The 57,076-nt window shown below is 65.5% G+C and carries 51 protein-coding genes (1 of these 51 only partly in view); 29 read left to right on the forward strand and 22 right to left on the reverse strand.

Going from position 1 to position 57,076, the window contains the following annotated elements; all coding sequences use genetic code 11:
- Positions 1-194 precede the first annotated feature (194 nt).
- From fhuF to UB43_RS26600, 4 genes are all read right to left on the reverse strand, one after another.
- Complete coding sequence (fhuF, locus tag UB43_RS26585; RefSeq protein WP_045217432.1) at positions 195-950, reverse strand: siderophore-iron reductase FhuF; 756 nt, start codon at positions 948-950, stop codon at positions 195-197.
- Between the two features lie 31 nt (positions 951-981).
- Entirely contained in the window at positions 982-1,968 is a 987-nt protein-coding gene (locus tag UB43_RS26590; RefSeq protein ID WP_045217434.1) for a GNAT family N-acetyltransferase, read from the reverse strand.
- A gap of 97 nt (positions 1,969-2,065) precedes the next feature.
- A complete protein-coding gene (locus UB43_RS26595; RefSeq protein ID WP_045217436.1) occupies positions 2,066-3,400 on the reverse strand; it encodes a lysine N(6)-hydroxylase/L-ornithine N(5)-oxygenase family protein in 1,335 nt (444 codons plus the stop codon).
- A 427-nt stretch (positions 3,401-3,827) separates the two neighbouring features.
- Entirely contained in the window at positions 3,828-4,334 is a 507-nt protein-coding gene (locus tag UB43_RS26600) for a sigma-70 family RNA polymerase sigma factor (RefSeq protein WP_045217438.1), read from the reverse strand.
- A 125-nt stretch (positions 4,335-4,459) separates the two neighbouring features.
- Between UB43_RS26600 and UB43_RS26605 the strand changes: the two genes are divergently transcribed.
- The 5 genes from UB43_RS26605 to fhuB all read left to right on the forward strand — a co-directional run bounded on the left by UB43_RS26605 (position 4,460) and on the right by fhuB (position 13,159).
- On the forward strand, positions 4,460-5,485 hold the full coding sequence (locus UB43_RS26605) for a FecR family protein (protein ID WP_045217440.1): 1,026 nt from the start codon (positions 4,460-4,462) through the stop codon (positions 5,483-5,485).
- A gap of 400 nt (positions 5,486-5,885) precedes the next feature.
- Positions 5,886-7,574, forward strand: a complete 1,689-nt coding sequence (locus UB43_RS26610; RefSeq protein WP_045217442.1) for a cyclic peptide export ABC transporter — start codon at positions 5,886-5,888, stop codon at positions 7,572-7,574.
- 153 nt (positions 7,575-7,727) lie between these two features.
- On the forward strand, positions 7,728-10,124 hold the full coding sequence (locus tag UB43_RS26615) for a TonB-dependent siderophore receptor (protein ID WP_045217445.1): 2,397 nt from the start codon (positions 7,728-7,730) through the stop codon (positions 10,122-10,124).
- Between the two features lie 127 nt (positions 10,125-10,251).
- Positions 10,252-11,157: an ABC transporter substrate-binding protein gene (locus UB43_RS26620; RefSeq protein WP_052969614.1), complete on the forward strand. Its 906-nt coding sequence runs from the start codon at positions 10,252-10,254 to the stop codon at positions 11,155-11,157.
- Positions 11,150-13,159, forward strand: a complete 2,010-nt coding sequence (fhuB, locus tag UB43_RS26625; RefSeq protein WP_045217447.1) for a Fe(3+)-hydroxamate ABC transporter permease FhuB — start codon at positions 11,150-11,152, stop codon at positions 13,157-13,159. The genes UB43_RS26620 and fhuB overlap by 8 nt, the downstream gene beginning before the upstream one ends.
- Before the next feature lie 232 nt (positions 13,160-13,391).
- Here the strand turns inward: fhuB and catA are convergent, their stop codons facing one another.
- Both catA and hpaC read right to left on the reverse strand, forming a co-directional pair.
- Positions 13,392-14,324, reverse strand: coding sequence for a catechol 1,2-dioxygenase (gene catA / locus UB43_RS26630; RefSeq protein ID WP_045217449.1), 933 nt, complete (start codon positions 14,322-14,324; stop codon positions 13,392-13,394).
- Between the two features lie 41 nt (positions 14,325-14,365).
- A complete protein-coding gene (gene hpaC, locus UB43_RS26635; RefSeq protein ID WP_045217452.1) occupies positions 14,366-14,887 on the reverse strand; it encodes a 4-hydroxyphenylacetate 3-monooxygenase, reductase component in 522 nt (173 codons plus the stop codon).
- A 265-nt stretch (positions 14,888-15,152) separates the two neighbouring features.
- On the opposite strand from hpaC, the gene UB43_RS26640 reads away from it, so the two are divergent.
- Entirely contained in the window at positions 15,153-15,779 is a 627-nt protein-coding gene (locus tag UB43_RS26640; RefSeq protein WP_045217455.1) for a response regulator transcription factor, read from the forward strand.
- A gap of 37 nt (positions 15,780-15,816) precedes the next feature.
- Here UB43_RS26640 and UB43_RS26645 read toward each other — a convergent pair whose 3' ends face one another.
- Both UB43_RS26645 and UB43_RS26650 read right to left on the reverse strand, forming a co-directional pair.
- Positions 15,817-16,806, reverse strand: coding sequence for an asparaginase (locus UB43_RS26645; RefSeq protein WP_045217457.1), 990 nt, complete (start codon positions 16,804-16,806; stop codon positions 15,817-15,819).
- 90 nt (positions 16,807-16,896) lie between these two features.
- Positions 16,897-18,339 carry a sodium:alanine symporter family protein gene (locus tag UB43_RS26650; protein WP_045217458.1) on the reverse strand — a complete coding sequence of 481 codons (1,443 nt, stop codon included), beginning with the start codon at positions 18,337-18,339 and terminating at the stop codon, positions 16,897-16,899.
- A 168-nt stretch (positions 18,340-18,507) separates the two neighbouring features.
- Between UB43_RS26650 and UB43_RS26655 the strand changes: the two genes are divergently transcribed.
- The gene (locus UB43_RS26655; protein ID WP_045217461.1) at positions 18,508-19,326 is read left to right on the forward strand and encodes a helix-turn-helix transcriptional regulator; all 819 of its coding nucleotides are present in this window, start codon (positions 18,508-18,510) and stop codon (positions 19,324-19,326) included.
- A 111-nt stretch (positions 19,327-19,437) separates the two neighbouring features.
- Here the strand turns inward: UB43_RS26655 and UB43_RS26660 are convergent, their stop codons facing one another.
- Positions 19,438-20,322, reverse strand: a complete 885-nt coding sequence (locus UB43_RS26660) for a DMT family transporter (protein WP_024767266.1) — start codon at positions 20,320-20,322, stop codon at positions 19,438-19,440.
- 539 nt (positions 20,323-20,861) lie between these two features.
- Between UB43_RS26660 and UB43_RS26665 the strand changes: the two genes are divergently transcribed.
- The gene (locus UB43_RS26665; RefSeq protein WP_045217463.1) at positions 20,862-22,112 is read left to right on the forward strand and encodes an OprD family porin; all 1,251 of its coding nucleotides are present in this window, start codon (positions 20,862-20,864) and stop codon (positions 22,110-22,112) included.
- Positions 22,113-22,220: 108 nt separating this feature from the next.
- On the opposite strand, the gene UB43_RS26670 is transcribed toward UB43_RS26665, so the two are convergent.
- On the reverse strand, positions 22,221-23,456 hold the full coding sequence (locus tag UB43_RS26670; RefSeq protein WP_177329822.1) for a PilT/PilU family type 4a pilus ATPase: 1,236 nt from the start codon (positions 23,454-23,456) through the stop codon (positions 22,221-22,223).
- A 185-nt stretch (positions 23,457-23,641) separates the two neighbouring features.
- Between UB43_RS26670 and UB43_RS26675 the strand changes: the two genes are divergently transcribed.
- The 5 genes from UB43_RS26675 (at position 23,642) to UB43_RS26695 (ending at position 27,830) form a co-directional block, all read left to right on the forward strand.
- Positions 23,642-23,920 carry a peptidylprolyl isomerase gene (locus UB43_RS26675; protein WP_045217465.1) on the forward strand — a complete coding sequence of 93 codons (279 nt, stop codon included), beginning with the start codon at positions 23,642-23,644 and terminating at the stop codon, positions 23,918-23,920.
- A gap of 14 nt (positions 23,921-23,934) precedes the next feature.
- The gene (locus UB43_RS26680; protein WP_045217467.1) at positions 23,935-24,297 is read left to right on the forward strand and encodes an MmcQ/YjbR family DNA-binding protein; all 363 of its coding nucleotides are present in this window, start codon (positions 23,935-23,937) and stop codon (positions 24,295-24,297) included.
- Positions 24,297-24,851 carry a putative glycolipid-binding domain-containing protein gene (locus UB43_RS26685; protein ID WP_045217469.1) on the forward strand — a complete coding sequence of 185 codons (555 nt, stop codon included), beginning with the start codon at positions 24,297-24,299 and terminating at the stop codon, positions 24,849-24,851. Before UB43_RS26680 ends, UB43_RS26685 begins: the two co-directional genes overlap by 1 nt.
- Positions 24,852-25,089: 238 nt before the next feature.
- Complete coding sequence (locus UB43_RS26690; protein WP_045217471.1) at positions 25,090-26,271, forward strand: MFS transporter; 1,182 nt, start codon at positions 25,090-25,092, stop codon at positions 26,269-26,271.
- 281 nt (positions 26,272-26,552) lie between these two features.
- Entirely contained in the window at positions 26,553-27,830 is a 1,278-nt protein-coding gene (locus UB43_RS26695; protein WP_045217475.1) for an OprD family porin, read from the forward strand.
- 91 nt (positions 27,831-27,921) lie between these two features.
- Here UB43_RS26695 and UB43_RS26700 read toward each other — a convergent pair whose 3' ends face one another.
- Together UB43_RS26700 and UB43_RS26705 are read right to left on the reverse strand one after the other, a co-directional pair.
- Positions 27,922-28,203 carry a hypothetical protein gene (locus UB43_RS26700; RefSeq protein WP_045217477.1) on the reverse strand — a complete coding sequence of 94 codons (282 nt, stop codon included), beginning with the start codon at positions 28,201-28,203 and terminating at the stop codon, positions 27,922-27,924.
- A gap of 155 nt (positions 28,204-28,358) precedes the next feature.
- A complete protein-coding gene (locus UB43_RS26705; RefSeq protein ID WP_045217479.1) occupies positions 28,359-29,309 on the reverse strand; it encodes a phospholipase D family protein in 951 nt (316 codons plus the stop codon).
- A gap of 246 nt (positions 29,310-29,555) precedes the next feature.
- Here UB43_RS26705 and UB43_RS26710 point away from each other — a divergent pair, with 246 nt between their 5' ends.
- A complete protein-coding gene (locus UB43_RS26710) occupies positions 29,556-31,145 on the forward strand; it encodes an ABC-F family ATPase (RefSeq protein ID WP_045217481.1) in 1,590 nt (529 codons plus the stop codon).
- A gap of 268 nt (positions 31,146-31,413) precedes the next feature.
- Here UB43_RS26710 and UB43_RS26715 read toward each other — a convergent pair whose 3' ends face one another.
- Positions 31,414-32,427: a dienelactone hydrolase family protein gene (locus UB43_RS26715; RefSeq protein WP_045217484.1), complete on the reverse strand. Its 1,014-nt coding sequence runs from the start codon at positions 32,425-32,427 to the stop codon at positions 31,414-31,416.
- Between the two features lie 199 nt (positions 32,428-32,626).
- Positions 32,627-33,235 carry an FMN-dependent NADH-azoreductase gene (locus UB43_RS26720; protein WP_045217487.1) on the reverse strand — a complete coding sequence of 203 codons (609 nt, stop codon included), beginning with the start codon at positions 33,233-33,235 and terminating at the stop codon, positions 32,627-32,629.
- Between the two features lie 131 nt (positions 33,236-33,366).
- On the opposite strand from UB43_RS26720, the gene UB43_RS26725 reads away from it, so the two are divergent.
- Positions 33,367-34,272 carry a LysR substrate-binding domain-containing protein gene (locus UB43_RS26725; protein WP_045217489.1) on the forward strand — a complete coding sequence of 302 codons (906 nt, stop codon included), beginning with the start codon at positions 33,367-33,369 and terminating at the stop codon, positions 34,270-34,272.
- A 31-nt stretch (positions 34,273-34,303) separates the two neighbouring features.
- Here UB43_RS26725 and UB43_RS26730 read toward each other — a convergent pair whose 3' ends face one another.
- Positions 34,304-35,014: a DUF1294 domain-containing protein gene (locus tag UB43_RS26730; protein ID WP_045217628.1), complete on the reverse strand. Its 711-nt coding sequence runs from the start codon at positions 35,012-35,014 to the stop codon at positions 34,304-34,306.
- A gap of 17 nt (positions 35,015-35,031) precedes the next feature.
- On the reverse strand, positions 35,032-35,862 hold the full coding sequence (locus UB43_RS26735) for an undecaprenyl-diphosphate phosphatase (protein ID WP_045217491.1): 831 nt from the start codon (positions 35,860-35,862) through the stop codon (positions 35,032-35,034).
- Between the two features lie 628 nt (positions 35,863-36,490).
- Between UB43_RS26735 and UB43_RS26740 the strand changes: the two genes are divergently transcribed.
- The 6 genes from UB43_RS26740 (at position 36,491) to UB43_RS26765 (ending at position 41,456) form a co-directional block, all read left to right on the forward strand.
- Positions 36,491-36,943 (forward strand): hypothetical protein, encoded by a 453-nt coding sequence (locus UB43_RS26740; RefSeq protein ID WP_045217492.1) that lies wholly within the window; start codon positions 36,491-36,493, stop codon positions 36,941-36,943.
- Between the two features lies 1 nt (position 36,944).
- Positions 36,945-37,523: a hypothetical protein gene (locus UB43_RS26745; protein WP_045217493.1), complete on the forward strand. Its 579-nt coding sequence runs from the start codon at positions 36,945-36,947 to the stop codon at positions 37,521-37,523.
- Positions 37,524-37,578: 55 nt separating this feature from the next.
- Entirely contained in the window at positions 37,579-38,586 is a 1,008-nt protein-coding gene (locus UB43_RS26750) for a hypothetical protein (protein WP_045217494.1), read from the forward strand.
- A gap of 75 nt (positions 38,587-38,661) precedes the next feature.
- Positions 38,662-39,342 carry a C39 family peptidase gene (locus tag UB43_RS26755; RefSeq protein ID WP_045217496.1) on the forward strand — a complete coding sequence of 227 codons (681 nt, stop codon included), beginning with the start codon at positions 38,662-38,664 and terminating at the stop codon, positions 39,340-39,342.
- Positions 39,343-39,388: 46 nt separating this feature from the next.
- The gene (locus UB43_RS26760) at positions 39,389-40,129 is read left to right on the forward strand and encodes a hypothetical protein (protein ID WP_045217498.1); all 741 of its coding nucleotides are present in this window, start codon (positions 39,389-39,391) and stop codon (positions 40,127-40,129) included.
- Positions 40,130-40,181: 52 nt separating this feature from the next.
- Positions 40,182-41,456 carry a hypothetical protein gene (locus UB43_RS26765; RefSeq protein WP_045217500.1) on the forward strand — a complete coding sequence of 425 codons (1,275 nt, stop codon included), beginning with the start codon at positions 40,182-40,184 and terminating at the stop codon, positions 41,454-41,456.
- Between the two features lie 226 nt (positions 41,457-41,682).
- Here UB43_RS26765 and UB43_RS26770 read toward each other — a convergent pair whose 3' ends face one another.
- Entirely contained in the window at positions 41,683-43,017 is a 1,335-nt protein-coding gene (locus UB43_RS26770) for a sigma-54 dependent transcriptional regulator (protein WP_045217502.1), read from the reverse strand.
- Positions 43,018-43,148: 131 nt separating this feature from the next.
- Positions 43,149-44,639 carry a RimK family protein gene (locus tag UB43_RS26775; protein ID WP_156160506.1) on the reverse strand — a complete coding sequence of 497 codons (1,491 nt, stop codon included), beginning with the start codon at positions 44,637-44,639 and terminating at the stop codon, positions 43,149-43,151.
- Positions 44,640-44,780: 141 nt separating this feature from the next.
- Between UB43_RS26775 and UB43_RS26780 the strand changes: the two genes are divergently transcribed.
- On the forward strand, positions 44,781-45,875 hold the full coding sequence (locus UB43_RS26780) for a GNAT family N-acetyltransferase/peptidase C39 family protein (RefSeq protein WP_045217507.1): 1,095 nt from the start codon (positions 44,781-44,783) through the stop codon (positions 45,873-45,875).
- A 10-nt stretch (positions 45,876-45,885) separates the two neighbouring features.
- Here the strand turns inward: UB43_RS26780 and UB43_RS29895 are convergent, their stop codons facing one another.
- Positions 45,886-46,044, reverse strand: coding sequence for a hypothetical protein (locus tag UB43_RS29895; protein WP_177329823.1), 159 nt, complete (start codon positions 46,042-46,044; stop codon positions 45,886-45,888).
- Between the two features lie 170 nt (positions 46,045-46,214).
- On the opposite strand from UB43_RS29895, the gene UB43_RS26785 reads away from it, so the two are divergent.
- From UB43_RS26785 to UB43_RS26815, 7 genes are all read left to right on the forward strand, one after another.
- The gene (locus tag UB43_RS26785; protein WP_045217508.1) at positions 46,215-47,417 is read left to right on the forward strand and encodes an ABC transporter substrate-binding protein; all 1,203 of its coding nucleotides are present in this window, start codon (positions 46,215-46,217) and stop codon (positions 47,415-47,417) included.
- A gap of 27 nt (positions 47,418-47,444) precedes the next feature.
- The gene (locus UB43_RS26790; RefSeq protein WP_371319004.1) at positions 47,445-48,413 is read left to right on the forward strand and encodes a YVTN family beta-propeller repeat protein; all 969 of its coding nucleotides are present in this window, start codon (positions 47,445-47,447) and stop codon (positions 48,411-48,413) included.
- Positions 48,410-49,141 carry an ABC transporter ATP-binding protein gene (locus UB43_RS26795; RefSeq protein ID WP_045217513.1) on the forward strand — a complete coding sequence of 244 codons (732 nt, stop codon included), beginning with the start codon at positions 48,410-48,412 and terminating at the stop codon, positions 49,139-49,141. The genes UB43_RS26790 and UB43_RS26795 overlap by 4 nt, the downstream gene beginning before the upstream one ends.
- Positions 49,138-49,956 carry an ABC transporter permease gene (locus UB43_RS26800; RefSeq protein ID WP_045217515.1) on the forward strand — a complete coding sequence of 273 codons (819 nt, stop codon included), beginning with the start codon at positions 49,138-49,140 and terminating at the stop codon, positions 49,954-49,956. The genes UB43_RS26795 and UB43_RS26800 overlap by 4 nt, the downstream gene beginning before the upstream one ends.
- A 105-nt stretch (positions 49,957-50,061) precedes the next feature.
- Complete coding sequence (locus UB43_RS26805; protein ID WP_052969615.1) at positions 50,062-50,637, forward strand: PQQ-dependent catabolism-associated CXXCW motif protein; 576 nt, start codon at positions 50,062-50,064, stop codon at positions 50,635-50,637.
- A gap of 80 nt (positions 50,638-50,717) precedes the next feature.
- A complete protein-coding gene (gene agmR, locus UB43_RS26810) occupies positions 50,718-51,383 on the forward strand; it encodes a response regulator AgmR (RefSeq protein ID WP_045217517.1) in 666 nt (221 codons plus the stop codon).
- 55 nt (positions 51,384-51,438) lie between these two features.
- A complete protein-coding gene (locus tag UB43_RS26815; protein WP_045217519.1) occupies positions 51,439-52,299 on the forward strand; it encodes an EamA family transporter in 861 nt (286 codons plus the stop codon).
- A 568-nt stretch (positions 52,300-52,867) separates the two neighbouring features.
- On the opposite strand, the gene nahK is transcribed toward UB43_RS26815, so the two are convergent.
- From nahK to UB43_RS26830, 3 genes are all read right to left on the reverse strand, one after another.
- Complete coding sequence (gene nahK, locus UB43_RS26820; protein ID WP_082085921.1) at positions 52,868-55,495, reverse strand: hybrid sensor histidine kinase/response regulator NahK/ErcS'; 2,628 nt, start codon at positions 55,493-55,495, stop codon at positions 52,868-52,870.
- Positions 55,425-56,582, reverse strand: coding sequence for a nitric oxide-sensing protein NosP (gene nosP, locus UB43_RS26825; protein WP_045217523.1), 1,158 nt, complete (start codon positions 56,580-56,582; stop codon positions 55,425-55,427). The genes nahK and nosP overlap by 71 nt, the downstream gene beginning before the upstream one ends.
- A 261-nt stretch (positions 56,583-56,843) precedes the next feature.
- Positions 56,844-57,076, reverse strand: partial view of a hypothetical protein gene (locus tag UB43_RS26830; protein WP_045217525.1) — the 3' portion only. 160 nt of this gene lie beyond the right edge of the window; 233 of the gene's 393 nt are visible here — the last part of the coding sequence; its start codon lies off the right edge, out of view — the gene reads right to left on this strand; it ends in the stop codon at positions 56,844-56,846.

Genomic DNA, 57,076 nt, shown 5'->3' on the forward strand with positions numbered 1-57,076 from the left:
TCGCGCCCATGGGGCGCTCCTACAGGGTGCGCGGATATCGATGGGTATCGCTGCGCTCCACACCATCCTACGTTCTTGCGCCACCCTGATCCCCGTGTGAGCGGAAACGCCGCTCGCGGGCAGGGCCCGCTCCTACAGGGAAACGATGTATCGCGCCTGCCCGCTCGCGAACAAGGCATCCGCAGACGTCGGTTTTAAAGATCGCTCAGCTCGGCCGGCGGCTCGTCGATCAGCGGGCAATTGTCGCAGTTTCCGATGGCGCCCAGTCGGTAGCGAATGCAGCACGTCCGGCGTTGCCGCCAGAGCCCGTCCGGGCGCTGCGCGCAGGACACCTCGACATACTGGATCGGCTTGAACAGCGGATTGCGCGTGCCGTCCGGACGGCGCTCGGTCTCCAGCAGCTCGCGGCCGTGGCCCAGCATCGGGGCCAGCGGCGGCAGCTTGCCCATCTCGCCGATGAACCACTCGAAGTAGTTGCCGGCGTTGCTCCACAACACCTTGGGCGACAGGCGCGCCTCGGTGGCGAGGCTCTGGATGAAGGGTTGCAGGTGGCCTTCCAGCAAATGGGCGAAGCGCTGGAACGGGTCGCCCGGCGGCGCGGCGAAAGGCCCGCCCTCCCCTGGCAGCTTGAACGCCTGGGGAATGCCCTGGGCGTCCAGCACCACTTCAACGTCATCGAACGCCAGCGGCAGCGTGCGACCGAGCACGAGCGCGGCAGCCACCACCGGCGGAATGAGGCGTACCAGGTACCACTTGGACCACTGCGAAGCCAGCGCGCGCCGGTCGCCCTCGGCATGGGGCGGGTCGAAGCGGCGCAGCACGCTGTCGAGCATCTCCCGTTCCAGCAACGCGCGGACCGGTATCGAGGGGCGCGGATCCTCGCGGGTCACCAGCACCTCGCGATAACTGGCGAACTCGCCGAAATACAGCGGCGCCAGGGCTGCGATCACCGGCAGCCCTCACTCATGCAGGGAACCTCTGTCAGCACAGGGCGCAGCGCTCGAAGAAGGTTTCCCGGCTCTGCACCATCAGCGCGGCGCGCTTGTGCGGGAAGTTGAACTCCTTCTCGCGCCAGAAGCCCAGGCGCTGCATGTGGCCGATCATCTTCGCGTTGTCGGCGCGCGGCTCGGCGACGATGCGCTGGGTGCGCGGGTCGTCCAGCAGCAGGTAGTGCACCAGCGCGGTCATCCAGCTTTCCACCTTGTGCGGGCCGCGATGGGATTCCTCGCCCACCAGCATATGGATGCCCCGGTCGTAATCGCCGACTTCGTAGAACGGTGCGATGCGGTCTTCCTTGGCCCAGTAGGCTTCGTAGTAGGCGAAAGGCTCGTCATCGATGCAGCCAATCAGCGTGGTGGTGTGCGGGTCGGCGGCAGCTTTCTCCAGGTAGGCACGGTGCTGCTCCAGGGTGCCGCCTTCCTGCCAGAACTCCAGCACGCGCGGGCTGTTCTGCCAGCGGTTGAAACGCTCCAGGTCCAGCTCGATGTCCAGGGTGCGCAGGGAAATCCATTGGCCCAGCTTGGCATCGAAGCGGCGATAGACCTCGCCCTGCGGCTTGGGCCCACGCAGCGGATGACGGCGGCCACTGCTCATGCGATAGACCTGCGGGTAATCGGCACTGGCGATGCCCTTGTGCCAGGCAGCAGGCAGTTGCCAGAAGGCGGCGCGCTCGATCTGCAGGCGTCCGCCGACTTCATCGCGGCTCACCAGGCCTTTTTCGAGCGCTTCGGCGGGCAAGTTGGCGGCGGCGAACTGCACCCGCTCGCTCTGCGCATCGCCAGCGAAGGTCCAGTAGGCCAGCGCCCACAGCGCCTCCAGGGTCGGCGCGGAACTCAGCTGCCAGCACTCGCCTTCGCGCTGCGCACTCAGCAGCGGCTGGCCGTCGAGCAGCAGGGTCAGGCCTTGGGTGCCGTGGTCGGCGGAGAGCTTGCGGCCATCAGGCAGCGGCAGCGAGAAACTGGGCGTCATGGTGGGTTCCCTTTCGTGAATGCAACGACCCCGCCCGTATGACGAGCAGGGTCGGCAGAAATTTAGTCAGCCCGGAAATCGCTTCCGGGCCGGCGGATCACGCGCTTTCCGCGGTCAGCGGGCGCGTCGGCTTGTGCGCGGCCTCGTGCGGTGGCAGGTGTTCGAACATCGACGCGGCGATTTCCTGCGCGCGCATCGGCAGCACCGATAGCAACGTGTCGCTCAGGCCATGGCTGTCCTGGGTGAAGCCCTGCAGGTAGATGCCGGCATGTAGGCGCTCGTCGGCCAGCACGCGGTAGTCCCGGCCCACTTCGAAGTCGCCCAGGTAGTCCTGCAGCGGTGCGAGCAGTTCGCGGTGCGATTTGCGCTCGTAGCCGGTGGCGAGGATCACCGCGTCATAGCGGTGGGTTTCCACCGCGTCGGTGGCGCTGTCGCGCAGGGTCAGCTCGATGCCGTCGGCGTCGGCCTTGGCGGCTTCTACATTGCGGCGGCAGAGGAAGGCATGGCGGTCCACGCCGGCCACTTTCTGGCGGTAGAAGATGCCGTAGATGCGCTCGATCAGATCCAGGTCCACCACCGAGTAGTTGGTGTTGTGGAACTCCTGGATCAGCTTCTCGCGCTCGGCCTTGGGCTCGTTGAACACCAGGTCGGTGTAGCGCGGGGCGAAGATTTCGTTGACGAAGGGGCTGTCGTCTGCCGGCTTGAGCACGGCCGCGCGCAGGACCATGTCGACTTGCACCGAGGGGAAGCTGTCGTTCAGGTCGATGAAGGCTTCCGCCGCGCTCTGCCCGCCGCCGATTACCGCGATGCGCATCGGCTCGTTCTGGTTGCAGCGCTGTTTGGCCATGCATTCCAGGTAACGGGCGTGGTGAAACACACGCGGGTCGTCACGCAGGTGGCTGAAGGCCGACGGGAAGCGCGGCGTGCCGCCGGTGCTCACCACCACGCTGCGCGCCAGGCGGAAGCGCTCATGGCCGCGGGCGTCGGTGGACAGCACCTTGACCAGCTCGACGCCGTCCGGGCCCTGCACCGGCTCCACGCGGCTGACCGTCTCGCCGCAGACGCGCTGCTCAGCGAACTGGTCGCTGACCCAGCGCAGGTAGTCGTTGTACTCCATGCGGCACGGGTAGAAGGTGCCCAGGTTGGTGAAGTCGATCAGCCGGCCCATCGCGTGCAGGTAATTGACGAAGCTGTACGGGCTGGTGGGGTTGCGCAGGGTCACCAGGTCCTTGAGGAAGGAAATCTGCAGCTCGCTCTGCGCCACCAGGGTGTTGCCGTGCCAGCGGTAATCCGCCTGCTTGTCGAGGAACAGCGCATGGTAGTGGCGACCCTCGCGTCGCGCCTGCTCCTGCAGGGCGATCGCCAGCGCCAGGTTGGAGGGGCCGAAACCGATGCCGAGCACGTCGTAGGTCGGGGTGATCATCTGGGTCATGGTGCCAATGTCCTGTGTCGCGATGGCCGTGGGGCTTGACCGCGCAGGAGTCGGCGGCTTACTGCTCTGCCCGGAGCGCCCCGCCATCCGGCGGTCGGCGCTCGCTCCTGCGTGTCGCCCATGATTTGCGCTGTCGATAGCGCGTTATCTGGAGAGACGAGACAGGCCTCGGGAAATTTAGAATGATTCTCACTAAGTCATGGAAATTTCAGAATGACGGCGGGCATGAAGTGCAGGAAATCACGCGCGGGCCGCGTGGGACTAAATCCCGGCGCAGGCCGTACGTCTGTGTATGTAAATGTGGAAGGACAAGATCGGTAATGTGCCGTGCGGTTCGCGAGNAAGCTCGCTCCTACAAAGAGCGGCCAGGCTCTCCCTGTAGGAGCGAGCTTGCTCGCGAACCAAAGGCGATAGGCAGCGACCGGTATCAGCCCTGCCCGCTCCAGGCCTTGAGCCGCAGCCGGCAATGCTTCATCGCGTTGACAATGTGCTTTTCCACCATGTCGCGGGAAATGCCCATGGTTTCGGCGATCTCGACGTGGCTGCAGCCTTCGACCTTGCGCAGCACGAAGGCGCGGCGACAGTTTTCGGGCAGCTCGCCAAGGGCACGCTGGAGCAATTGCAGCTGCTGCTGCCGGCTGGCTTCTTCCTGCGGGCAGCGTTCGTCGAGGCAGCCTTCGCGGTCGAGGGTTTCCAGCTCTTCGGTGCGGCGCACGCGGCCGCGTCGGTGCAGGTCGATGCTGAGATTGACCGCCGTGCGATAGAGAAATGCGCGGGGTTGTTCGATATGCTCGTCACCCTTGCGGTCGAGCAGGCGCAGGAAGGCCTCCTGGGTCAGATCGGCAGCCGCCTGGCGGTCGCCAAGGCTGCGATTGAGGTACAGGACCAGTTCCTTGTAATACCGGATGAACGCGCTTTCCACCCCGTCGGGCATCCTATGAAAACAGTCGAGGCTGCAGGCGCCTGCTGACAGTCCGAGTCAGGCTTATTTATAATCACTCGCATCAAGACGAAAAGAAAGTGTGATATCGGCCGCAAACGGCCTTACCGAGATTCCCGATGACCAGCTCCCCCTCCCCGCTCGACGATGACCGCATCAGCGCCGAAGCCGCGCACTGGTGCGCGCGTCTGCACGACGAAGCGTGCAGCGATGCCGAGCGCGCCGAGTTCGCGCAATGGCTCGCGCTCGATGCGCGGCATGAGGTCGAGTACCAGGCGATGCTGGACATCTGGCAACTCTCGGAACTGCTGCCGCCGACTCCGCGAGTCGCACCCATGCCGATAGCACCGACACCGTTGGGAGGCGCCCGCCCGCGCAGCACTCGCCGTCCACGCAGTGGCAAGCGCATCGCCGCCGTGGCCGCTGGGGTGCTGGTGGCCATGGGCGCGGTGTGGTCGGCAGGCTGGTCAGCCGGCTGGCTGCCCTCGAAGGTCGGCTACTACGCCGCGCAGCCTGGCGCACGCGAGGTGGAACTGGCCGACGGCTCGACAGTCGAGCTCAACAGCAACTCGCAACTGTTCTTCGCCGACTTCCGCGACCGCCGCAGTGCCTGGCTGAAAAGCGGCGGCGAGGCGTATTTCCGGGTGACCCACGACACCCTGCAGCCCTTCTCCGTCTACACCGACAATGGCAGCGTGCGGGTCACCGGTACGCGCTTCAACGTCTGGACCGACCCGCACCAGATGCTGGTCACCCTGCTCGAAGGCTCGGTGGTGGTCAGCCCGCCCGACAGCGTCGATGGCAACAGCGCCCAGCTCACGCCGGGCATGCAGGCGCGCTACAGCCAGGGCAGCCAGCGCATCGAGCTTGCCCAGGTCGCCCCCGCCGGCGCCATCGCCTGGATCGAAGGCAAGCTGGTGATCGATGACCTGACCCTGCAATCGGCCATCCCGCTGATCAACCGCTATCTCAAGCAGCCGGTGTTCCTCGACGACGCCACGGTCGCCGCCATGCGCATCGGCGGCATCTACCGCACGGACGACCTGCAGGCGCTGGTGGATTCGCTGCCCAAGGTCCTGCCGCTGGAACTGCGCAAGGACAACCAGGGCCGCACGGTTCTCGCCAGCCGCTACGTACAGCTCTGATACTCGCCACGCGGGCAGGCCGGGTAGCGGCGTGCCGTGCGGGTTCGCGAGCAAGCTCGCTCCTACAAAAAAACCCAAGGTCCGGGCAGAACATGGCTGGCGCACGGCTATCCGTGGGCGAAGCGTGCAACTGTAGGAGCGAGCTTGCTCGCGAACTCCAACGAGACGGAATCCGCAGGACTCCAACACCTGGCGCCCGCTCCTGAACGAGGCCGCGACCAAGCGCCCCACCCTACGCGCCCTTCCTACTTGCGAAAGTTTCGCAAATTCTCTTCAGTTTTCTTCCTGCTCGTTCGTCTTGATAGGAACGATTCGGATTTGCCGATGATTTCCTGATTCGCGCGCCGTCTCGTCCCGTTGTGCGGCCTGCCCTCTGGCAGGCCGGGGCCAGGAAAAGACGATGCCAACACCCGCTCCAAGCGCCCTGCGCGAAATGCTCAAACTGCTGCGACCGCACTGGCTGCCGCTGACCGCCGCCACCCTGCTGGGGATTCTCGGCGGCTCGGCCATCACCGCGCTGCTCGCCACCATCAACTACAGCCTGCACTCCCAGGGCGGCATGCCCGCCGGCCTACTGCTGGGTTTCGCCGGGCTGTGCGCACTGGCGCTGCTGGGCTCGATCATTTCCGACATGGGCACCAACTACGTCGGCCAGCACGTGATCGCACGGCTGCGCAAGGACCTGGGCAGCAAGATCATTTCCGCGCCCATCGAGCAGATCGAGCGCTACCGCAGCCATCGGCTGATCCCGGTGCTGACCCACGACATCGACACCATCAGCGACTTCGCCTTCGCCTTCGCGCCACTGGCGGTGGCCCTGACCACCACACTCGGCTGCCTGGGCTACCTGGCCTGGCTGTCGCCGCCGATGTTCCTCGCCACCGCTATCGCCATCGTCGTCGGCAGCGCCGTGCAGTACGTCGCGCGGGCCAAGGGCATCAAGGGGTTCTTCGAGGCACGGGACAAGGAAGACGAGCTGCAGAAGCACTACCGCGCCATCGCCGAGGGCGCCAAGGAGCTGCGCATCAGCCGTCCGCGCCGCTTCCAGCACTACAGCGAGCGCCTGCAGGGCACCGCCGACGAGATCTGCGACATCCAGCTGCGCTCGATCAACCTGTTCAACGTCGCCAAGGGCTTCGGTTCCACGCTGTTCTTCATCGTCATCGGTGTGGCGCTGGCCTACCAGTCGCTGTGGCCGAGCACCGACCAGGCGACGCTGTCCGGCTTCATCCTGGTCCTGCTGTATATGAAAGGCCCGCTGGAAGGGCTGATCGGCCAGTTGCCGGTGGTGACCCGCGCCCAGGTCGCGTTCCGCCGCATCGCCGAGTTGTCGGTGCGCTTCTCCTCGCCGGAGCCGAACCTGCTGCTGGCGGAAGACGGCCGCCAGCCGCTGGAGTTCCAGTCCATCGAGCTGCGCGACCTGGCCTACCACTACCCCAGCGACGACGGCACCCGTGGCTTCGGCGTCGGCCCGCTGAACCTCAAGGTCAGCCGTGGCGAAATCCTCTTCATCGCCGGCGAGAACGGTTGTGGCAAGACGACCCTGATCAAGCTGCTGCTCGGCCTCTACGCCCCGCGTAGCGGCGAGCTGCTGCTCAACGGCGCGGCGGTCGGCGACGCCAGCCGCGACGACTACCGGCAGCTGTTCACCACCATCTTCGCCGACTACTTCCTCTTCGAGGACCTGCTCAAGGGCAGCCAGGACATCCCGGCCGAAGCCGGCCGCTACCTGGAGCGCCTGGAGATCGCCCACAAGGTCAGCCTTGAGGGCCAGGAGTTCTCCACCACCGATCTCTCCACCGGCCAGCGCAAGCGCCTGGCGCTGGTGCAGGCCTGGCTGGAGAAACGCCCGGTGCTGGTGTTCGACGAATGGGCCGCGGACCAGGACCCGGAATTCCGCCGCATCTTCTACACCGAGCTGCTGCCCGAGCTGCGCGCCCAAGGCAAGACGCTGATCGTGATCTCCCACGACGACCGCTATTTCGAGGTCGCCGACCGCCTGCTGCGCATGAGCGCCGGGCAGATCGTGGAGATACAGGACCATCGCGCCGCGGCGCCGCGGGGCGGTTCCGGCATGGCGATGCATTGACGGCCGGCGGCCCGGATGGCCGCCCTTTCCAGCGAGCCGTCACTCAGCAACAAAAAGATCGAACGGATTTTTCCGGTTTTTTCCAGCCGGCGCGTCACATAAAGCTGAATCATTCTTATTAGAAACTGCATTAAGATCATAGGAGCTAAACAAGTGAGTCGCACCCGCACTGCGCTGCAACCCCGGCACAAGGTGAAGCCCCTGGCGCGCCTGGTCCGCGCCACCGCCCTGGGAATGGTCCTGGCGGCTTCCGCCGTCGAGGCCGCCCCGGTTCGCATCGACATCCCGGCCCAGTCCCTGGCTTCCGCCCTCACCAGCCTGGGCGCGCAGTCGAACCTGCAGATCGTCTTCAACCAGAGCCAGGTGCAGAACCTGCGCGCCCCCGGCGTGCGCGGCGAGATGGAGCCCGCCCAGGCGCTGGAGCGCCTGCTGCAGGGCACCGGCATCAAGTACCAGGTGGAAGGCAGCCGCGTGACCCTGCTGGGCGCCGACTCCGCCAGCGGCGACACCCTGAACATGTCCGCCCAGGTCATCACCGGCACCGTCGAAGGCGAAGACAGCTACGTGCCGCGCACCTCCAACAGCGGCAGCAAGACCGACACCCCGCTGCTGGAAATCCCCCAGTCGATCTCGGTGATCACCCGCAAGCAGATGGACGCCCAGGGCGCCCAGACCGTGACCGAAGCGCTGCGCTACGTGCCCGGCGTCAAGGTGGAAGCCTATGGCCTGGACCCGAAAGGCTTCGACTGGATGTACATCCGTGGCTTCAACGCCCAGGCCACCAGCGACTACCTCAACGGCCTGCGTCAGCAGAACAACAGCTACGCCTTCTTTCGCAGCGAGCCCTATGCCTTCGAGCGCATCGACGTGGTCCGTGGTCCGTCCTCGAGCCTGTTCGGCCTGGGCGACGCTGGCGGCATCGTCAACCGCGTGAGCAAGAAGCCCACCGCCAACCACATCAACGAAGTCGAACTGACTGGCGGCAACCATGACCGCAAGCAGGGCCAGTTCGACCTCGGCGGCGCGCTGGACGACCAGAACCAGTTCCTCTACCGCGTGGTGGGCCTGGCCCGCGACGCCAACACCCAGGCCGAATACGACGACGGCCACGAGGTCGAGGACGACCGCTACTACATCGCCCCGTCCTTCACCTGGGCGCCGGACGAAGACACCAGCCTGACCGTCCTCACCGACTTCCTGCGGGACCGCAACTCCGGCTCGATCTTCGACTACAGCGTCAACGGCCACCCCACCGGCACCCTGCTCGGTGACCACAACTACAACCACTTCGACCAGGACCAGTACACCCTGGGCTACGAGTTTCGCCATCGCCTCAACGACACCTGGGAATTCCGCCAGAACGCGCGTTATGGCCAGGTCGACCTGATCTTCGCCAACCTGCTGCCGCAGCTGCAGGTCGGTCGGAACATCATCCGCACCGCGGATCGCTTCGACCAGCACATGGACACCTTCAACCTGGACAACCAGCTGCAGGCCAACTTCGACACCGGCGCCTTCAAGCACACCCTGTTGATGGGCGCGGACTACAGCTGGCAGGACGCCAATATCGCCCGCTGGCGTACCCTGGGCCCGTCGCTGAACCTGGATAACCCGGTGTACGGCCAGAGCGTGCCGCGTCCGACCAAGGGCACCACCCTCGCCGGCCAGGCGATCGACTACGACCAGAACATCGAGCAGATCGGCGCCTACCTGCAGGACCAGGTCAAGTTCGACGATCACTGGATCCTCACCGCCGGCGGCCGCTACGACTATGTGCGCAATGACCTGGACAACCACGTCGGCGCCCACAGCATGCAGAAGGACAACGCCTTCACCGGCCGCGTCGGCCTGACCTACCTGACCGACTTCGGCCTGGCGCCCTACGTCAGCTATTCCGAGTCCTTCGTGCCCAACACCGGCATCAGCTCCGACGGCAGCGCCTTCAAGGCCAGCGAAGCCCACCAGTACGAAGCGGGCGTGAAGTTCCAGCCGGACGAAACCCTGCTGATCACCCTGGCCGCCTACGAGCTGACCAAGGAAAACATCCTCACCAACCAGCTCAACGCCAACGGCGTGCCCACCGGCTTCAGCGAGGCCACCGGCGAGCAGCGTTCGCGCGGCATCGAGGCCGAACTGAAAGCCAAGCTGGACCAGAACTGGGACCTGCTGGCCTCGTACACCTACACCAAGGCCAAGATCACCAAGAGCAACGACGCCAACGAGGGCAACCGCCCGGCCAACGTGCCCGAGCACATGGCCAACGGCTGGCTGAACTACACCTTCCACGAAGGCGCGGTCGACGGCCTCTCCATCGGCGGCGGCGTGCGCTACACCGGCTCGCTCTACGGCAACAACGCCAACACCTACCACGTCGACAACTACACCCTGTTCGACGCCGGCGTGAGCTACCCGCTGAACAAGAACGTGACCCTCTCGGTGAACGCGCAGAACCTGCTGGACGAGGAATACGCCGCCACCTGCGACAGCCCGATCTCCTGCTACCCGGGCCTGCGCCGCACCGTCATGACCAGCGTGAAGTACAGCTGGTAAGCCGGTCGATGGCGGCGGCCGCACCCGTCGCCATCCGCTTCGCCGGGCTCCCTGTTCGCAGGGAGCCCTTTGTTGTTTCAGAAGCCTGTTGTTTCAGAAGCCTGTCGTTTCAAGCGAGGAGTAGTGCATGTCCCTCACCCGTCGCCATCTGCTGCAGGGCCTCGCCATCGGCGGGCTGGCCTGCGCCTCCGGTCTGCCGGTTTTTGCCGGCGAGCGCCTGACGCGGATCGTCGCGCTCAACTGGGTGGCCGCCGAGACACTGCTGACCCTGGGTGTGCCGCCCCTGGCGATTTCCGACGACCGCTACTACCGGGTGCGCATGCCCACCCTGGCCTTGCCCGACAGCGTGCGTGACGTGGGCCCGTACTGGGAACCGAATCTCGAACTGATCCAGCAACTGCAACCGCAACTGATCCTCAGCGATCCGATGACCCCGACCTTGCAGCGACGACTCAACGGCATTGCGCCGACCGAAAAGGTCGCCATCTACCCCGCGCCCGAGGGCGCCTGGAAAGCCACTACCGACTTCATGAACGACCTGGCGCGGCGGCTGGGCGTCGAACAGGTCGCCGCCGATTACATCAGCGCGGGCGAGCAGCGCCTGGCCGAACTGCGCGCGAAGCTGGCGAACCGCGCGCTGCCGCCGGTATGCGTCGCCGTGCTCAACCAGGATGGCCGCCACGCGGCCGTCTACGGCAGGAACAGCATGGTGCAGGACGTGCTCGACCGCCTCGGCGTCGAGAATGCCTGGCAGGGACCGGTCGGCCCGGTGGGGCTGGCCATGGTCAGCATCGAGCGGCTGGCCGAGCGCCCGGACGCGCACCTGGTCTACGTCGACATCCCCACCACCTCCGCGCGTCTGCAGAGCCTGCGGCAGCCCAACGACCTCTGGGCCAACCTGCCCGCCGTGCGCCAGGGCCATACCCTGACACTGCAGCGCTTCTACCCCTACGCCGGCGCCGCTTCGGTGCTCGACCTCGCCGAACGCATCGCGGCCTACCTGGACAGCGCCACGGAGATCGCCCATGCCTGAATCGACCCTCGGCCTCGCGGCCCCGCGCAACGGCCTGCCGCTGGGTCCGGCGATCTGCACGCTGTTGCTGGCGATCCTCGCTGGCCTGCTGGTCTTCCATGGCCTGCAAGGCGCCCTGCCCCGCGACCTTTGGTGGCAGGCGCTGTGGTCGCCGGACCTGGACGATGTGCGCCAGGTGCTGCTGCACTTCAGCTTCTTCCCGCGCCTGGCGGTGAGCCTGATGGCCGGGGCCGCGCTGGCCCTGGCCGGCACGCTGTTCCAGCAGATTCTGCGCAACCCGCTGGCGGAGCCGGTGACCCTCGGTGTGTCCGCCGGCGCCAACCTCGCCCTGTCGGCCGCCACCATCTTCGCTCCCACCTTGCTCGTGCATGGCCTGGAAGCCGTCACCCTGGCCGGTGCGGCGCTGGCGACCTGTCTGCTGTTCGCCTTCGCCTGGGGCCGCACCCTGTCGCCGCTGCGCTTCATCCTCGCCGGCATGGTCATCAGCCTTTACTGCGTGTCGCTCAACGCCCTGCTGGTGCTGTTCAACCACGACTACCTGATCGACCTGCTGCTCTGGCAGGCCGGCTCGCTGAACCAGAGCGGCTGGGACGGTGCCCTTTACCTCGCCCCGCGCCTGGCGGTGGCCATGGTCATTGCCCTGCTGATGGTGCGTCCGCTGGCCGCGTTGGGCCTGGAAGACGAAGGCGCGGCGGCGGTGGGCGTCAACCTGCGCCGCACCCGCGTGCTCGGTCTCGCCGTGGCCGTGGCGCTGAGCGCGTTCGTCACCAGCGCCGTGGGCATGCTGGCTTTCGTCGGCCTTGCCGCGCCAGCCATTGCCCGGCTATGCGGCGCGCGCACGCTCAAACAGCGGTTGATCTGGGCACCATTGCTGGGGGCTGCGCTGCTCTGCGTGGTCGACCAGATCGCCCGCGAACTGTCGCGCTTCGCCGGGGAAATTCCCGCAGGCATCCTCACCGGCATTTTCAGCGTGCCACTGCTGCTGTGGCTGCTCAGCCGTCAGCGCAGCGGCGGCATCGTCCCGCGCCCGGCGCCGGCCAGGCCGCAGCGGGAGTATCCGTGGCGGCTGATCATCGGCATGGCCATCCTGCTCGCCTTGCTGACGCTGCCGGCGATCTATTTCGCGGTAGACGCCAACGGCTGGCACTGGGGCGACGCCGGGCTCAGCGACGCCATCGCGCAATGGCGCCTGCCGCGCGTGCTCGGCTCGCTCGCCGCCGGTGCCATGCTCGCCGTGGCGGGCCTGCTGGTGCAGCGCCTGACCGGCAACCCCATGGCCAGCCCGGAAGTCCTCGGCGCCACGTCCGGCGCGGCCATCGCCGTGCTGGTGCTGTTCCTGGTGATGCCGCAGCCGCAGGCCTACATGGTGCCGGCTGCCAGCATCGGCGCGCTGCTGACCCTCGGCCTGCTGCTGTGGTTCGCCTGGCGCAAGACCTTCAACGCCGAGCGGCTGCTGTTGACCGGCGTGTGCCTGACCACCTTGCTGCACTCGCTGAGCACCCTGCTGCTGGCCAGCGGCGACCCGCGCATGACGGCGATGATGAGCTGGATGACCGGATCGACCTATCAGGTGGATGTAACGTCCGCGAGCACCGGCCTGGTCGTCGGAGCGCTGATGATCGGCATCAGCCTGCTGCTGGCTCGCCCGCTGGACCTGCTGACCCTGGGCAACGGCACCGCCACCGCGCTGGGCTTGCGGTTGCGGGGGGCTCACCTGGCAATCCTGCTGACCGCTGCCGTGTTGACCGCTACCGCCACCATCATCGTCGGCCCACTGAGCTTCGTCGGCCTGATCGGCCCGCACATCGCCCGCCACCTGGGCGTACGCCGCGCCGCGCCGCAATTGCTGCTGAGCGCGCTGGCCGGAGCCTTGATCATGGTGGTGGCGGACTGGCTGGGGCGGAACATCGCCTATCCCTGGCCAGTCTCGGCGGGACTGCTGGCGGCGTTCATCGGCTGCCCGTACTTCCTCTGGCTGATGCATCGGGAGCGGCGCGGCTGACACGGGCGCGGTTGGTCACCGCGGACCTTGTCCGCCGTTCGCGGGCATGGCCCGCTCCTACAGGGGCTGGCATGTAGGAGCGGGCCATGCCCGCGACAGCCCGGCGCCGGAGCGTCGCGGATGCAGTCGGTTGCAGGCTTTTCGTGGGAGCGAGCTTGCTCGCGAACCGCGTTTCCCGGCCGCTCCGGCGCAGGGAGGGTTCGCGAGCAAGCTCGCTCCTACAGGTGCAGCGTCAGGCGTCCTGCAGCGCGCGGGGGCGATTGCTGCGATCTTCGGCGCCGGCACTGACGGCCTGCTGCAGCTGGAAGTCGAACTCGATCTCGGCGAAGCGCCCTTCCACACCGCGCGCCTTGGCGGCAGCCGCGTCCTCGACGAAACGCACCTCGCCGATCAGCCCGTCGCGGGTGGCGTAGGCAAAGTCGTCCCACAGGTACTGGTCACCGGCCAGGTTGATCTGCGTGGTCAGGTGGCGATGCCCCGGCGCGGAAATGAAGAAGTGAATGTGCGCCGGGCGCTGGCCGTGGCGGCCGAGCTGGTTGAGCAGCTCCTGGGTCGGGCCGTCCGGCGGGCAGCCATAGCCGCTGGGCACGATGCTGCGGGCCTGGTAGCGACCCTCGGCGTCGGTGACGATGCGCCGGCGCAGGTTGAATTCGGACTGGGTGCTGTCGAAGTACGAGTAGGTGCCCTTGGTGTTGGCGTGCCAGAGATCGACCACGGCACCGGCCAGCGGCTTGCCGTCGAGGTCGAACACGCGGCCGGAGAGGAACATCACGGTGCCGGCGTCTTTTCCATCATCCATGCGCGCCTCGCCTTCGGACAGCGGCGCGCCGGCCACGTACAGCGGGCCTTCGATGGTGCGCGGGGTGCCGCCTTCAATGCCCACCGCCGCGTCCTGGGCGTCCAGCAGCAGGTCGAGGTAGTGCTCGATGCCCAGGCCGGCCACGACCAGCCCGGCTTCCTGGCGCGCGCCGAGGCGGTTGAGGTAGTCCACCGCCTTCCAGAACTCGTCGGGGGTGACGTTCATGTCTTCGATGAGCTTCGCGGTGTCCTGCAGGATGCGCAGGACGAGGTTCTTCACCCGCGGGTTGCCCTGGTCGTTCAAGGCGCCGCTGGCTTCTTCGAAGAACTTCTGGATGTCGGCAGTCTGGGAAATCTTCAGGGTCACGTTGTCACCTCGTTCTTGTTGTTTTCGGGGTCATCAGGGAATCAGCTCGCGCAGCGCTCGGCTTCGCGGTCGACGCGATGGAACACGCGGTTGAAGTACACCAGGCTGTCCTGGCGCTCGCGCACTGCGACCTTTTCCAGCTCGACGAACATCACGGTGTGCGAGCCGACTTCCTTGCAGTCGCTGATGCGCCCTTCCAGGCTGACCAGCGCCTGGCGCAGCACCGGCAGGCCGGCGTAGCCGTCATCCCAGAGATCCCAGGTGAAGCGCTCTTCCATGGACACCTTGGTCATCCCGGCGAAGTGCTTGGCCAGCTCTTCCTGCTCGCCGCACAGCACGTTGACGCACAGGTGGCCGTTGCTGCGGAACACATCGTGGGTAGCGCTGCCGCGATTGACGCAGACCAGCACGGTGGGCGGCGAATCGGTGACCGAGCAGACCGCGCTGGCGGTGATGCCGCAGCGGCCTTCCGGGCCGTTGGTGGTGATGATGTTCACCGCCGCCGGCAGCTGCGCCATGGCGTTACGGAAGTCGATCTGGGTCTGGCTGAGGGTATTGGCCATTTCTTCGCCCCTTGTGCTGGAGTGGCCGGCACGCCCGGCCTTTCTTGTAGGGGGCCAGCGTAGGGCAGCGCCAAGGTGCGAAACATTCAGACGATTACCACGCCAGAGGGTGGTGGCCGCTAGTCATGTAGGTGGTTTCTTTATCGTCAGCATCGCCGACTATGGGTATGCTCCGGGACATGCCATTGCGGCGACCGGACCAAAGCCCGGCGTACGCGGCCTACGTGCAGCTCTACAACGATAAAAAAGAAAGTGGCAACGCCTGATGGATGCTAGAAAACCCGTGGTCTACATCGTCGACGACGACAAGGACCTGCGCACCTCCCTCGCCTGGCTGCTCGAATCGGTCAGCATCGAATCGCTGTGCTACGGCGGCGCCGAGGAGTTCCTGCGCGAATACGACCCCAGACTCCCCGCCTGCCTGGTGCTCGACGTGCGCATGCCCGAGACCAGCGGCTTCCAGCTGCAGGAAATGCTCAACGACAAGGGCATCGCCCTGCCGACCATCTTCGTCACCGCCCATGGCGATATCCCGATGTCGGTGAAGGCGATGAAGAACGGCGCGCTGGATTTCGTCGAGAAGCCCTACAACCCGCAGCAGATGCTCGATCGCATCCAGGCGGCGCTGAAAAGCGCGGTGCAGGTGCACGCGGGCCAGGAGCAGAAGCAGAACCTGCAGCACAAGCTCGACCTGCTCACCGGGCGGGAACGGGAAATCCTGATGATGGTGGTGGACGGCAAGGCCAGCAAGGTCATCGCCCGCGAGCTGAACATCAGCGTCAAGACAGTCGATGTGCACCGCACCAAGATCAAGGAAAAGATGGGCGTGAGCAGCATCGCCATGCTGGTACGCGAGGTGCTCAACGTGCCGGTGGAAGAGTCGCGCCCCTGAGCGGGGCGCACTTCCTGTCGGTAAATCGACCGGTCGATCAGTCGACGCGTTCGCCGCACAGGTCGAGGGCGAACAGGCGCTGAGTCTCGGCCGGCGCCAGACCGCTGCCGATCAGGCTGAACAGCTTGCCCAGCGCCGCTTCGCGGGTCATGCCGCCGCCGGACACCAGGCCCGCATCGCGCAGGCGACTGCCGGCGGCATAGACGTCGAATACCACGTGGCCCTGCGGGCACTGGCTGATCGCCGCCAGCACCACGCCGCGAGCGTGTGCCTCACGCAATACCTCCAGCAACTCCTCGTTGTCCGACGGACCGGTGCCGCTGCCGTAGCACTCCAGCAACAGAGCCTGCACGCCACTGGCCAGCAGCGCGCGCAGGTGTTCGGCGCGCAGGCCGGGGAACAGCGGCAGCACCGCAAGGTTCACCGGTTGGCGCGGCTGGCGGTAATCCAGTTCGCCAGGAAGCACCGTCGCACGCTCACCTTTGCGCTCGCGCGGCAATACCGCGAAGGCATCGAACGCCTCGCTGCGCAGCTTGGTGACGCGGGCGCCGTGCATCATCGCACCGTTGAAATACAGCCAGACGCCCGGCTCGACGCCGGATTCCAGTGCCTTCAGCGCGCCCAGCAGGTTCGCCGGCGCATCGCTGCCCGGCGCGCCCATCGGCTGCATGGAGCCGCTGAACACCACGGGGACGTCCAGGCCCAGCAGCAGGAACGACAGCGCGGCAGCGCTGTAAGCCAGGGTGTCGGTGCCGTGCAGCACCAGTACTCCATCATGACCACCCTGCTCCACCGCATGGACGATGGCGTCGCGCATGGCGAGCCAGTTGGCCTGGGTCATGTTGGCGCTGTCGAGCAGCGGTTGCAGTTCGCTGAAGGACCAGTCGAGGCGAATCTCGCCGTGGCCTTGCAGTTGTTCGCGCATGCGCGCTTCGAAACCGCCAGCCGGCGCCAGGCCTTCGGCGGTCTGCAGCATGCCGATGGTGCCGCCGGTATAGAGGACGAAGAGGTTCTTCACGCGACGCATGCCAGTGCTCTTGTAGGAAAGTTCACAGGATAAACCGCAAGGCCGGGAGAAGTCCCGGCCTTGCGTGTCAGACCTTGGTCCGAGGCAGGATCAGCCCTGGGCAGGCAGGCTGCCGTGGGCCGGAGCGGTCGAATTGATCTTGTGCGCGTCGCGCCAGGCGTCGTGGTCGATGTCCAGGTCGGCGAACTTGCTGGCGTCGAACACCGGGCGCTCGATGCCGGCGCGGCGCTGCTCGTCGTAGTCGCGCATCACGCGCAGGCCGGTCTTGATCAGCATCGCCAGGGCCACCAGGTTGACGAAGGCCAGGCAGGTCATGGTGATGTCGGCGAAGGCGAACACGGTGCCCAGGTTCTGCATCGAGCCCCAGAGGATCAGGCCCAGCACCAGCACGCGGAAGGCGATCAGCGCGGAGCGGCTGCGGCCGACGATGAACTGCAGGGCGTTCTCGCCGAGGTAGTAGTTGTAGGTGATGCAGGTGAACACGAACAGCGACAGCGCGACACTGACGAAGATCCGGCCCCAGTCACCGACCACGGCGGCCAGCGAGTTCTGCGTGAGGGTGATGCCGTCGCCTTCGAAGCCGGGGGTGTAGAAGCCCGAGAGCAGGATCAGCAGCGCGGTGCAGGTGCAGATGACGAAGGTGTCGAGGAACACGCTGAATGCCTGGACCACGCCCTGGGAGGCCGGGTGACGCACGGCGGCGACTGCGGCCACGTTCGGCGCACTGCCCAGGCCCGCTTCGTTGGCGAACACGCCACGCTTCACGCCCATCACAATGGCGCTGCCCAGCAGGCCGGCGAAGGCCGGTTCCAGGCCGAAGGCGCTCTTGACGATGGTGGTCAGCATGCCCGGCACCAGCTCGATCTGGGTGGCGATCACGTACAGGGTCACGGCGATGTAGGCCAGGGTCTTGACTGGCACCAGCAGGTCGGACACGGCGGCGATGCGCTGGATGCCACCGAAGAACACGATGGCCAGCAGCACGGCCAGGGCGATGCCCGAGTACAGGACCGGGATGTCGAAGGCGTTCTGCAGCGAGTGGGTCACGGTGAAGGCTTGCAGGCCGTTGAAGGCGAAGCCGTAGGTCACCAGCAGCAGGACCGCGAAGGTCATGGCCATCCAGCGCAGCTTCAGGCCGTGCTGGATGTAGTAGGCCGGGCCGCCGCGGTACAGGCCGTTGCCGTCGCTGCGCTTGTAGACCTGGGCCAGGGTGCACTCGAAGAAGCTGCTGGACATGCCCACCAGTGCGGTAACCCACATCCAGAACACGGCGCCGGGGCCACCGAGGGTCACGGCAATGCCGACACCGGCGATGTTACCGGCGCCCACGCGGCCGGCGAGGCTCAGCATCAGGGCCTGGAACGAACTCAGCTGGCCGGACTGGCCGCGGATCGATTCCTTGAACACGCCGAACATGTGGCCGAAGTGGCGGAACTGGACGAAACGGGAGCGGATGGTGAAATACGCGCCGAGTCCTACGATGAGGACGATGAGGACTTTCCCGGAGAGGAAATCGTTGATCGCGTCGAGCATGTGCTGGGGCCTCGATTGTTATTGTGGGAGCACGGGCCTGGGGCTGGCCCGCTCACTGGGGGCGCATGGTTGCGCCCGAAGCCTCGCGAAACAATTTCGCGGCTTGCTACGAATTGATGCTACCTGACGCTATAATTGCGCCAGTCGCATCACCTGGACCTGGCACGAATGTCCGAAAACCTCGGCCCCAACCTCAAGCTGCTTTGCGCTCACTACCGCTCTATCTCGGAGGTTTGCCGCAAGCTCGCGATCAACCGCGCGCAGTTCAACAAGTACCTCGGCGGGCAGAGCCAGCCCACGGCGTACAACCTCAAGCGCATCGGTGACTTCTTCGGCGTCGAGGACTACGAGCTGCAACTGCCGCCGGAACAGTTCGCCCGCCTGATCGGCGCACGCGGCACTTCGCCGGCCAACGCGCAGCGCGACGATCCATTGCTGGAAATGCTCCGCCCGCTGCGCGACCACGCGGGCAACCTGTCGCGCTACTGCGGCTACTACTTCGAGTATTCCAACTGCATGTCGGTGCCCGGCTCGATCCTGCTGTCGCTGGTGCACCTGTACGAGCAGGACGGCAATTTCCTGTTCGAGCGCCAGGAACGCCAGGAGCGCTCCAGCAGCACCGATGTGCAGGCCGAGGACTGGGTGCGCTGCCGTTACCTGGGCGCGGCCTTCCAACTGCAGGACCGGGTGTTCCTGATGGACTACGAGTCGCTCACGGTCAACGAGATGAGCCAGACCATCCTCATCCCCAGCTTCAAGAGCCGCATCACCCGCCTGAACGGGCTGAAGACCGGCGTCTCCAGCGGCGACCGGCGCACCCCGGCCTGCACCCGCGTGGTCTGGGAATACCTGGGTCCGGAGATCAACCGCATCAGCGCCTATCGCCAGGTGAAGCTGTACCAGCCGGACGACCCGCGCATCGACGACGACGTACGCCAGCGCCTGCAGGTCGGGCCGATCCGCCATGGCCTCTTCGAAATCGAATGAAGAAGTGCGTGTAGGAGCGGGCCACGCCCGCGATCGCGGACAAAGTCCGCGCTCCCGGCAGCTTCGGCGCCAGGGCTGTCACGGGCATGGCCCGTTCCTACAGATTGGAATCTACCCCTTGCGGCTCTGCAACCACGCCGCCGCCAGCCCGCTGCCACAGATCACCGCGATCCCCAGCAGCGCCGAGGGCTCCGGCGTATGGCCGAAGATCACGAAACCCAGCAGCCCGGCGAAGACGATCTGGCAATAGCTGAACGGCGCCAGCAGCGCCGGCGCGGCATGCTTGAAGGCCTGGGTCAGGAACAGGTGCGCGGTCATCCCGCAGGTGCCCAGGGCCAGCATCATCAGCCCGTGGACCAGCCCCGGCCATTGCCAGAAGAACGGCACCAGCGCGCTGACGATCAGGGTGTTGCACAGCCCGGCGAAGAAGTTGCTGGTGGTCGGGCTGTCCACCTGGCTGAGCTTGCGGGTCAGCAACTGGTAGAAGCTGAAGCACAGCGCCGAGCCGAACGGCAGCAGCACCGCCGGGGTGAACAGGTCGCCGCCGGGGTGGACGATGACCAGCACGCCGGCGAACCCCACCAGCACCGCCGCCCACTGGCCGAAACTGACCCGCTCGCCCAGCAGCGGCACCGACAACGCCGTCACCAGCAGCGGCGCGAGGAAGTTCACCGAGGTCGCCTCGGCCAGCGGGATGTACTGCAGTCCCGTGGTGAACAGGAAGCTGGTACCCAGCAGGCACAGCGCCCGCAGTGTCTGCAGGAACGGATGGCGGGTCCGCAGCACCGCGAGGCCGGCGCGCGGCAGGAAGATGCCCGCCATCAGCAGCGTGTGCACCACATAGCGCGCCCACACCACCATGACGATGGGATAGATGCTCGCCAGGTACTTGGACAGCGCGTCGTGGCTGGAGAACAGGAAGGTCGCCAGGACGATGAGCAGGATGCCCTTGAAGGGCTGGTGGACGCCGGACAACGGCGATTGGCTGGTACTCATCGACTCACGGATTCAATAGGCGGATGCGGCTGACGCGGAGCCAACCTGGAGAGCAGGACAGCCTAGCAGGACGCACCGGAGAAAGAATCCGCCGCGCCGCGCCGGGAACACCTCGCGGGTCCGCTGGAAAGCCGGGCGATACGAGTCCCGCACGGCGTTGTTGCAGGCATCCTACCCGCAATGTCGGCGGATAAATGTTCCATTTGGTTAATTCATGTTCGAACAGCGAACAATTACGCCTCGGGCGAATTGCGGCGAGCCTTCACGGACCACCACTATGGCCCCAGCCGCCGCCCCGATGCGGCGCCAACAACTATAAGAAAGGTCCGTTCACATGCTCACGCTCCCCCTGGCACGCCCGCGCGCGTGCACCCCACCCGCCATCTTCCTTCGTACTCGTCCTCGCATTCCCTTTGCGCCTGGCTGATCGCCTGATCCGCACTCGCTGACCGTCTTGAGCCCCATCCGCCGCTCCCGACAGAGCCGCGCGGAGGTCTCCGCTCGCCCCGAACAACGACAAGAATGCCGAGGGAACACCCATGCTCCGCCTCCTGCCTCACTTCACCATCAGCGCCTGCCTGCTACCCGCCCTGCCCTTCGCGGCCCATGCCGAGGACGGCGGTTTTCTCGAAGACGCCAAGGCCAGCCTGCTGTTACGCAACTTCTACATGAACCGCAATTACGTCGGCGACGCCCGGCAGAACAAGGCCGAGGAATGGACCCAGAGCTTCATCCTCGATGCCCGCTCCGGCTACACCCAGGGCACCGTCGGGCTCGGCCTGGACGTGCTCGGGCTGTACAGCCTGAAGCTCGACGGCGGCAAGGGCACGGCCGGCACCCAGTTGCTGCCCACCCACGACGACGGCCGCCCCGCCGACGACTTCGGCCGCCTGGCGGTGGCCGGCAAGGCCAAGGTGTCGAACACCGAATTCAAGGCCGGCGAATGGATGGTGGTACTGCCGATCCTGCGCTCGGACGACGGCCGTTCGCTGCCGCAGACCTTCCAGGGCGCCCAGGTCACCTCGAAAGAGATCGACGGCCTGACGCTCTACGGCGGCCAGTTCCGCCAGAACAGCCCGCGCAACGACGCCAGCATGGAAGACATGTCGCTGTTCAGCCGTCCCGCCTATACCTCGGATCGCTTCAACTTCGCCGGTGGCGAATACCGCTTCAACGGCGACCGCACGCTGGTCGGCCTGTGGAATGCGCAGCTGAAGGACATCTACCAGCAGCAATACCTGCAGCTGCAGCACAGCCAGCCGCTGGGCAATTGGGTGCTCGGTGCGAATATCGGCTACTTCTGGGGCAAGGAGGATGGCAGTGCCAAGGCCGGAGACCTCGACAACCGGACATTCTCCGGGATGTTCTCAGCCAAGTACGGCGCGAACACCTTCTACCTCGGCCTGCAGAAGGTCATGGGCGAGGACGAGTGGTTCCGCGTCAACGGCACCAGCGGCGGCACCCTGGCCAACGACAGCTACAACGCCAGCTACGAGAGCGCGAAGGAGCGCTCCTGGCAACTGCGCCATGACTACGACTTCGCCGCCTTCGGTATTCCCGGCCTGACCCTGATGAACCGCTATATCCATGGCGACAACGTGCACAACGCCAGCACCCATGACGGCAGCGAATGGGGCCGCGAGAGCGAGCTGGCGTACACCGTGCAAAGCGGCATCTTCAGGACGCTGAACGTCAAGTGGCGCAACTCGACCATGCGCCGCGACTGGGGCAGCACCAACAGCTTCGACGAGAACCGGCTGATCATCAGCTATCCGCTGTCGCTGCTGTAAGCACCGAGCTCACCGAGGAGCGTAGGAGCGGACTCCGTCCGCGATAGGGTTGCCCAAACTCCTGGCCCATCGGAGTGGCCGGGAATCGATCGCGGACGGAGTCCGCCCCTACGCCCCGGCAGGCTTCTCGGCGTCTTCCGCCTCGATCTCTTCCAGCGCCAGTTCCAGCCCCCAGCTGGAGGCCTCCACTGGCTGGGCGGCCGCCGGGGGAGCGACTGGCGCCGGAGCCTGCGCGGCCGGCTTGGCGGCCGCGGGAGTGGCAGTGCTGCCGACGCTGCCCGGGTTGTCCTTGTACAGCTTGAGTTTCAGCCGCAGGTTGTTCGCCGAGTCGGCGTTCTTCACCGCCTCTTCCTCGGTGATTGCCCCTTCCACCGCCAGGTCGAACAGCGCCTGGTCGAAGGTCTGCATGCCCAGGGCACGGGACTTGTCCATGATCTCCTTGATCGAGCTGAAGTCACCGCGCTTGATGATGTCGCTGATGGTCGCCGTGCCCAGCAGCACCTCCACCGCGGCGCGGCGTTTGCCGTCCTGGGTGCGCACCAGGCGCTGGGAGACGAAGGCCTTGAGGTTGTTGCCCAGGTCGTTGAGCAGCTGCGGCCGGCGTTCTTCGGGGAAGAAGTTGATGATGCGGTCCAGCGCCTGGTTGGCGTTGTTCGCGTGCAGCGTGGAGATCGCCAGGTGGCCGGTGTCGGCGAAGGCCAGGGCGTGCTCCATGGTCTCGCGGTCGCGGATCTCGCCGATCAGGATCACGTCCGGCGCCTGGCGCAGGGTGTTCTTCAGCGCGGCGTGGAAGCTGCGGGTATCCACGCCCACTTCGCGCTGGTTGATGATGGATTTGCGGTGCCGGTGCACGTACTCGATGGGGTCTTCGATGGTGATGATGTGGCCGCCGCTGTTGCGGTTGCGGTGGTCGATCAGCGCCGCCAGGGAGGTGGACTTGCCCGATCCGGTACCGCCGACGAAGAGCACCAGGCCGCGCTTCTCCATCACCACCTTGAGCAGCACTTCCGGCAGGTTCAGGTCGGCGAACAGCGGGATATCCAGCTTGATGTTCCGCGCCACGATGGACACTTCGTTGCGCTGCTTGAACAGGTTGATACGGAAGCGGCCGACACCTGCGACGGAAATCGCCAGGTTCATCTCCAGTTCACGGTCGAACTCCGCGCGCTGCTCCTCGTCCATCAGTCCGTAGCCGATGCGGGCGACGTCGCCGGCCTTCATCGGTTCGCTGGTCAGGGGCTTGAGGACCCCGTTGAACTTGGCGCAAGGCGGAGCACCGGTGGAGAGGTAAAGATCCGAACCATCCTGGGTGGCCAGGATCTTGAGCATCGCTTGGATATCCATTGAACTGCATCCGTACGCAAGGTGGCGGCGGACGCCGTCTGTAAGCGGCGCCCAATAAATAGGAATTTGCTTATTGACTCTATGGAGCGCCCCCAGGCCAGACAATGCAACCCATCGCGAAATGCGACCTGCGTCACTGCTGCCGTACAATGCCGCCCAGACGCTTACATTCAAGGACACAACCAATGCCCGTCGCCATGGCCCGCCACATCCTGGTCAAGACCGCCGCCGAAGCCGAGCAGATCAAGCAGCGCCTGGCCAAGGGCGAGGATTTTGCCGCGCTGGCGCGCAAGCACTCCACCTGCGCCTCCGGCAAGCGCGGCGGCGACCTGGGTGAGGTACGCCCCGGCCAGATGGTGAAGTCCATCGACCAGGTGATCTTCAGGAAGCCGGTCGGCGTGGTTCACGGGCCGGTGAAAAGCCAGTTCGGCTACCATCTGGTCGAGGTCTATTTCCGCGACTGAGGGAACCGCGACTTATGACGCCGCAACAGATCGCCCACTTCTGCCTGGCGCTGCCCGGCGCCCGCGAAGACATCAAGTGGGGCAGCAACCGGGTGTTCTCGGTGGCCGGCAACAAGATGTTCGCCATCCTCGACTTTCTCGACAGCGGCAACGGCGGCGTGGCCTTCAAGGTCGGCCCCGAGCTGTTCCTGGGCTACGTCGACCGCCCCGGCATCCGCCCGGCGCCCTATCTGGCGCGAGCCTTCTGGATTTCCATGCAACGCCCCTACCCCATGGGCGACGCCGAATTGCGCGAAGCACTGACCCGCTCGCACCAACTGGTGGTCGCCCGCCTGCCCAAGCGCCAACGCCTGGGCCTCGTGCTGGAGGCGCCCTGATGCGCACGCTGAACTGGGAAGGCCTGTGGCACGCTCCGACCTCCAGCTGGGAGTCCCTGCAAGTGGGTGACGGCCGCGCAGAAAGCCAACTGCGCGCCATCGACGAGGCTGGCGGGCCGCCCTATCAGCTGGAGTACCAACTGGAGTGGGACAGCCAATGGCGCTTGCGCGAGGCGCGTTTCTCCGTCGAGAGCGAGCGCGGTGCGCATCAGCTTCACCTGCTGACTGATGGCGAAGGCCACTGGCGAAGCGGTAGCGGCGAGCTGCTGGGTGAACTGGACGGCTGCCTGGATATCGACATCTGGCCGTCGCCCTTCACCAACACCTTCCCGATCCGCCGCCTGCAATTGGCCAACGGCGATCGCCGCGAATTGACGGTGGCGTACCTGGAAGCACCGAAGCTGAAGCCGGTGCGGATGCGCCAGGGCTATACGCGCATCGACGCCACTCACTACCGGTACGAAAACCTGGAAGGCACGAACTTTCAGGCCCTCCTGACGGTGGATGATGACGGCCTGGTCATCGATTACCCCACCCTCTTCCGCCGCGCCTGACCCGATTTTCGCAGGAGCGAGCTTGCTCGCGAAGGATTCATCCGGCCGGCCCCGTGCCAAGCGGTTCGCGAGCAGGCTCGCTCCTACAGGCAGTGCGCGGACCGGAGCGCAGGAGCGGACTCCGTCCGCGATCGGTTTGCGTCACGCCGGACCTGAAAGGTAGTTCGTTAGCTAGCTTTCCTACATGCCCACGGCGGTCCATCATGTAGCACCCACCCGCCGTACCGAACTGCTGCACATGCCTGCCCAGACCCGCTCCACCGCATCCACCCTGCAAGTGGTGTCCGTCGTCCTGTTCACCTTCATCGCCTACCTGACCATCGGCATTCCGCTGGCCGTGCTCCCCGGCTACGTGCACAGCGACCTGGGGTTCGGCTCGGTGATGGCCGGCCTGGTCATCAGCATCCAGTACCTGGCCACCCTGCTGACTCGTCCGTACGCCGGCAAGGTCATCGACACTCTCGGCCCCAAGCGCGCCGTGCTCTACGGCATGCTCGGCTGCGCCGGCAGTGGTGCGCTGATGCTCGGCTCCTGGGCGATGCAGGGCCTGCCGTGGATCAGCCTCGGCCTGCTGATGGCCGCGCGCCTGGTGCTGGGCACCTCGGAAAGCCTGGTCGGCAGCGCCTCGATCGCCTGGGGCATCGACCGTGTCGGTGCGGCGAACACCGCAAAAGTCATCTCCTGGAACGGCATCGCCAGCTATGGCGCCCTGGCCATCGGCGCGCCGCTGGGCGTGCTGATGGTCGGCCAGCTCGGCCTGGCCAGCCTGGGCGGCAGCGTGGTCCTGCTGGCCGCGCTCGGCTTCGCTCTGGCCTGGCCCAAGCGTGCCGCTGCTTTGGTGCATGGCGAGCGCATGCCCTTCCACCATGTACTCGGCCGGGTTTTCCCCCACGGCATGGGCCTGGCGCTGGGCGGCATCGGCTTCGGCACCATCGCCACCTTCATCACGCTCTATTACGCCAGCCTTGGCTGGAAGGACGCGGTCTACTGCCTGACCGCCTTCGGCGGCTGCTTCATCGGCGCGCGCCTGTTGTTCGCCAACGCCATCAACCGTCACGGCGGCTTCCGTGTCGCCATCGCCTGCCTGTCGGTGGAAAGCCTCGGCCTGCTCCTGCTTTGGACCGCCCCAACGCCCTGGATCGCCCTCGCTGGCGCGGCGCTGACCGGCTTCGGCTTCTCCCTGGTGTTCCCCGCACTGGGCGTGGAAGCCGTGGGGCTGGTACCCGCCTCCAACCGTGGCGCCGCGCTGGGCGCCTATTCGCTGTTCATCGATGTGTCCCTGGGGGTCACCGGGCCGCTGATGGGCGCCGTCGCCAACGGCTTCGGCTTCGGCTCGATCTTCCTCTGCGCCGCACTCGCCGCATTCAGCGGGCTGATACTCAGCCTGTGGCTCTATCAGCGGTCCTATCAGCAGTCCTGAGCGGCGCGGCGCGGCATTAAACCGCAACAGCGCTGATTGCCTTCGAGCGCCCGTGATCCGGGAGCCATCGCCGTTGATCAGGTCATCATGACATCCGCATGACAGAGCCTGGACGAAAAAGTTCGATCCTCTGTTATCATCCCGCGGCGCCGGGGCGACCACGCCCCGAATACAACCAAAAGAACATGCCAGCACAGGACTCCACCTACCCCGTTCACGCACTACGGGGCGGAGAGCTTTTTCTTTCTGTTCGCTGGCGCTGCACCATTAAGGAAATCAAGATGCTGAACCACCGGATCAGTCTGCTCGCACTGGGGATCCTCGCGTCGACCGCTGCCATGGCCGATGACCAGTCCACCGCCAAGGGCTTCACCGAAGACAGCCACCTGGACCTGTTCTTCCGCAACGCCTACATGAACCGTGACTACAAGCACGGCCGCGACGACAAGGCCGAGTGGGGCCAGGCCGCTACCGCGACCTTCACCTCCGGCTTCACCCAGGGCACCGTGGGCTTCGGCGTTGACGCCTTCGGCATGTACGCCCTGCGCCTGGATGGCGGCCAAGGCAAGAGCGGCGCTGCCGGCATCGACTTCTTCAAGCAGGGCGACAGCGGCGAAGCGGCCAACGACCTGGCTCGCGCCGGTGGTGCGGTGAAGGCTCGCTTCTCCAACACCGTGATCAAGTACGGTGACCAGATGCCGGCCCTGCCGGTGCTGAGCTACGACAACTCCCGCCTGCTGCCGGAAAGCTTCACCGGCACCCTGATCACCTCCAAGGAGATCGAAGGCCTGGAACTGAACGTCGGCCGCTTCACCTCGGAAACCCGCAAGAGCGCCGAAGGGCGTGACAGCGGCGGCCTGAAGCGCATCGACGTGTTCGGCGGCAGCTACAAGTTCACCGACAACTTCAGCGGCTCGCTGTACGGCTACGAGAGCGAAGACGTCGCTCGCAAGCAGTACATGAACCTGAACTACGTCATCCCGGTGGCCGACAAGCAGTCCCTGACCCTGGACTTCAACGGCTACCGCACCCGCGTCAACGAAGACTTCGCTGCCGACCACGGCATCGATGGCACCAAGAACACCATCTGGAGCCTGTCGGCCGCCTACAACATCGGCGTCCACACCTTCATGATCGCGCACCAGCGCAACAACGGCGATTCCGGCTACAACTACGGCTGGTACCAGAACCAGGGCGGCCTGGGCGACGGCGGCACCACCATCTGGCTGGCCAACTCCTACTGGTCGGACTTCAACGGTGAGGACGAGCGTTCCTGGCAGGGCAGCTACAGCCTGGACTTCTCCGAGTACGGCGTACCCGGCCTGAGCTACACCGTGGCCTACGTCTACGGCGACAACATCAAGACCGCCGAGACCAGCAACGGCAAAGAGCGCGAAATCTTCAACCAGCTGAAGTACGTCGTACCGAGCGGCCCGGCCAAGGACCTGTCGGTCAAGCTGCGCGGCTCCTGGCTGCGCGTGTCCAACGACGCCCGCTCCTACAACGACGACGGCAACGAAGTGCGCGTCTTCGTCGAGTACCCGGTCAACATCTTCTGATGACCTGATCAGGCTCGAAGGAAAACGCCCCGTGGCAGCGATGCCACGGGGCGTTTTTCATTCCGGCGTCGCCTCGTTCCAGGCAGGCGGCCTACTCCAGAGAGCGGCGCCTTTGCAGCCAGGGCGTCGGGGGTAGCGCCATGCGCAGGATGTGGAAGCACAGCAGCAGGATCAGCGCGCCGGCCGCGAAGGAGCCAAGCCGCTGGGCCGGTTCGAGCGTGTCATTGAGCACATTGAGGAACAGCATCGCGCTGCCGCCCAGCATGCAGGCCAGCAGGAACACCGAGAGGATGTAGATCTTCAGCGTCAACAGCCGCCAATGCCAGCGCATGCGGCGGCGGACAGGGACTTCATCGGGGGGAATTTGCGGCATGATCCATTGCCTCCTGACAGGTTTCTGACGGTCTCACGCAACGGCAGCATGCGACGTCGAGATACTGGCAGGATGCTAGCCATCATCGTGCAGAATGCCAAGTCGCACAGCGCACGACCGTCGGGTCGCAGGCTGTGCGCCGATGAATGGCTTGCCTAACGCACCACGCTATTGATGTCGTGGCGGTTGAGCGAAGTCCGCATTTCCTCGTACCACTCCGGAATCACGTCCTTCAGGCGCTCCTTGGCGTCTTCCAGCTTGAACGGCTGGGTGTAGCGCTTCTTGCGGTAGGAGTAGATGTAGTAGGTGCCGTCGCGGTAGAGGATGCGGTCGAAGGTGTAGAAGCCGATGTGCGTGCCGTTGCAGCGCGCGGTCAGCACCATGTCGCCCTCTTCGTAGGGCAGCACGCCTTCGGCGCACTCATAGGTGAAGAACTCGCGCACGTCGTCCCAGTCGACACCATCGCTGCTGGCGTGCAGGAAGGCCTCGGCCTTCTCTTCGGAATCGTCGGAGTGATCGCTGTACCAGATGAACAGCGGGATGCTCTGGTTGGTCTCGTCGCCCAGCCAGCTCTCGCCGTCCAGGTACTGCGCACTGCGCGCCAGGCTCGCCTGCACGCGGCGGTGGCTCTGGCGGTATTCCTCCAACTGCTCGTCGAAGGCCGGCGAATCCTCACCCGGCACCACGCCTTCCATGCCCTTGATCTCGGCCACGCGTGCCAGGTACTCGGTGTACAGCGCCGCATCCTGGATCACGGTGCAGGTGTCACGGGTGAGGCTCAGGCCGATTTCGGTGAAGTTGGCGCTGCCCAGCACGACCACGTCCGGCTCGATCAGGATCAGCTTCCAGTGCACGCTGTTCTGCGCGCGGAAGTCCACGTGCAGGCTGACGCTGGTACCGGCATCGCGGACGCAGAAATCGATGAAGTCCGGCGAGCTGAACGAGTTGATGGTGCCCACCAGCAGGTCTAGGCGATTGCCCTTCTCCACCAGGGTTTCGATCAGTGACTCGGTTTCGCTGGCGGAGGCCGAGACCACAGTGATCAGCTTGCCGCTGACCTGCTCCAGGTAATGCCTGAGCGAATGTTGAGCGTTTAGGATTTTCATACAGCCCCCACCAGAATTCTGAACACCGAATTCTGATGCAGGACAATGGGGGGTTTCAACTGTCGGATGTCGACCTATGCCCGCAGATCGGGCGCTGCAGTGGCAAAGCATGCAGCTTGGGCCTGGTCGTGGCATAATGAGCGGCTTTGCCAGGCGCCTGTCGGTCTCGTTCGACGACCGCGCCTTCCCTGCCCGCCCGCGCCGTCAGCGCCCGGCGCGCACCATGTCCAGCCAAGGGTCAGTCAGTTGATTTCCACCGCCAATATCACCATGCAGTTTGGCGCCAAGCCGCTGTTCGAAAACGTTTCCGTCAAGTTCGGCAACGGCAACCGCTACGGCCTGATCGGCGCCAACGGTTGCGGCAAGTCCACCTTCATGAAGATCCTCGGCGGCGAGCTGGAGCCCTCGGGTGGCCAGGTCATGCTGGAAAACGGCGTGCGCCTGGGCAAGCTGCGCCAGGACCAGTTCGCCTATGAAGACTTCAGCGTGATCGATACCGTGATCATGGGCCACGAGGAGCTGTGGAAGGTCAAGGCCGAGCGCGACCGCATCTACTCCCTGCCGGAGATGAGCGAAGAAGACGGCATGGCCGTGGCCGAGCTGGAAGTGCAGTTCGCCGAGTTCGATGGGTACACCGCCGAATCCCGCGCCGGCGAGCTGCTGCTGGGCCTGGGCATTCCGCTGGACCAGCACTTCGGCCCGATGAGCGCCGTCGCCCCCGGCTGGAAGCTGCGCGTGCTGCTGGCCCAGGCGCTGTTCTCCGATCCGGACCTGCTGCTGCTCGACGAGCCGACCAACCACCTGGACATCAACACCATCCGCTGGCTGGAAAACATCATCACGGCGCGTAACAGCACCATGATCATCATTTCCCACGACCGTCACTTCCTCAACAGCGTCTGCACCCACATGGCGGACCTGGACTACGGCGAGCTGCGCCTGTTCCCGGGCAACTACGACGAGTACATGACCGCGGCCGAACAGGCCCGCGAGCGCCTGCTGTCGGACAACGCCAAGAAGAAAGCCCAGATCGCCGAGCTGCAGACCTTCGTCAGCCGCTTCTCGGCCAACGCCTCCAAGGCCAAGCAGGCCACCAGCCGTGCGCGCCAGATCGACAAGATCCAGCTGGAAGAGGTCAAGCCGTCCAGCCGCGTCAGCCCGTTCATCCGCTTCGAGCAGCACAAGAAGTTGCACCGCCAGGCGGTGACCCTGGAGAAGGTCAGCCAGGGCTTCGACGGCACCGCGCTGTTCAAGAACCTGAGCATGCAGGTGGAAGCCGGCGAGCGCATCGCCATCATCGGCCCCAACGGTATCGGCAAGACCACCCTGCTGCGCACCCTGGTCGGCGAAATGGCGCCGACCGCCGGCGAAGTGAAGTGGACCGACAGCGCGGACGTGGGCTACTTCGCCCAGGACCACGCCGAGGACTTCGAGGACGACTACAACCTGTTCGACTGGATGGCCCAGTGGACCCAGGGCGGCGAGCAACTGGTGCGCGGCACCCTCGGCCGCATGCTGTTCTCCAACGACGACATCAAGAAGTCGGTGAAGGTGATCTCCGGTGGTGAACAGGGCCGCATGCTGTTCGGCAAGCTGATCCTCAAGCGCCCGAACGTGCTGGTGATGGACGAGCCGACCAACCACCTGGACATGGAGTCCATCGAGTCGCTCAACCTGGCGCTGGAAAACTATCCGGGCACCCTGATCTTCGTCAGCCATGACCGCGAGTTCGTGTCCTCCCTGGCCACCCGCATCATCGAGCTGTCGGAAAACGGCGTGACCGACTTCAGCGGCACCTACGATGACTACCTGCGCAGCCAGGGCGTGATCGTCTGATCACTCCCCTGCCCAGATGAAAAAGCCCCGCCCTGTGCGGGGCTTTTTCTTGGACGCATTCTTATCGGGATTCCTTGTAGGAGCGAGCTTGCTCGCGAACAGCACCCTGCCGATGTTTCCGCGCTGGCGGAAAGCAATCGCGGACGAAGTCCGCTCCCACACAAGCCGTACACGGCTCGCTTAAGCGTAGGAGCGGACTCTGTCCGCGATGTCTTCAGGTCCGCAGCGGGGCGATCGGTTCGCGAGCAAGCTCGCATCGGCAAGGGAATCAGCGCCCCGACGTCTGCATCGTCGCGCTGCCCAGGCTGACGTCGAAGAACTCCGCCGCCGAGGCCGCCAGGTCACGGTGGATGGCCTGGCGATCGAGGCCCTGGGTGTCGGTGCACAGGTCCGGCGTGGCTTCCTTTTCTTCTTCCGAACAGGGCGACATGAAGACGAAGTGCCCTGCCCCATCCAGCACCCGCAGGTCTGCCTGCTGCGGCAGTTTGCGAGCCAGCGCGCCGGCGTTTTTCTTCCAGTCGAGGATCCGGTCCTCATTGCCGGTGTAGAGCAGCACCGGCACCTGCACGTCTTCCAGTTCATGGACGCCATACATCAGGCTCAATGGCGCCAGCAGCAGCAAGGCGCCGATGCGCGGATCAGCCATGGGTACCAGGTCGTTGCGATCGGCGCGTACCTCGCCTTTCTCGCTGCAGGCGTCGGCGTCGTCCGGGCGCTCCTGGCAATACTTGATCAGCCGCTCCAGTCGCGGCTGGGCGCCGGCCAGGATCAGAGCCGTTTCACCACCGGCGGAATAGCCGATCACGCCGACCTTGCGCGGGTCGGCAATGGCCGCGACCTTGGGATCGAGCAGCGCGGCGCTGATGGTTTCCGACACCTGCAGAGGCCGCCCATAGAGGTTGCTCTTGGCGCCCAGACGGCTGTGGTCATGCAGGTTGTCGCCGGGGTGCAGCAAGGTCACCACCACGAAGCCCTTGCGCACCAGCGCCTCGATCAGGTCGCGGTGGGCCAGTGGTGTGCCGTAGTTGCCGTGGGACATGACCAGCAGCGGGAAGCGACCGTTGGCGGTCTGCCCTTCGTAGGCGACATCGAGGATGAAATTGCCCAGGTGCAGGGGTTGTTCGGGCGCGCGCGTGGGGTAGAAGGCGATGGCCTTCATCGGCTGCTGGTCCAGCGGGTCGCTCACCTGCAGGCGGTGAAAACCCACATTCCAGCCCTGTGCCGCCCAACTCGCGGTACTGAAGGTAACGAGCAGCAGGAACCAGAACAGGCGCCTCGCCATGGTGCAGTTCGCTCCGATTTGTCTCCAGATCAGGCGCCGCGAGGCTTGTTGGTGAATGCAGAGGCCACCGGGCGCCGCCTGGAGGGAACCTCTGCATAGTACGCGCCAGTGAGACTCGCTCCGTGCCCGCAGACAGGCGGTACCGCCCAGGCACGAAAAAGCCCCGCATGGGCGGGGCTTTTTCTGCTGCAGGCAGCGATCAGGCGGCGGCGAACTGGCTGGCGATGCTTGCCTGGGCCCCGGCAATGGCGTTGCGGCGCGGCTCGTCACCGTAGGCCAGGCCTTCGGCACGCACGACCTCGATGTCAGTGATGCCGAGGAAATTCAGCACCAGTTCGAGGTAGTTCTCGTGGGCGACACCGCTCGGTTGGCCGGCATGGATGCCGCCGGCGGTGGAGACGATGATGACTTTCTTGCCGCCTGCCAGGCCTTCCGGGCCGTTCTCGGTGTAGCGGAAAGTCTTGCCGGCGACGGCGATGCGGTCGATCCACGCCTTCAGCTGGCTGGGGATGGAGAAGTTGTACATCGGTGCGCCGATGACGATGGCGTCGGCGCCGAGGAATTCCTCGATGCTCTTCTCGCCCAGGGCGGCTTCGTGCTTTTGCGCAGCGTCGCGCAGTTCGGCCGGGGTACCGGCGGCCACCAGGCTGGCGGAGGACAGGTGGCTGATGGCGTCGGCGGCCAGGTCACGGTAGGTGACTTCTACGCCCGGCTCGGCGGCGGCCCAGGCGGCGACCAGTTCGGCGCTCAGTTGGCGGGAAGCGGAGTTGTCGCCGAGGATGCTCGAATCGATGTGCAGCAGTTTCATGTGTGTTCTCCAGGAAAGGTGCCAAGTGGGTTGGCGGAGGAATTCGTCGTTGGAGGCAAGACTACGCATGTAGCCAATCTTCGATAAGTCGGCAAAAATGCAATGATTCGTCTCACCAGCAGGACAATCCAATGCAGGACCTCAATGACCTCTTCTATTTCGCCAAGGTGGTGGAAGCCGGCGGCTTCGCCGCTGCCGGGCGCCTGCTGGGCCTGCCGAAGTCGCGCCTGTCGCGGCGCGTAGCGGAACTGGAAGCACGCCTGGATGTGCGTCTGCTGCAGCGCACCACGCGCAAACTGGCGCTTACCGACCTGGGCGAGCGCTATTACCGGCACTGCCAGGCGATGCTGGTGGAAGCCGAGATGGCGGATGAAGTCGCGGCGCAATTGAGCGCGGAACCGCGTGGACGAGTGCGCCTGTCGTGCCCGGTGGCGCTGGCGGAAACCTCGCTGAACGAGATGCTGCCCGGTTTTCTCGCCGCCTATCCGCAGGTGAACCTGGAGCTGATGCTGACCAATCGGCGCGTCGACCTGCTCAACGAAAGCATCGACGTCGCGCTACGCGTGCGCGCACCGGGGGATGAGGACCTGTCGCTGATCTCGCGACGCCTGCGCCTGGCCAAGACTGCGCTGGTGGCAGCACCGTCACTGCTCAAGGGCGTCAAGCTGCGTGCACCGGAGGACCTGGCCGCCCTGCCCGTCCTCGGCGCCATCGACAACGATCGCCGCGTGCACATGAAGCTGACCGGCCCACAGGGCGAGGTGAAGGAAGTGGCACTGGAGGCGCGCCTGGCGGTGGAAGACTTCAACCTGCGCAAGAACGTGGCGCTGGCGGGACTGGGCGTGACGCTCCTGCCGCTGCATTACTGCACCGAGGAGCTGGAGGATGGCCGGCTGGTGCGCGTGCTCCCCGCCTGGAGCGAGCCGGAGGCCTACCTGCAGGCGGTGTATCCGCACCGGCGCGGCATTCTGCCAGCGGTGCGAGCGCTGCTCGATTATCTGCAGGAAGGCTTCTCGAAGGACGACTGGCCGGTCTGACGAAGCGCCAGCCCCTGGATGGGAGCGCCGCTTACGCCGGGTTGGCGCCCAGGCCCATCAGTGCGCCGATCCAGCTCAGCAGACGGCCGCCGCTGAGCCAGTCGATCCAGAACAGCTGGTGCAGCGCGACGATGGCCCAGAACACCAGCTGGAAGGACAGCTTGCGGGTCTTGTGGCGAAACAGCTGCTGGGCGAGGAATGCACCCGGCCAGCCGCCGAGCAGTTCCAGCAGGTGCAGGCTCTGCTCCGGGGTACGCCAGTCGTTGCGCTCGGCGCTGCGCTTGTCACGCCAATAAGCGAAGAACGCCAGGACACTGAAGACCGGATAGAGCAGCAGGAACCAGACGAAGTAAGCGTCCTTCAGCCAGAGCACCGAGCCGATGAGGGGCAGCGCCAGCAGCACTGCAAGGGCCCCCAGCGCCTTGCCCAGAGAGCGCTTTGGCGCACTGGGGAAGGCAACTTCGCGGCCACTGCGAACCCGTTCGCGAGTGGCTGTCGCGGCGGGCTTGCGGCGAATCGCCGGGGTATCGATGGCCAGCCCGGCAAGGCGGGCATGATCGGCGCGCGGACGACCGTCCTTGCCGGTGCCTTCTACGTAGCGGACCTGGTCGCCCGCTTCCGGGCGACGGTCGCCACGGAAGTCGGAAATGTGCAGGAAGACTTCCTTGCCGCCGGCCTGGGGACGGATGAAGCCGAAGCCCTTGTCATCGTCCCAGCGGCTGATGGTTCCGTTCTTTTCCACGTTCACTCGCTATCGGATCAGGGTTTGGCGCTGCTCCAGTCGATCAGGGCGAACTGCCAGGTCGCCAGGATCAGCAGGCCAAACACGATACGGTACCAGGCGAAGGCCGCATAGCTGTGGTTGGCGATGAACTTGAGCAGGCCGCGCACGGCGATCATGGCGAAGATGAACGAGGTGACGAAGCCGATGGCGAATACCGGCAGGTCCGCGGGCTGGAAAATGTCGCGGTACTTGTAACCCGAGTAGACCGCGGCGCCGACCATGGTCGGCATGGCCAGGAAGAACGAGAACTCGGTGGCCGCCTTGCGCGACAGGCCGAACAGCAGGCCGCCGATGATGGTCGCGCCGGAGCGCGAGGTGCCCGGGATCAGTGCCAGGCACTGGCAGCAGCCGACCTTCAGGGCTTCCTTCCAGGTCATGTCGTCGACGGTTTCGGCGTGGACCACGTGCTGGCGCTTTTCCGCCCAGAGCATGATCACGCCGCCCACCACCAGAGCCACGGCCACGGTGATCGGGTTGAACAGGTAGTGATGGATGTAGTCGGCGAAGGTCACGCCCAGGACCACCGCTGGGAAGAACGCGATCAGCAGGTTGAGGGTGAAGCGCTGTGCCTTGCGCTGGGTGGGCAGGCCGACGACGATCTCGAGGATCTTGCGGCGGAATTCCCAGACCACGGCCAGGATGGCCGCCAACTGGATGATGATGTTGAAGGCTTCGGCACGTTCGCCACCGAAGCCGATAAGGTCCGCCACGATGATCTGGTGGCCGGTGCTGGAGATCGGCAGGAACTCGGTAAGCCCCTCGACCACGCCAAGGATGAAGGCCTGAAAGGCGCTCCACAGATCCATACTACTTTCCCCCGCGAGGCACGCTGGCTCGCACGTTTCTAATGATTTTGTCCCGCTGCCTGCCCCTGGCGCCCAAGCGCCGCAGCGGCGTCGGCATGCTAATGCATTGCCCGCAGATCGCTACGAAATTCACAAAAATTTCTCTTCCACGGCGCGGGCAGAGCAGGCGTTGGCAGTTCGGCAATTTCGAGCTGCCTTTCGTCGCCAGGAAGATGCAGACAACCGTGATCCGGGTGGGTTCGCGCCATCATGCAAAATGCCTAATTCATTGAAAAGCCTGCTGCACTCAAGTACCAGAAAGGCTACAAATCCTCCAATTCTGTTAACGAACCGAAACACTCGAAACGCCGCAAACGCCGACGGGCCATGCTTCGGGCCTTCCCACCCAAAGTTGTGTATCAGGCTCGCAACAGAATTCGCTTCTCCCGTGAGACGAGCCCCGTTCTAGGGGCCGCGCGGGGCTTTCGTACGATCGTTCTGTATCAACGCCGAGACATCCGCTCCGTGATGGCTCACGTGGCCTTACGCCATGTCATTGATTCTCAATAGCTGATTAAAAGCGGCACGGCCCCTGCTCCACCTTGGTACCGCTGGTTAGGGCTCAGCGCACCAAGAAGGAACCGCCATCATGGGGAACATCGACTCACGGATAGTCGGCATTCTCGTCACGCTCGCTTGCGGCGCGGCCAGCGTCCCGCTGTGTCCGCTCGCTCAAGCCGGCGACGGCACCATCGTCCTGCAGCGCCAGGTGCAGCCACGCGTCGCCACCCGGCCGACCGACATTCCCGACCCGAACCCGATCACCGTCAACCCGAACATCTCCGAGCAGATTGTGCGCCAGACCGGCAACGCCGAGCTGAGCGACAGCGATTTCGCCGGCGTCACCAGCGGCTCCAGCCTGCAGCGGCATATCCTGCCCGGCGGCCAGCTGGTGGGCATGGACAACGGCGCCAACCAGTCCCTCAACGGCAACAGCATGGGGGCCGGCGCGGCTGGAGGTGGCGCCGGCATATCCAACTCGGTGAACCGCACCGTCCAGCAAGGACTTTCGCCCCTGCGCATGCTGACGGGGGACCGCTGAGATGAACGCCCGCCTGCTCGCTCTTCCTCTCCTGCTCTGCAGCGTCACGGCCCTGGCCGCCGATCCTTCGACGGTCAACAACGCCAGCATCGACAGCGCCGTGCGCAACTACCGAGGTGTCGCCAGCGTGAACCAGGCCGCCGGCGACTCCCAGCAACAGGCCAACGGCCGCGCCATCGCCATCGGCAGCAATGCCCAGGCCACCACCCAGTTCCGCCAGGCAGTCAACGCCAGCGTCGACCTCAACCAGGCCGCGTCCGCCAGCATCACCGGCAACGCCTTCACCAACGGCAACGGCGCACTGGGCGTGAACCAGGCCGCCGGGGCTGCCAACCAGCAAGTGAACGCCATGCGGATCAGCGTCAGCGCCATCCCGCAGAGCGTCGATGACAGCGTGCTTTCCCAGCAGAACGTCGCGCTGCCAGTGAACTCAGGCTCGAAGGACTCCACCACGGGTAGCCGGCAGGTCGTCACCAGCGACCAGGCCTTTGCCGGCAGCCGGGGTGTCGTGCAGATGAGCCAGAGCGCCGGGGTCGGCAATCGCATTGCCAACACCCTGAGCATCCGGGTCGCGGATTGACCCAAGCCAACTCCAATAACACTAAACACGCCAAACGAAGCAAAGGAGATACACCATGAAACCAAGAATGGCTCTGAAGCCTCTGGTTTTCGCTGTTGCAGCGGTCATGGCTGTAGCAGTGCACGCGGATAACCGTAACAACAACGGGCATGGTCACGGCCACGACAATGGCCACGGTCATGAGCAACATCAACCCAAGCCCCCGTACGATCCCTACAAGGACCCACGGATCGAAGCAGGCGCCAGCGCAACGGTGGAAGACACCCAGGAAAGCAGCGACAACACCGTGGTGAACATGGGCACCAAGAACACCGCGACAGTCGACGGATCGTTGGGGAACGCATCCGGGAACGTGGGCGTCAACGTCGCCGCCGGCGATATGAACCAACAGGCCAACGCCGCCGCCCTGGCGACTGCCGATGAGAAATTCATCTTCGGTACCGCCTATGCGTCGACTGAAGTGACCCAGAACAACGCGGACAACCAGGCCTGGAACTTCTCCACCACCAACAAGGCTTCGCTGAACAACTCCGGTAGCAACTCCTCCGGGAACATCGGCATCAACATCGCCTCGGGCAACTACAACCAGCAGAAAAACGACATGGCAGCCGCCGTGTCCGGTGGTCGTAGTGCTGACTCCTACAGTGGCGCCACCCAGACCTCCAGTGGCAACACCGTGGGCAACGTGGCCTTCCTGACCTACGAGAAGGAAACCTTGCGGTCCACCTTCAGCGCCCATGGCACCTACAAGGGAGCCGGTGCAGGCTACGTGGTCGACGAGTCGGGCCGTGGCGGGCATGACGACAGCCGTAACAGCGGTGGCAGCAAAACCGACAAGGACCCGCTGTTCTTCGTCGAAGCTGGCACTGTCGATCTCAGAGGCCAGGCCACCTATCAGGTGCTGATCCCCACCGGCTGGAAAGACCCGGTGCGCAACGATGCCTCCATCAACAGCTCGCTCAACAACGTGTCGGGCAACCTGGGCGCGAACGTTGCGGCTGGCGTAGGCAACCAGCAGAGCAACTCGCTGTCCATCGCCGCAGGCTGCAAATCCTGCCTGTAAGCGAAACGGCGTAGCACCTGGAGGCTCCGGCAACGGAGCCTCCTTCTCCGCAAGCCACCCCAAGGCGTCACGATCATGCGTACGTCCGCCCTGCTTTTGCTCGCCCTCTTCAGCCTCACGACGCAGGCCGCGCAACTCCCCTTCGCCATCCTTCCCGGCGGGTCGATGGCCTACAAGCACGTCGAGAGCATCCGCGAGCGCAAGTTCAGCAACCTGGTCCAGCAGAAGACCGACTTCAGCTGCGGCGCCGCCGCGCTGGCGACGATCCTCCGACAGGCCTACGCGCTGGACGTGGACGAGGAATTCGTGATCAAGGGGATGCTGGTCCGGGCCGACCCGGACCTGGTGCGCACGCAGGGTTTTTCGATGCTCGACATGAAGACGTACCTCGAAGGCATCGGCATGCGCGCACGCGGGTACCGAATCCCGCCGGCGTCTCTGGAGAAGCTGACGATCCCGGTGATAGTGCTGATGGATATCCGTGGCTACAAACACTTCGTCGTGATGCAGCGTGCCTATAAAGGCTACGTCTATATCGGCGACCCGGTGCTGGGCCACAAGCGCTTCACCCAGGAAGATTTTCTCAAAGGCTGGAACGGCATCATCTTCGCCGTCATCGGTCCGGGCTACGAACAGGCCAACGCCCTGATGAACCCGCCCGACCCTCTGACGGCCAGGGACCGAATCAATGCGTTCAGCCCGGTCAAGGATGCAGAGCTCATGGAATTCGGTTTTATCCAGAGCGACTTCCTCTAAGACCGCACAAGAATGGAAGGCAGGAATCCTTCCGGGGAGAACCCTAATGAAAGTGATCCCGCTGCTTGCCGCCACCTGCATAGTGGCCTGCCTGCCGGTCCAGGCGGAAAGTGTCTTCAAGCCGATCGAGCTGAAGGATCAGGAACTGGCCCAGCTGCGCGGCAAATACGTGATGCCGGGCCGGGTCATCAGCTTCGGCGTCGTCATGAGCAGTACCTGGAAGAACGCCGTGGGCGACAACATCGGCGCCAGAGTCAGCATGCAGATCCAGGAATCCACCATCAAGCCGCAGTTCTACGTCACCACCATCGACGAGAAAGGCAGCGGCGCGGCACCGGCCGCAGGCACCGGCACCGTCACCGGCGGAGCCGGCCTCAACCAGACCCAGGGCGTTACCCAGAGCGTTCGCGCCGCAGGTGATTACAACACCGCCTCCAACAACGTCAGCATCGACGTGAAGGAAGCCAACCAGGCCCCGCCTGCAGCGGCCCCGCAGGGAACGCCGCTGGACTCCACCCCGGTCACCGCCAGCAATGCGGCCGGTACCGTCAGCGTGTCACCGAGCAACGGCGGCGTGCAGATGGCGATCAACGCCAACGGTCAGGGTGCCGCCATGCAGCAACTCGCTGCCGGCGGGCTGCTCCAGGCCGCGCAGATGGTCGGTGGAAATAATGCCGTCAATAACCTGGCACAGCTCAGCGTGGTACTGAAAAACAACCTTCCGTCGTCTGGAGCGCTGGACTGCAATCTCGACCAACTCAAAGGGCTTCGCACCATGGGTATGTGATCTACGCTCCAGTGCGACTGTGAGGTCCAACCTACAAGAAGGACAGCGCGCCATGCACCGATCGCTATCGCTAGGAACTGCAATCTGTGTATCCGCATTACTCCCCTCGACCTTCGCCGCCGCCGCGACGGAAGCCGAGGTGGAGACGTTGAAACAGGAACTGCTCGAGTTGAAGCAGCGCTATGAGGCCCAGCAGAAGGCCCTGATGGTGCTCGAGCAGCGAGTCAGGCAGGTCGAGGAAGCTCCGGCCGCACCCGTCCAGCCCAAGCGCCTGGTCACCTCGACCGGCAAGCCGACACCGCCCGGAACCGGCAACACCGTTGCCTCCAGCGGCAGCTCCTACGGCGAATCGCTCAAGGACGACGCCAGTCCGCCCAAGAGCGTGGAGAACCTCTACGACGAGGCCAGCGGCTTCTTCGGCAACGGCGCCTTCAGCTTCGAGACGGGCATCACTTACACCCACTACGACACCAAGCAGCTGATCCTCAACGGCTTCCTGGCGCTGGACACGATTTTCCTGGGCAACATCGGCGTGGACAACATCAACGCCGATAACTGGACCCTGGACCTCACCGGCCGCTACAACTGGAACAACCGCTGGCAGTTCGACATCAACGCCCCCGTGGTTTACCGCGAGAGCACCTTCGAATCGGCCGGCGCCGGCAACTCCACGGCGCAGTCCACCGACGAGAAGGTCACCCGCGACCCGACCCTGGGCGACGTCAACTTCGGCATCGCCTACAAGTTCATGGACGAAACCGAATCGCGCCCCGACGCGGTGGTCAGCCTGCGGATCAAGGCTCCCACCGGCAAGGAACCCTACGGCATCAAACTCAAGCGCGCCTCGGACAACGACAACCTCAACGTGCCCGAGTCCCTGCCCACCGGCAACGGCGTCTGGTCCGTCACCCCCGGCATCTCGCTGGTCAAGACCGTCGACCCGGCCGTGCTGTTCGGCAGCTTCTCCTACACCTACAACCTCGAGGAGTCCTTCGACGACATCAGCCCCACCCAGGGCGTGAAGCAGAAAGGCAAGGTCGACCTCGGCGACTGGTTCCAGATCGGTGCGGGCGTGGCCTTCGCCCTCAACGAGAAGACCAGCATGTCGTTTTCCTTCTCCGACCTGATCGCCCAGAAGAGCAAGATCAAGGCCGACGGCGGCGACTGGACCACCGTCACCGGCAGCGACGCCAACGCGGCGTACTTCAACTGGGGCCTGACCTACGCGTGGAGCCCCAACCTGACCATCGTGCCGAACCTGTCCATCGGCATCTCGCCGGATGCGCCGGATTTCAGCTTCAGCGTGAAATTCCCGTATTACTTCTGACGGCTCGGCTGTCCAAACGCAAAGGCCCCTTTCGGGGCCTTTGTCTTTTCCAGAGATAGTCACCTGTACGTAGGAGCGGACTCCGTCCGCGACAGGTTGCAATCGCGCCGGACAGCATCGCGGACAGAGTCCGCTCCTGCGCCAGCATGAAACGCCCTATCCGAGTCCACCGTAACGCGGCGGGTAACGGATCCACGTCCGTTCCCGCCCCGACCGGTTTCCCGCCCTAGCGCAACTGATGCTTGTGCAACAAGCGATAGAAAGTCGGCCGCGAAATGCCCAGCATCCGCGCCGCCACGCTGAGGTTGTCGCCGTGCCGGGCCAGTGCATCGCACATGGCCTGGCGCTCGGCACCCAGCTTGTACTCCTCCAGAGTCACCAGCGGCAGGTGCGCCGAGCGGCCCTTCTCGCGCTCCAGGCCCAGGTCGCGGGCCTCGATCTGTCGGCCCTCGGCCAGCACCAGGCCACGGCGCACGCGGTTGGCCAACTCACGCACGTTGCCCGGCCAGGCATGCTCGGCCATGGCAGCCAGCGCATCGTCGGAAAAGCGCCGTGGGCGGCGGCCGGTCTCGACGCTGTAAAGGTGGGCAAAGTGATTGGCCAGCAACGCCAGGTCGCCATTGCGCTCGCGTAGCGGCGAAGTCGAGACCTGCAGGACGTTGAGCCGGTAGTAAAGGTCCTCGCGGAACAGCCCGGCGCGAATCGCCTGTTCCAGGTCGACGTGGGTCGCCGCCAGCACCCGCACATCGACATCAATCGGCTGGCTGCCGCCGACACGCTCGATCTGCTTCTCCTGCAGCACCCGCAGCAGATTGGCCTGCAACTCCAGCGGCAGGTCGCCTACCTCGTCGAGGAACAGCGTGCCGCCGTTGGCCTGTTCGAAGCGACCGATCTTGCGCTGGTGCGCCCCGGTGAACGCGCCCTTCTCGTGGCCGAACAGCTCGGACTGGATCAGCGCCTCGGGCATCGCCCCGCAGTTGATCGCCACGAATGGCCTGACCGCCCGGCGCGACTGACGGTGCAGCGTGCGCGCCACCAGTTCCTTGCCGGTGCCGCTTTCGCCGCGGATCAGCACAGGGGACTCGGTCGGCGCGAACTTCGCCAGCAGCTTGCGCAGCTCGCGCACATCGCGACTCTCGCCCAGCAGCTCGTGCTGGTGATCGTCACTGTGCACGCTGCCACGCCCGCGCAGGCGCGCCATGCCGAAGGCCCGACCGAGGGTGACCTGCACCCGCGCCACATCGAAGGGCAAGGTATGGAAATCGAAGAACCATTCGCTGACGAAATCGCCCACCTCATTGAGCGGCAAAACATCCGGGCTGAGCACGGCTATCCACTCCGTGCCGCTGCGGCTGATGAGTTCCTTGACGGACTCCCGGCGTTCGAGATGCCGAGGTTGAAGGCGCAGCAGGCCGACGTCACAACCGCGATTGCCGGCGTTATCCAGCTCGCAGCTGTCGACTTCCCACCCTGCTGCCCGTAGTCCGGGTAAAAGCCTGCGGCAGTCGTCGCATGGATCGACCACCAGCAGGCGACGAAGATTCGTGGCTGCCTCGAGCATGCTCCCTTCCTTGGCGCCATTATTTTGAAAAACTTTAAAAAACAGTCGGTTGGCGCTCCAATTTGTAACGCTAGCAATATATTGACGCAGCCCATCGACCGTTTTCCTATAGGGTCAATGCCGAATCGATCTCACCACCCGCGACCGCGCCGCTTGACTTCCAAGCGCCGCACGAATTCCTCGAGCACCAGCTTGTAGAGGTCGTCCCCCAGGTAGACGTCCTCCACCCCGCAGTCGATGTTCGGGTTGTCGTTCACCTCGATCACCACCACCCGCTCACCCGCCTGCTTCAAATCCACGCCGTAGAGCCCGTCGCCGATCAGGTTGGCGGTTTTCACCGCCAGCTCCACGACCTTGCGCGGCGCCTCGTGGACCGCCATCGTGCGGAAATCACCGCTCACTTCCTGGGCCTCAGGGCTGTGGTCGTAGATCTGCCAGTGCCCCTTGGACATGAAGTACTGGCAGGCGAATATAGGTTTCTGGTTCAAGACGCCGATCCGCCAGTCATATTCGGTATAGAAGAACTCCTGGGCGAGCAGCAGCACCGAGCGCTCGAACAGTTCCGCGCTGGCCTTGAGCAACTCCTCCCGATTGCCCACCTTGATCACCCCGCGGGAGAAACTGCCGTCGGGGATCTTCAGCACGAGCGGAAAGCCCAGGCGTTCGCCGACCTTCTCCAGCTCCTGCGGGTTGTCCTTGTAGAGGATTTCGGTGGCCGGCATGCCCAGCTTGTGACTGCGCAGCAAATCGGCGAGGTAGACCTTGTTGGTGCAGCGCAGGATCGACACCGGGTCGTCCATCACCACCATGCCCTCACTCTCGGCCTTCTTGGCGAAGCGGTAGGTGTGGTCGCTGACGCTGGTGGTCTCGCGGATCAGCAAGGCGTCGTACTCGGCCAGGCGCGAGTAGTCCTTCTTTTCGATCAGCTCGACATCGATGCCGAGGCTGCGGCCGATGCGGATGAAGTTCTTCAGCGCCTTGCGGTCGGACGGCGGGAAGGCCTCTTCCGGGTCGTGGAGGATCGCCAGGTCGTAGCGGTACTGCTTGCGCGAACGCGGCTTGCGCCAGATCTGCCGGCTGAAGCCATCCAGCGCGTTGGCGAACTGCTCCTCCTGGTCCTCGCGCAGCTTGTGGATGTTCCCCGGCTTCACCCCTTCGATATGCCATCCGCGGTTCTTGCGGAACTCCACCAGCAACATCGGGCATGGCAGCGCCTCGAACAGCTGGCGCGCCAGGTCCTGCAGCGGCTCGATGTCGGTTCGGCCGAAATACAGCGTCAGGGTGAAGCCATCGGTGCTGCCGTAGGGATGGTCGGCCAGCGCCTTGTCGAGGGTCTTCTCCAGGTCTTCCAGCGCCAGGCTGTAGAGCGACTTCTTCGCCAGCTCGCTGATGCTGCGCACCGACGGGATCACCTTGTGCCCGCGCGCTTCGGCCAGCAGCGAGCAGTAATAGCCATGGCCCAGGTACTTGTAGTTGCGGCACAGGTTGATCACCTGCACGCGCTTGCCGTTGTCGTCGTCGATGGGCATCTCCAGGTACTCCTGGGCGGTGACCACGTCTTCGCTGGGGTAGTACGAAGCCCAGTCTTCCTTGCGTTCCACGATGATGAACAGCTTGCTCACGACACCTCCGAAGCTGGCTGGCGCGCTTGCCGCGCCCTGCCCCTGGGACAATACTTGTTGAGCTTCGACCGCACGACGCTACGCCCGTTCGCAGCCAGCACCCGACAAGGTGCGCCCCCCGGATTAACGAATGCTTACCCTATGAAACTCCAGTTCCGCGCCGCTTCAGCCGACGACCTGCAAGCCCTGGTCGAGATGGAAAACCGCTGTTTCGAACAGGATCGCCTGTCCCGCCGCAACTTCCAGTGGATGATTACCCGCGCCCACGCCAGCCTTACCGTCGCCGAATCCGACGGCCAGTTGCTGGGTTACGCGCTGGTGCTGTTCCACCAGGGAACTTCGCTGGCGCGGCTGTATTCCATTGCCGTGGACGAGCGCGCCCGCGGCATCGGCCTGGGCCAGAAGCTGCTGGACCGCGCCGAAGCCGAGGCGCTGGAGAACGACTGCGCCTACCTGCGCCTGGAAGTGCGCCCGGACAACCGTGGCGCCATCGCCCTTTACGAGCGCAACGGCTACCGCCCGTTCGCCACGGTGCGCGACTACTACGAGGACCATAGCGAAGCCCTGCGCTTCGAGAAGCGCATCCGCCACATCAACGAGCGCACCCACCGCCACGTACCTTATTACCGACAGACCACCGAGTTCACCTGCGGCCCCTCGGCGCTGCTGATGGCCATGGCTGCCCTGGAGCCCAGGCGCCGCCTGGAGCGCAGCGAGGAGCTGCGCCTGTGGCGCGAGGCGACCACCATCTACATGACCGCCGGCCACGGTGGCTGCAGCCCGCAAGGGCTGGCGCTGGCGGCGCACCGCCGGGGATTCCGCGTGCAATTGCAGTTGTCGGAAGATGGCCCGTTGTTCCTCGATGGCGTACGCAGCGAGGAAAAGCGCGAAGTCATGCGCCTGGTCCACGAGGACTTCGCCGCCGAACTGGCTCGCAGCGACGTGGAGCAACTGCTGCTCAGCCAGTTGGACATCGACAGCGCGCTGGAGGCTGGCGGTCAGCCAATGGTGCTGATCAGCAGCTACCGGCTGACCCGCTCCAAGGCACCGCACTGGGTGGTGGTCACCGACTGCGACGAGGATTTCGTCTACCTGCACGACCCCGACGTCGACCACAGCCAGCACCGCCAGCCGCTGGACTGCCAGCACATCCCGGTGAGCCACGTGGAGTTCGAGCAGATGAGCCGCTTCGGCCGCAGCAAGCTGCGCGCGGCGGTGATCCTCTACCGGCGCTGAAGGCGGAAACCTACGGAGCGCCGCGACAGCTTGCGAAGCACCCAACCGGGGCCGCCGGCGCACGCAGTTCCGCCGCCGGCAGGTAGCCGTTGCGGGTATAGAGGAAATCGAAGCCGAACAGGCTGAGCATCAGCAGGATCGGCAGGACGAGAGTGACGGCGATACGCATGGCGACGCTCCTCTTCTGGTTCTTGTAGCGCCATCCTAGGCCGCAGGTGCGGCGCGCAACCTACTACCTTGGTACTGCCCCAACCGCTACTTTCTGCATATTTGCCGCACCCCTGGCGCTTCCTATGCTGGCCGCACAAGAACTTGTCGACCCAGAAAAGGAGTCGCCCCATGCGCCAGTTCGTCCTGCACGGCGTGGCCTATCTGCTCGCGGTTGCCTGCGCCGCCGCCTTCAGCCTCGACGCGCGGGCGGAGGACGCCCCCGCGCTGGAAGTGCGCATCGGCTACCTGGGCTACACGCCCGACCCTGGCCCGCTGCTGTCCAACGTCATTCCCGAGCCCACCGACGCCGGCCTGCGCGGCGCGGAGCTGGCGATCACCGACAGCAACAGCACCGGGCGCTTCCTCAAGCACCGCTACAGCCTGGAAGCCGCCCGTACCGACAGCCCTGAAAAGCTGCTGGCCGAAGCCCGACGCCTGCACGATGCCGGCCTGCGCCTGTTCGTGGTCAACGCTCCTGCCAACACCCTGCGCCAGCTGGCCGCCGCGCTGCCGGACAGCCTGCTGTTCAACGCCGGCGCCGCCGATGACGAGCTGCGCGCCAGCCAGTGCGCGGCGAACGTGCTGCACACCCTGCCCAGCCGGCTGATGCTGACCGACGCCCTCACCCAGTTCCTGGTGCTGCGCAAGTGGACGCGCTGGCTGCTGATCGTCGGCCAGCGCCCGGAAGACGCCCTGTACGCCAGCGCCCTGCGCCGCTCGGCCAAGCGCTTCGGCGCGAAGATAGTCGAAGAAAAACCCTTCACCTTCGACAACGACCAGCGCCGCAGCGCCCAGGCCGACATGGCGCTGTTCACCCAGTCCGGCGAGGACTACGACGCCGTGCTGGTGGCCGACGAACACGGCGACTTCGGCGAGTACGTGCCCTACAACACCTGGCTGCCGCGCCCGGTCGCCGGCACCCAGGGGCTGGTCGCCACCGGCTGGCACAAGACCGTGGAAACCTACGGCGCCGCGCAGTTGCAAAAGCGCTTCGAGGAACACGCCGGGCGCTGGATGAACGACCGCGACTTCGCCGCCTGGATCGCCGTGCGCAGCATCGCCAGCGCCGTCACCCGCCTGCGTGACGCCGACCCCATGGCGATCCGCAAGCTGTCGCTGTCCCCCGACCTGCCGCTGGACGGTTTCAAGGGCTACAAGCTCGGCTTCCGCCCCTGGGACGGCCAGCTGCGCCAACCGATCCCGCTGGTGCAACCGCGCGCCCTGGTCAGCACCTCGCCGCAGGAAGGCTTCCTGCACCCCGCCAGCGAACTCGACAGCCTCGGCCTCGACGCACCGGAAAGCCAGTGCCACCTCGCCGACGCGAAGCCATAACAAGAACATTTCATGAGGAACCTGCCCATGCCCCACCTGCTTGCCCTCTCCTGCCTGAGCCTCGCGCTCGGCCTGGTACCCACGGCCTTCGCCGCCACCGCCTACGTGTCCAACGAGAAGGACAACAACCTCAGCGTCATCGACCTGGATACGCTGGCCGTCACCGGCACCATCGACACGGGCAAGCGTCCCCGCGGACTGGCGCTGTCCCACGACCACAAGCTGCTGTACGTCTGCGCCAGCGATTCGGACACCGTGCAAGTGATCGACCTGTCCACCCGCAAGATCGTCAAGCAGTTGCCCTCCGGCGCCGACCCCGAGCAGTTCGCCCTGCACCCCAATGACCGCTGGCTCTACGTCTCCAACGAGGACGATGCGCTGGTCACGGTGGTCGACACCCAGACCGCCCAGGTGCTCGGCCAGATCGACGTCGGCGTCGAGCCCGAAGGCATGGCGGTGAGCCCGGATGGCAAATGGGCAGTGAACACCAGCGAGACCACCAATATGCTGCACTGGATCGATACCTCGACCCAGAAGCTGGTGGACAGCACCCTGGTGGACCAGCGCCCGCGCCACGCGGAGTTCACCCACGATGGCTCGCAGGTGTGGGTCTCGGCGGAGATCGGCGGCACCGTCAGCGTGGTCGACACCGCCAGCCGCCAGATCCTCAAGACCCTGCGCTTCGCCATCCAGGGCGTGCACCCGGACAAGGTGCAGCCAGTGGGCGTGCAGCTGACCAACGACGGCAAGCTCGCCTTTGTCGCCCTCGGCCCGGCCAACCATGTGGCGGTGGTGGATGCGAAGACCTTCGAAGTCCTCGACTACCTGCTGGTGGGCCGCCGCGTCTGGCACCTGGCCTTTACACCGGACGAGAAGACCCTGCTGGCCACCAACGGCGTCAGCGGCGACGTCTCGGTGATCGACGTAGCCTCGCGCAAGGTCACCAAGTCGATCAAGGTGGGCCGCTATCCGTGGGGCGTGGTGGTGACGCCATGAATGCGCTGACGGTCCGCGACCTCGGTTTCTCCTATGGCCCGCGCCGCGCCCTCGACGGCCTGGAGTTCGAGCTGCCCGCCGGGCGCTTCACCGCCCTGCTGGGGCCCAACGGCGCCGGCAAGTCCACCCTGGTCGCCCTGCTCACCCGCCTCTACGACCTGCAGCAGGGCGAGATCGACGTGCTCGGCTACAGTTTGCGCCAGCAGCCGCGCCTGGCCCTGCGCCAGCTCGGCGTGGTGTTCCAGCAGAGCACCCTGGACCTGGACCTGAGCGTGGAGCAGAACCTGCGCTACCACGCCGCCCTGCACGGCCTGCCACGCAGCGTGGCGAACGAACGGATCGATGCCGAGCTGGCCCGCCAGCAATTGCAGGAACGCCGTCGCGACAAGGTCCGCGCGCTCAATGGCGGCCATCGCCGCCGCGTGGAGATTGCCCGCGCGCTGCTGCATCGGCCACGCCTGCTGCTGCTCGACGAAGCCAGCGTCGGCCTCGACCCGGCGGCGCGCCAGGCGCTCAACAACCATGTGCGCCGACTGTGCCGCGAGGATGGCCTGGCGGTGCTCTGGACCACTCACCTGCTGGATGAGGTGCGCGACGAGGATGCGCTGCTGGTGCTCGATCGCGGCCGCCTGGTCGCCCGTGGCGAGGCGCGTGACATCTGCGCACCGGACGCCGGCAACCTGGAGCGCACCTTCGAGCGCCTGACCCGCCTGGAGGCCTGCGCATGAGCGCCCTGGAGAACCCACGCCTCGGCCCCGCGGCCTACTGGCAATGCCTGTGTGGCATCGTCGTGCGCGAATGGCTGCGCTTCGTCCTGCAGCGCTCGCGCTTCCTCAGCGCACTGGTGCGCCCGCTGCTCTGGCTGCTGGTGTTCGCCGCGGGCTTCCGTGCCGCGCTGGGCATCTCGATCATCGAGCCGTACGACACCTACGTCACCTACGAGACCTACATCGTGCCGGGGCTGTGCTGCATGATCCTGCTGTTCAACGGCATGCAGGGTTCGCTGTCGATGGTCTATGACCGCGAGATGGGCAGCATGCGCGTGCTGCTGACCAGCCCGCTGCCGCGTGCCTTCCTGCTCGCCAGCAAGCTGTTGGCCACCGCGCTGGTGTCGCTGTTGCAGGTCTACGCCTTCCTGCTCATCGCCTGGCTGTATGGCGTGCAGCCGCCGCCCATGGGGCTGGTCGCCGCGCTGCCGGCGTTGCTGCTGGCCGCCCTGCTGCTGGGGGCGCTGGGGCTGCTGCTGTCCAACGGCATTCGCCAGCTGGAGAACTTCGCCGGGGTGATGAATTTCGTCATCTTCCCGCTGTTCTTCCTCTCCTCCGCGCTCTACCCGTTGTGGAAGATGCGCGAGGCCAGCCAGTGGCTGTACTGGCTGTGCGCGCTGAACCCGTTCAGCCACGCCGTGGAGCTGGTGCGCTTCGCCCTGTACGAGCGCTTCAACCTGCTCGCCAGCGGCGTCTGCCTGGGCCTGACACTGCTCTTCGCCGGCCTTGCCGTGCTGACCTTCAACCCGCAGCACGCCGCCCTGCGCAAGGGGTGAAATCTCCTACTTTGGTACTGGTTCGCCCCTCCGGACGTCGAATTTCCAAAGCCGCAGCGCCGGCATCTAATGGCCACTACAAGAAGAACTATCAGAGATACCGCCATGCCTCGCCTTGCCACTGCCCTGTACGGCCACGTGAGCGGCTGCCTCGCCGCGTGCCTGCTCAGCCTTGTCCTCGCGCTCCCGACTGCGCAGGCCGAGGACGCGCCGCTGTTTTCCGCCGACGGCTACCGCCAGGCCCAGTACCGCAGCCCCACGCCGCCCTCCGCCGACCACGCCACCACCCTCGACACCCCCGCCCTGCAGGCGCTGCTCGAGCGCGACCCGCAGACCCGGCTGGTGGACGTCTACCGTCGCACCTTTCTCAATGGCCAGTTCGTCGAGGACGAAAAGCACCGCAACCTGCCCGGCAGCCTGTGGCTGGCCAATGTCGGTACCGGCACCCTGGAGCCGCAATGGCAGGCCTACCTGGAGCGGAATCTCGCCCATCTCACCGAGGGCGATACCGCACGGCCGCTGGTGTTCTACTGCCGTTCCGACTGCTGGATGAGCTGGAACGCCATCCGCCGCGCGCACGCGCTGGGCTATGCCAGCCTCTACTGGTACCGTGATGGTATCGACGCCTGGGAACAGGCAGGACTGCCCCTGCAGGACGCACAACCGCAACCGCTTCCGTGACACCTGCTTCCGTGACACCTGTAGTAGCCTGCGACCGCAAGCCGCTCGCCACCCATAACGACAACAACGAGGTGTAGGCCATGTACAAGATCCTGATCGCCGACGATCACCCGCTGTTCCGCGAAGCCATCCACAACGTCATCGCCGACGGCTTCCCCGGCAGCGAAGTGATGGAGACCGCCGACCTCGACAGCGCCCTGGACCTGACCCAGGAACACGACGATCTCGACCTCATCCTGCTCGACCTGAACATGCCCGGCATGCATGGGCTGAACGGCCTGATGAGCCTGCGCAACGAGGCGCCGACCATCCCGGTGGTGATCGTCTCCGCCGAGCAGGACAAGCAGGTCGTCCTGCAGGCCATCACCTACGGCGCGGTGGGCTTCATCACCAAGTCGTCGCCGCGCGTGCAGATGACCGAGGCCATCGAGCAGATTCTCAACGGCAACGTCTACCTGCCGTCGGACATCATCCGCACGCAGAAATCCTCGCCGCGCCGCAGTGGCCAGGAAGACCACAGCATCCCGCCGGAACTGCTGCAGGCGCTGACCCGCAAGCAACTGCTGGTGCTGGAAAGGATGACCAAGGGCGAATCCAATAAGCAGATCGCCTACAACCTGGAGATCGCCGAAACCACCGTGAAGGCCCACGTCTCCGCGATCCTGCGCAAGCTGAAGGTACACAACCGCGTGCAGGCCATCCTCTGCGCGGGCGACATCGACTTTGCCGCCTACCTTCGTCGTTGAAGCGAGGCCCGCTACTTCATAAAGTGCCGTTGCGACCGCTACCGGGAACCACTCGATGCCCTCCACCCGCACCCTGAGCCTTACCGGCCTGGCGATGATCGCCTTCGCCGGCAACTCCATCCTCTGCCGCCTGGCCCTGAAGGCCACCAGCATCGACGCGGTGAGCTTCACCGGCATCCGAATCTTCTCGGGCGCGCTGATGCTCGCCCTGCTGCTGAAGCTGCGCCGCCGCGTTGCCAGCGAAGGCGGTAACTGGCGCGCGGCAGCGGCGTTGTTCGTCTACGCGGCCGCCTTCTCGTACGCCTACGTACAACTGGATGCCGGTACCGGCGCACTGCTGCTGTTCGGCGCGGTACAGGTGACCATGATCCTGGTCGGTCTGCTGCGCGGCGAGCGACTGCAGGGCCAGGCGCTGCTGGGTTTCCTGCTGGCCCTCGGCGGGCTGCTGGTCCAGCTGCTGCCCAGCGCCAGCGCCCCGCCGCTGGCCGGTGCGCTGCTGATGCTGCTGTCCGGCGTGGCCTGGGGGCTGTACTCGCTGCTCGGGCGCAAGGGCAGCGATCCACTGGCGATCACGACGGGCAACTTCGTGCGCGCCATTGCCTTTGCGGCGTTGCTGGCGGCGTTTTTCCACACCGACCTGCGGGTGGACACGCTGGGGATCGTCTATGCCGTGCTGTCCGGCGCGGTGGCGTCGGGGATCGGCTATGCGATCTGGTACAGCGCGCTGCCGGGCTTGTCGGCCATCCAGGGCGCGTCGGTGCAGCTGAGCGTACCGATCCTCGCCGCCCTCTCCGGCGCCGCGCTGCTGGGCGAGGCGATCAGCCTGCGCCTGGCGCTGGTCTCGTTGGCGGTGCTGGGCGGGATCGCGCTGATCCTGCTGGCCAAGGTGCGTGCCCCTGCCGCCCAGCGCGCCTGAACGAGAGTTTTTCGTAGGAGCGAGCTTGCTCGCGAACGATGTTTCCGCGTTGGGCGGTTCGCGAGCAAGCTCGCTCCTACAGGTCCATCCAGCGACGGAGTATCCCGGTAGGAGCACGCCATGCGCGCGATCGCGGGNNNGGCCCGCTCCTACAGGAGAGACGCCGCAATCTGCTTCGACCAACGCGGGGCCGGAGCCGCTAACGAACGCTATCGACCTGAATGAGAGCTTTTCGTAGGAGCGAGCTTGCTCGCGAACGATGTTTCCGCGTTGGGCGGTTCGCGCGCAAGCTCGCTCCTACAGGTCCATCCAGCGACGGAGTATCCCGGTAGGAGCGCGCCATGCGCGCNNTCGCGGGCATGGCCCGCTCCTTCAGGAGAGATGCCGCAATCTGCTTCGACCAACGCGGGGCCGGAGCCGCTAACGAGCGCTATCGACCTGAACGAGAGCTTTTCGTGGGAGCGAGCTTGCTCGCGAACGATGTTTCCGCGTTGGGCGGTTCGCGAGCAAGCTCGCTCCTACAGGAGAGATGCCGCAGTCTGCCGCGATCAACGCGGGGCCGGAGCCGCTAACGAGCGCTATCGATCAGATGGCACAGCGCGGTCTTCAGCTTCATCGGCCGCACGGGCTTGTGCATCAGGGTGTGCCCCAGCTCGCGGACCTGCAGCTTCAGCTCGTTGCTGTAGTTGGCGGTGATCATCAGCGCTGGCAGCGGCGTGCCGCGCCGGGCGTTGATCGAGGCCACTGCATCGACGCCGTTCAGCCCATCGTCCAGGTGGTAATCGACGATCAGCAGGTCCGATTCGGCGTGGAAGTTGTCCACCTGCCGCGCCAGGTCTTCCTCCGACAGCGCCGTCACCACCTGGCAGCCCCAGGTTTCCAGCAGCGTGCGCATGCCGGCGCAGATCGAGGCGTCGTTATCCAGCACCCACACGCGGGAACCGCGCAGGCGCTCCAGCAGATCATCGGCGGTACGCTCTGGTTCCGGCGCGCTGCGGGCCACACGGCGCGCCAGCGGGACTTCGATGGCGAAGCGCGAGCCCTTGCCGGGTTCGGACTCCACCTGGATGCGATGGCCGAGCATGCGTGCAATCTTCTCGACGATGGCCAGGCCCAGGCCCAGTCCGCGGTCCTGGTGCAGGCGCTGCACATCGCCGCGCTTGAACTCCTGGAATATCTCGCCGAGCTTGTCGGCGGCGATGCCCACGCCGGTGTCCCAGACCTCGATCCACAGGCTGTGCCGGCGTCGCCGGCAGCCCAGCAGTACCCTTCCGGACGGCGTGTAGCGGATGGCGTTGGTCAGCAGGTTGCGCAGGATCCGCGCCAGCAGCTGGATATCGCTGCGCACCTGGGCTCCGCAGGGTACGAAGTCCAGCGCCAGGCCTTCGCTGGCCGCTACCTGGCGGTATTCGGCGGCGAGGTTGCCGAGCAGTTCGCTGACGTCGAACGAGGCGATGTCCGGCTTGATCACCCCAGCATCCAGCTTGGAGATGTCCACCAGGGTGCCGAGCAGGGTTTCGACGTCCTCCAGCGACTGGCTGATGTTGCGCACCAGTGCCTCGCCGCTGCGCTCCTGCAGGGCACTGGTGAACAGCCGCGCGGCGTTCAGCGGCTGCAGCAGGTCGTGGCTGACGGCGGCAAGGAACTTGGTCTTCGACAGGTTGGCCTGCTCCGCCTCGCGCTTGGCCTCGCGCAGGCGCCCTTCCACCTGGCTGCGCTCGTCGATCTCGCGCTTGAGCTGGTCGTTGAGGCTGGTCAGCTCGGCGGTGCGTTCGCGCACCCGCTGTTCGAGGTTCTGGTACGCCTGGTGCAGCGCCTCGGCGGTGCGGCGGCGCTCGGTGATATCGCGGATCAGCACGAACAGCCCGCTCACCGTACCGTCGGCCTGGCGGTTGGGCACGTAGGAGCGCTGCATGTAGCGCTCCTGCCCGGCCAGGTTGGTCTCGGCGATCTCGAAGGTGACACTTTCGCCCGACAGCGCGCGCTCGAAGTACGGTTCCAGGCGCTGGCAGTGTTCGGCGCTGTGCACCTCGCGCAGGTTGCGCCCGAGCATCGAGCCGCTGGGCCAGCGGTACCACTCCTCGTAGACCTTGTTGGTGAAGTCGTAGTCGAGGTCGGCAGTCAGGTAGGCGATCAGCGCCGGCACCTGGTCGGTGATCAGGCGGATCCAGCGCTCGCTTTCGCGCAGCGCCTCGGCATGCCGGTAGCGCTCGGTGATGTCGGTGAAGGTGTTGACGAAGCCGCCGGTGGGCAACGCGTGGGTGCGGATTTCCAGCATGCGCCCGTCGAACAGGCGTTGCTCGATCACCCCTTCCGCCTCGCCCTTGCGCGGGCGGCTGCGCGGGGTCAGCAGCGGCAGTTCGCTGTCGGCCATGACCTCGGCGAAGGGCCGGTGCGCCTCGATCGGCGCCAGCCCGCAAAGCTCCAGGAAGCGCCGGTTCCACAGCTCCAGCGCGCCGTCGGCGCCGACCATGGCGACGCCCTGGGACAGGTTGTCCACGGCGCGCTGCAGCAGGTGCGACTTCTGCGCCACCGCCTGCTCGCGGCGGGCCATCTCGTTCTGCTTGATCTCGGTGATGTCGCTGTAGAGCACCACCAGCCCGCCGTCGCGGGTCGGCCGCTCGGTGACGCGCACCCAGCGGTCGTTACGCAGCCGATAGAGGGTGTGCTCGTCATCGCTGCTGCGCTGTTCCTCGACGATCAGCCCGCTGCTCTGCGCCAGCCGGCGCACTTCGGCAAGCCGCGTTCCAGCGCCGACACGGGCGCGGGTCTGCGCCCAGAACGCACGGAAGCGCTCGTTGTACAGGACGATGCGCTGCTGCGGGTCGAACAGCACGAAGGCATCGGAGATGCTCTCGATGGCGTCCAGCAGGTACTGGTGCGCGGTCTCGGCGCGCAGGCGGGCATCGCTGAGCAACTGGTTGCTGGATTTGAGCTCGACCATCGCCTCGCTCAGCGCATCGGTGCGTTCGCGCACCTGCTCGGCCAGCACCACCGAATGCTGGAAGGCGCCGTAGGCGTTGTCGCCCCGCGAGGTGGCCGATTCGACCCGCTCGATCAGCGCCGCATTGATCCGCTGCAGCTTGTGGTTGTCGCGCTGCAGCTCATCGATGCGCGCGCGCAGCTCAGCCTCCGGCGGTGCCCCGAGGACGGCCAATGGCGACACCGGTGAAGGTCTGGTTGATATGCATGCCATTGAATTGTTCCCCGTAGGTGTTGAAGCCGATCACCTGCTGGCTGCGGAGAAACTCGGCGGTGGGTTCGGTATCGCCGGCCACCTCCAGCTCCAGGCGCCGCAGGAAGCAGTCGCAGCCGATGGTCAGCAGCGGTGGCCCGAGGCGTTCATGCAGGCGCTGGAACTGCGCCTGCAGCCCCGGCAGCAACGGGCCGGTGCTCATGGCGGTGAGGACGATGCCGTTCTCCACCGCGCAGTAGAAGGTCAGGCTGAGGTCGTCGTTGACCTGCTGGATCGAGCGCACGTAGTACTGCTCGCGCACCCGCACCGCCAGCGGGTGTGCCGGGAACAGCGAGAAATCCAGCTGCTCCAGCGGCACGCCGACCAGACGGGCGAACTCCAGGGCGGCCGGTTCGGCGTTGAGCTCCAGCACGCGGCGGCTGTCGCTGTCGGCGCGGGTGACCACCAGTTTCTCCTCGCTGGGCAGCACGTGGTGGGTGGTGAACACCTCGAAGTCCAGCCAGGTGTTGAACAGCACCACCACCGCCGCGCCAGTGTGGAACTGGCCCTGGTAGTAGACGTGGGTGTGGGTCAGGTGGTTGTCGTCGCCGGCCGAGCCGCCGAAATGCGGAATGGCCCCGAGCGCCGCGCTCAGTGCGGCAAGCACCACTTCCTCGCGGCTGGACAGACCGTCGAGCAGGGTCAGGGCGAAGCTGTGGTCCTTGATCGGCGCCAGCCCGGCACTGCGGCAGTCCGCCACCAGCGACTCGACCATCTGCTGCGCGTCGATCAGGCTGAAGCGTTCCATCTCGTCCACCAGTGCGCAGGAGATGGCGAAGCTGCGCAGGTCGAAGCCCACGGCGGTGACGCAGCCACGGCCATAGCCCTGCGGGGTGATCTCGCCGGCGGTGGTGCAACCTGCCAGGTCGATGCCGCCGAAGTACTGCTCCAGCGCGGCGGCCAGCGCCGGCAGGTCGTATTCGGCGGAGCAGAAGAACAGCACGAAGCCGAGGTTGGGGTGGATCAGCTGGCGCGCCAGGTCCTGGGCGACCGCCTCGACGTCGCGGGCATCGGACATGCCGCGAACGACTCCTTGTGTTTCGTGCATGGCGTACGCCCAGTCAGGATATCGACGTTGGCATTCTACGAAGCGGCCGGGGCGCGCCCCATGCTACTTGGGTCGCGGCGGGTCTATCCGAAAGTAGCGGGATATTTGTAGGAGCGGGCCATGCCCGCGATCGCGCCCGTGGGGCGCTCCTACAGGTTGATGCCGGCGTTTCCCGTCATGTACCGAACGGCATGAAACGCCGGCCCTGCCGGCCGTTCGCGGGCATGGCCCGCTCCTACAGGTTGGCTTCGGCGTCCGGCATCAGCCCACCGGCCAGAACAGCAACGTCAGTACCAGCATCCCGGCGTAGAACCCCGTCTCCAGCGTCTCCGTCCACGGCTGGATACGCCGCAACGCGCCGTAGAGGTGTACCACCACCATGAACCCCGCCACCGCCGCCAGCACCTCGAAGGTGGTCGCCAGCGCCTCGCCGGTCAGCGCCGCGCGCAGCATCAGGGCTTCGACGATGAGGATGAATGCCCCCAGGCAGCGCC

The organism is Pseudomonas sp. 21 (genome assembly GCF_000955805.1).
Taxonomy (GTDB): Bacteria; Pseudomonadota; Gammaproteobacteria; order Pseudomonadales; family Pseudomonadaceae; genus Pseudomonas.

Coding starts and splice junctions, on each gene's coding strand:
- UB43_RS26590 (WP_045217434.1), bottom strand. CDS start 1,968: ATGACGCCCAGTTTCTCGCTGCCGCTGCCTGATGGCCGCAAGCTCTCC.
- UB43_RS26595 (WP_045217436.1), bottom strand. CDS start 3,400: ATGACCCAGATGATCACCCCGACCTACGACGTGCTCGGCATCGGTTTC.
- UB43_RS26600 (WP_045217438.1), bottom strand. CDS start 4,334: ATGCCCGACGGGGTGGAAAGCGCGTTCATCCGGTATTACAAGGAACTG.
- UB43_RS26605 (WP_045217440.1), top strand. CDS start 4,460: ATGACCAGCTCCCCCTCCCCGCTCGACGATGACCGCATCAGCGCCGAA.
- UB43_RS26610 (WP_045217442.1), top strand. CDS start 5,886: ATGCCAACACCCGCTCCAAGCGCCCTGCGCGAAATGCTCAAACTGCTG.
- UB43_RS26620 (WP_052969614.1), top strand. CDS start 10,252: ATGTCCCTCACCCGTCGCCATCTGCTGCAGGGCCTCGCCATCGGCGGG.
- fhuB (WP_045217447.1), top strand. CDS start 11,150: ATGCCTGAATCGACCCTCGGCCTCGCGGCCCCGCGCAACGGCCTGCCG.
- hpaC (WP_045217452.1), bottom strand. CDS start 14,887: ATGGCCAATACCCTCAGCCAGACCCAGATCGACTTCCGTAACGCCATG.
- UB43_RS26640 (WP_045217455.1), top strand. CDS start 15,153: ATGGATGCTAGAAAACCCGTGGTCTACATCGTCGACGACGACAAGGAC.
- UB43_RS26645 (WP_045217457.1), bottom strand. CDS start 16,806: ATGCGTCGCGTGAAGAACCTCTTCGTCCTCTATACCGGCGGCACCATC.
- UB43_RS26650 (WP_045217458.1), bottom strand. CDS start 18,339: ATGCTCGACGCGATCAACGATTTCCTCTCCGGGAAAGTCCTCATCGTC.
- UB43_RS26655 (WP_045217461.1), top strand. CDS start 18,508: ATGTCCGAAAACCTCGGCCCCAACCTCAAGCTGCTTTGCGCTCACTAC.
- UB43_RS26660 (WP_024767266.1), bottom strand. CDS start 20,322: ATGAGTACCAGCCAATCGCCGTTGTCCGGCGTCCACCAGCCCTTCAAG.
- UB43_RS26665 (WP_045217463.1), top strand. CDS start 20,862: ATGCTCCGCCTCCTGCCTCACTTCACCATCAGCGCCTGCCTGCTACCC.
- UB43_RS26670 (WP_177329822.1), bottom strand. CDS start 23,456: ATGGATATCCAAGCGATGCTCAAGATCCTGGCCACCCAGGATGGTTCG.
- UB43_RS26675 (WP_045217465.1), top strand. CDS start 23,642: ATGCCCGTCGCCATGGCCCGCCACATCCTGGTCAAGACCGCCGCCGAA.
- UB43_RS26680 (WP_045217467.1), top strand. CDS start 23,935: ATGACGCCGCAACAGATCGCCCACTTCTGCCTGGCGCTGCCCGGCGCC.
- UB43_RS26685 (WP_045217469.1), top strand. CDS start 24,297: ATGCGCACGCTGAACTGGGAAGGCCTGTGGCACGCTCCGACCTCCAGC.
- UB43_RS26690 (WP_045217471.1), top strand. CDS start 25,090: ATGCCTGCCCAGACCCGCTCCACCGCATCCACCCTGCAAGTGGTGTCC.
- UB43_RS26695 (WP_045217475.1), top strand. CDS start 26,553: ATGCTGAACCACCGGATCAGTCTGCTCGCACTGGGGATCCTCGCGTCG.
- UB43_RS26700 (WP_045217477.1), bottom strand. CDS start 28,203: ATGCCGCAAATTCCCCCCGATGAAGTCCCTGTCCGCCGCCGCATGCGC.
- UB43_RS26705 (WP_045217479.1), bottom strand. CDS start 29,309: ATGAAAATCCTAAACGCTCAACATTCGCTCAGGCATTACCTGGAGCAG.
- UB43_RS26715 (WP_045217484.1), bottom strand. CDS start 32,427: ATGGCGAGGCGCCTGTTCTGGTTCCTGCTGCTCGTTACCTTCAGTACC.
- UB43_RS26720 (WP_045217487.1), bottom strand. CDS start 33,235: ATGAAACTGCTGCACATCGATTCGAGCATCCTCGGCGACAACTCCGCT.
- UB43_RS26725 (WP_045217489.1), top strand. CDS start 33,367: ATGCAGGACCTCAATGACCTCTTCTATTTCGCCAAGGTGGTGGAAGCC.
- UB43_RS26735 (WP_045217491.1), bottom strand. CDS start 35,862: ATGGATCTGTGGAGCGCCTTTCAGGCCTTCATCCTTGGCGTGGTCGAG.
- UB43_RS26740 (WP_045217492.1), top strand. CDS start 36,491: ATGGGGAACATCGACTCACGGATAGTCGGCATTCTCGTCACGCTCGCT.
- UB43_RS26745 (WP_045217493.1), top strand. CDS start 36,945: ATGAACGCCCGCCTGCTCGCTCTTCCTCTCCTGCTCTGCAGCGTCACG.
- UB43_RS26750 (WP_045217494.1), top strand. CDS start 37,579: ATGAAACCAAGAATGGCTCTGAAGCCTCTGGTTTTCGCTGTTGCAGCG.
- UB43_RS26755 (WP_045217496.1), top strand. CDS start 38,662: ATGCGTACGTCCGCCCTGCTTTTGCTCGCCCTCTTCAGCCTCACGACG.
- UB43_RS26760 (WP_045217498.1), top strand. CDS start 39,389: ATGAAAGTGATCCCGCTGCTTGCCGCCACCTGCATAGTGGCCTGCCTG.
- UB43_RS26765 (WP_045217500.1), top strand. CDS start 40,182: ATGCACCGATCGCTATCGCTAGGAACTGCAATCTGTGTATCCGCATTA.
- UB43_RS26770 (WP_045217502.1), bottom strand. CDS start 43,017: ATGCTCGAGGCAGCCACGAATCTTCGTCGCCTGCTGGTGGTCGATCCA.
- UB43_RS26780 (WP_045217507.1), top strand. CDS start 44,781: ATGAAACTCCAGTTCCGCGCCGCTTCAGCCGACGACCTGCAAGCCCTG.
- UB43_RS29895 (WP_177329823.1), bottom strand. CDS start 46,044: ATGCGTATCGCCGTCACTCTCGTCCTGCCGATCCTGCTGATGCTCAGC.
- UB43_RS26785 (WP_045217508.1), top strand. CDS start 46,215: ATGCGCCAGTTCGTCCTGCACGGCGTGGCCTATCTGCTCGCGGTTGCC.
- UB43_RS26790 (WP_371319004.1), top strand. CDS start 47,445: ATGCCCCACCTGCTTGCCCTCTCCTGCCTGAGCCTCGCGCTCGGCCTG.
- UB43_RS26795 (WP_045217513.1), top strand. CDS start 48,410: ATGAATGCGCTGACGGTCCGCGACCTCGGTTTCTCCTATGGCCCGCGC.
- UB43_RS26800 (WP_045217515.1), top strand. CDS start 49,138: ATGAGCGCCCTGGAGAACCCACGCCTCGGCCCCGCGGCCTACTGGCAA.
- UB43_RS26805 (WP_052969615.1), top strand. CDS start 50,062: ATGCCTCGCCTTGCCACTGCCCTGTACGGCCACGTGAGCGGCTGCCTC.
- agmR (WP_045217517.1), top strand. CDS start 50,718: ATGTACAAGATCCTGATCGCCGACGATCACCCGCTGTTCCGCGAAGCC.
- UB43_RS26815 (WP_045217519.1), top strand. CDS start 51,439: ATGCCCTCCACCCGCACCCTGAGCCTTACCGGCCTGGCGATGATCGCC.
- nahK (WP_082085921.1), bottom strand. CDS start 55,495: ATGGCATGCATATCAACCAGACCTTCACCGGTGTCGCCATTGGCCGTC.
- nosP (WP_045217523.1), bottom strand. CDS start 56,582: ATGCACGAAACACAAGGAGTCGTTCGCGGCATGTCCGATGCCCGCGAC.